Origin of the sequence: Chlorogloeopsis sp. ULAP02 (assembly GCF_038404745.2) — a bacterium.
Taxonomy (GTDB): domain Bacteria; phylum Cyanobacteriota; class Cyanobacteriia; order Cyanobacteriales; family Nostocaceae; genus Chlorogloeopsis.
On record NZ_JAYKTT020000053.1, the window covers coordinates 57,672 to 115,342 of the forward strand.

53 protein-coding genes, 1 tRNA gene and 1 riboswitch (2 of these 55 cut by a window edge) are annotated in these 57,671 nt (G+C 40.6%); of the genes, 29 read left to right on the plus strand and 25 right to left on the minus strand.

The window, feature by feature from the left end:
- Both U2718_RS18335 and trmFO read left to right on the plus strand, forming a co-directional pair.
- On the plus strand, positions 1 to 82 hold the end of the coding sequence (locus tag U2718_RS18335) for an MFS transporter (protein ID WP_342000068.1). Its footprint begins 1,112 nt before the window's first position; the window shows 82 of its 1,194 coding nt (coding positions 1,113–1,194); the start codon falls outside the window, past its left edge; the stop codon is at positions 80 to 82.
- A 336-nt stretch (positions 83 to 418) separates the two neighbouring features.
- The gene (gene trmFO / locus U2718_RS18340; RefSeq protein ID WP_342000070.1) at positions 419 to 1,741 is read left to right on the plus strand and encodes an FADH(2)-oxidizing methylenetetrahydrofolate--tRNA-(uracil(54)-C(5))-methyltransferase TrmFO; all 1,323 of its coding nucleotides are present in this window, start codon (positions 419 to 421) and stop codon (positions 1,739 to 1,741) included.
- Between the two features lie 13 nt (positions 1,742 to 1,754).
- Here the strand turns inward: trmFO and U2718_RS18345 are convergent, their stop codons facing one another.
- Both U2718_RS18345 and thrS read right to left on the minus strand, forming a co-directional pair.
- The gene (locus U2718_RS18345; protein ID WP_342000071.1) at positions 1,755 to 2,069 is read right to left on the minus strand and encodes a hypothetical protein; all 315 of its coding nucleotides are present in this window, start codon (positions 2,067 to 2,069) and stop codon (positions 1,755 to 1,757) included.
- Positions 2,070 to 2,255: 186 nt separating this feature from the next.
- Complete coding sequence (gene thrS / locus U2718_RS18350) at positions 2,256 to 3,452, minus strand: threonine--tRNA ligase (protein WP_342000073.1); 1,197 nt, start codon at positions 3,450 to 3,452, stop codon at positions 2,256 to 2,258.
- Between the two features lie 566 nt (positions 3,453 to 4,018).
- On the opposite strand from thrS, the gene U2718_RS18355 reads away from it, so the two are divergent.
- Positions 4,019 to 5,209 carry a murein hydrolase activator EnvC family protein gene (locus U2718_RS18355; protein WP_342000074.1) on the plus strand — a complete coding sequence of 397 codons (1,191 nt, stop codon included), beginning with the start codon at positions 4,019 to 4,021 and terminating at the stop codon, positions 5,207 to 5,209.
- A 6-nt stretch (positions 5,210 to 5,215) separates the two neighbouring features.
- Here the strand turns inward: U2718_RS18355 and U2718_RS18360 are convergent, their stop codons facing one another.
- Positions 5,216 to 5,377 (minus strand): hypothetical protein, encoded by a 162-nt coding sequence (locus U2718_RS18360; protein WP_342000076.1) that lies wholly within the window; start codon positions 5,375 to 5,377, stop codon positions 5,216 to 5,218.
- A 75-nt stretch (positions 5,378 to 5,452) separates the two neighbouring features.
- Positions 5,453 to 6,679 (minus strand): phosphatase PAP2 family protein, encoded by a 1,227-nt coding sequence (locus U2718_RS18365; protein ID WP_342000078.1) that lies wholly within the window; start codon positions 6,677 to 6,679, stop codon positions 5,453 to 5,455.
- Positions 6,680 to 7,162: 483 nt separating this feature from the next.
- Between U2718_RS18365 and U2718_RS18370 the strand changes: the two genes are divergently transcribed.
- Positions 7,163 to 7,236 (plus strand) — tRNA-Arg (locus tag U2718_RS18370).
- A 259-nt stretch (positions 7,237 to 7,495) separates the two neighbouring features.
- On the opposite strand, the gene U2718_RS18375 is transcribed toward U2718_RS18370, so the two are convergent.
- The 3 genes from U2718_RS18375 to U2718_RS18385 all read right to left on the minus strand — a co-directional run bounded on the left by U2718_RS18375 (position 7,496) and on the right by U2718_RS18385 (position 11,068).
- The gene (locus tag U2718_RS18375) at positions 7,496 to 7,993 is read right to left on the minus strand and encodes a pentapeptide repeat-containing protein (RefSeq protein WP_342000079.1); all 498 of its coding nucleotides are present in this window, start codon (positions 7,991 to 7,993) and stop codon (positions 7,496 to 7,498) included.
- Positions 7,994 to 8,114: 121 nt separating this feature from the next.
- A complete protein-coding gene (locus U2718_RS18380) occupies positions 8,115 to 8,831 on the minus strand; it encodes a carbonic anhydrase (protein WP_342000081.1) in 717 nt (238 codons plus the stop codon).
- Between the two features lie 1,514 nt (positions 8,832 to 10,345).
- Positions 10,346 to 11,068: a hypothetical protein gene (locus tag U2718_RS18385; RefSeq protein WP_342000083.1), complete on the minus strand. Its 723-nt coding sequence runs from the start codon at positions 11,066 to 11,068 to the stop codon at positions 10,346 to 10,348.
- 598 nt (positions 11,069 to 11,666) lie between these two features.
- Between U2718_RS18385 and U2718_RS18390 the strand changes: the two genes are divergently transcribed.
- On the plus strand, positions 11,667 to 12,575 hold the full coding sequence (locus U2718_RS18390; RefSeq protein ID WP_342000085.1) for a bestrophin family protein: 909 nt from the start codon (positions 11,667 to 11,669) through the stop codon (positions 12,573 to 12,575).
- A gap of 165 nt (positions 12,576 to 12,740) precedes the next feature.
- Here U2718_RS18390 and U2718_RS18395 read toward each other — a convergent pair whose 3' ends face one another.
- The gene (locus U2718_RS18395; RefSeq protein WP_342000087.1) at positions 12,741 to 13,586 is read right to left on the minus strand and encodes a M28 family peptidase; all 846 of its coding nucleotides are present in this window, start codon (positions 13,584 to 13,586) and stop codon (positions 12,741 to 12,743) included.
- A 115-nt stretch (positions 13,587 to 13,701) separates the two neighbouring features.
- Here U2718_RS18395 and dnaK point away from each other — a divergent pair, with 115 nt between their 5' ends.
- From dnaK to U2718_RS18415, 4 genes are all read left to right on the plus strand, one after another.
- A complete protein-coding gene (dnaK, locus tag U2718_RS18400) occupies positions 13,702 to 15,831 on the plus strand; it encodes a molecular chaperone DnaK (RefSeq protein ID WP_342000089.1) in 2,130 nt (709 codons plus the stop codon).
- Positions 15,832 to 16,185: 354 nt separating this feature from the next.
- Entirely contained in the window at positions 16,186 to 17,178 is a 993-nt protein-coding gene (locus tag U2718_RS18405) for a J domain-containing protein (protein ID WP_342000091.1), read from the plus strand.
- A 138-nt stretch (positions 17,179 to 17,316) separates the two neighbouring features.
- Positions 17,317 to 17,877: a J domain-containing protein gene (locus U2718_RS18410; protein WP_342000253.1), complete on the plus strand. Its 561-nt coding sequence runs from the start codon at positions 17,317 to 17,319 to the stop codon at positions 17,875 to 17,877.
- Between the two features lie 224 nt (positions 17,878 to 18,101).
- Entirely contained in the window at positions 18,102 to 18,374 is a 273-nt protein-coding gene (locus U2718_RS18415; RefSeq protein ID WP_342000093.1) for a DUF3143 domain-containing protein, read from the plus strand.
- Positions 18,375 to 18,388: 14 nt separating this feature from the next.
- Here the strand turns inward: U2718_RS18415 and U2718_RS18420 are convergent, their stop codons facing one another.
- From U2718_RS18420 to lysA, 4 genes are all read right to left on the minus strand, one after another.
- On the minus strand, positions 18,389 to 18,604 hold the full coding sequence (locus U2718_RS18420) for a hypothetical protein (RefSeq protein ID WP_342000257.1): 216 nt from the start codon (positions 18,602 to 18,604) through the stop codon (positions 18,389 to 18,391).
- Positions 18,562 to 19,311: an isoprenyl transferase gene (locus U2718_RS18425; protein WP_342000096.1), complete on the minus strand. Its 750-nt coding sequence runs from the start codon at positions 19,309 to 19,311 to the stop codon at positions 18,562 to 18,564. Before U2718_RS18425 ends, U2718_RS18420 begins: the two co-directional genes overlap by 43 nt.
- Positions 19,308 to 20,231: a diadenylate cyclase CdaA gene (gene cdaA, locus U2718_RS18430; protein ID WP_342000098.1), complete on the minus strand. Its 924-nt coding sequence runs from the start codon at positions 20,229 to 20,231 to the stop codon at positions 19,308 to 19,310. Before cdaA ends, U2718_RS18425 begins: the two co-directional genes overlap by 4 nt.
- Before the next feature lie 359 nt (positions 20,232 to 20,590).
- On the minus strand, positions 20,591 to 21,988 hold the full coding sequence (gene lysA / locus U2718_RS18435) for a diaminopimelate decarboxylase (RefSeq protein ID WP_342000099.1): 1,398 nt from the start codon (positions 21,986 to 21,988) through the stop codon (positions 20,591 to 20,593).
- A gap of 244 nt (positions 21,989 to 22,232) precedes the next feature.
- Between lysA and rimI the strand changes: the two genes are divergently transcribed.
- The gene (gene rimI, locus U2718_RS18440) at positions 22,233 to 22,784 is read left to right on the plus strand and encodes a ribosomal protein S18-alanine N-acetyltransferase (RefSeq protein WP_342000101.1); all 552 of its coding nucleotides are present in this window, start codon (positions 22,233 to 22,235) and stop codon (positions 22,782 to 22,784) included.
- 494 nt (positions 22,785 to 23,278) lie between these two features.
- Positions 23,279 to 25,747, plus strand: coding sequence for an ATP-dependent Clp protease ATP-binding subunit (locus U2718_RS18445; RefSeq protein ID WP_342000102.1), 2,469 nt, complete (start codon positions 23,279 to 23,281; stop codon positions 25,745 to 25,747).
- A gap of 152 nt (positions 25,748 to 25,899) precedes the next feature.
- On the opposite strand, the gene U2718_RS18450 is transcribed toward U2718_RS18445, so the two are convergent.
- Entirely contained in the window at positions 25,900 to 26,226 is a 327-nt protein-coding gene (locus tag U2718_RS18450; RefSeq protein WP_342000104.1) for a hypothetical protein, read from the minus strand.
- 129 nt (positions 26,227 to 26,355) lie between these two features.
- Positions 26,356 to 27,315 carry an orange carotenoid-binding protein gene (locus tag U2718_RS18455; RefSeq protein ID WP_342000105.1) on the minus strand — a complete coding sequence of 320 codons (960 nt, stop codon included), beginning with the start codon at positions 27,313 to 27,315 and terminating at the stop codon, positions 26,356 to 26,358.
- 327 nt (positions 27,316 to 27,642) lie between these two features.
- Between U2718_RS18455 and U2718_RS18460 the strand changes: the two genes are divergently transcribed.
- The 11 genes from U2718_RS18460 (at position 27,643) to guaA (ending at position 40,165) form a co-directional block, all read left to right on the plus strand.
- A complete protein-coding gene (locus U2718_RS18460; RefSeq protein ID WP_342000107.1) occupies positions 27,643 to 27,825 on the plus strand; it encodes a DUF3096 domain-containing protein in 183 nt (60 codons plus the stop codon).
- 202 nt (positions 27,826 to 28,027) lie between these two features.
- Positions 28,028 to 28,576 (plus strand): hypothetical protein, encoded by a 549-nt coding sequence (locus U2718_RS18465; RefSeq protein WP_342000108.1) that lies wholly within the window; start codon positions 28,028 to 28,030, stop codon positions 28,574 to 28,576.
- Positions 28,577 to 28,744: 168 nt separating this feature from the next.
- Positions 28,745 to 29,422: an energy-coupling factor transporter transmembrane component T gene (locus U2718_RS18470; RefSeq protein ID WP_342000110.1), complete on the plus strand. Its 678-nt coding sequence runs from the start codon at positions 28,745 to 28,747 to the stop codon at positions 29,420 to 29,422.
- Positions 29,423 to 29,428: 6 nt separating this feature from the next.
- A complete protein-coding gene (locus U2718_RS18475) occupies positions 29,429 to 30,775 on the plus strand; it encodes an ABC transporter ATP-binding protein (RefSeq protein ID WP_342000112.1) in 1,347 nt (448 codons plus the stop codon).
- A gap of 204 nt (positions 30,776 to 30,979) precedes the next feature.
- The gene (locus U2718_RS18480) at positions 30,980 to 33,175 is read left to right on the plus strand and encodes an Hsp70 family protein (protein ID WP_342000113.1); all 2,196 of its coding nucleotides are present in this window, start codon (positions 30,980 to 30,982) and stop codon (positions 33,173 to 33,175) included.
- Positions 33,172 to 33,687, plus strand: coding sequence for a LysM peptidoglycan-binding domain-containing protein (locus U2718_RS18485; protein WP_342000115.1), 516 nt, complete (start codon positions 33,172 to 33,174; stop codon positions 33,685 to 33,687). The genes U2718_RS18480 and U2718_RS18485 overlap by 4 nt, the downstream gene beginning before the upstream one ends.
- Entirely contained in the window at positions 33,684 to 36,209 is a 2,526-nt protein-coding gene (locus tag U2718_RS18490; RefSeq protein WP_342000116.1) for a peptidase M, neutral zinc metallopeptidase site, read from the plus strand. The genes U2718_RS18485 and U2718_RS18490 overlap by 4 nt, the downstream gene beginning before the upstream one ends.
- A gap of 8 nt (positions 36,210 to 36,217) precedes the next feature.
- Positions 36,218 to 36,832, plus strand: a complete 615-nt coding sequence (locus tag U2718_RS18495) for a molecular chaperone DnaJ (RefSeq protein ID WP_342000118.1) — start codon at positions 36,218 to 36,220, stop codon at positions 36,830 to 36,832.
- Positions 36,825 to 37,304: a nucleotide exchange factor GrpE gene (locus tag U2718_RS18500; RefSeq protein WP_342000119.1), complete on the plus strand. Its 480-nt coding sequence runs from the start codon at positions 36,825 to 36,827 to the stop codon at positions 37,302 to 37,304. The genes U2718_RS18495 and U2718_RS18500 overlap by 8 nt, the downstream gene beginning before the upstream one ends.
- A 227-nt stretch (positions 37,305 to 37,531) precedes the next feature.
- Positions 37,532 to 38,104 (plus strand): signal peptidase I, encoded by a 573-nt coding sequence (lepB, locus tag U2718_RS18505; protein WP_342000120.1) that lies wholly within the window; start codon positions 37,532 to 37,534, stop codon positions 38,102 to 38,104.
- 438 nt (positions 38,105 to 38,542) lie between these two features.
- Positions 38,543 to 40,165, plus strand: a complete 1,623-nt coding sequence (gene guaA / locus U2718_RS18510; protein ID WP_342000122.1) for a glutamine-hydrolyzing GMP synthase — start codon at positions 38,543 to 38,545, stop codon at positions 40,163 to 40,165.
- Between the two features lie 42 nt (positions 40,166 to 40,207).
- Here the strand turns inward: guaA and U2718_RS18515 are convergent, their stop codons facing one another.
- Positions 40,208 to 40,696, minus strand: a complete 489-nt coding sequence (locus tag U2718_RS18515) for a response regulator (RefSeq protein WP_342000123.1) — start codon at positions 40,694 to 40,696, stop codon at positions 40,208 to 40,210.
- A gap of 5 nt (positions 40,697 to 40,701) precedes the next feature.
- Complete coding sequence (locus tag U2718_RS18520) at positions 40,702 to 42,957, minus strand: ATP-binding protein (RefSeq protein ID WP_342000125.1); 2,256 nt, start codon at positions 42,955 to 42,957, stop codon at positions 40,702 to 40,704.
- 468 nt (positions 42,958 to 43,425) lie between these two features.
- Between U2718_RS18520 and U2718_RS18525 the strand changes: the two genes are divergently transcribed.
- The gene (locus tag U2718_RS18525; protein WP_342000126.1) at positions 43,426 to 43,875 is read left to right on the plus strand and encodes a response regulator; all 450 of its coding nucleotides are present in this window, start codon (positions 43,426 to 43,428) and stop codon (positions 43,873 to 43,875) included.
- 456 nt (positions 43,876 to 44,331) lie between these two features.
- On the opposite strand, the gene U2718_RS18530 is transcribed toward U2718_RS18525, so the two are convergent.
- Positions 44,332 to 45,246, minus strand: coding sequence for a cation diffusion facilitator family transporter (locus U2718_RS18530; RefSeq protein WP_342000128.1), 915 nt, complete (start codon positions 45,244 to 45,246; stop codon positions 44,332 to 44,334).
- Positions 45,247 to 45,455: 209 nt separating this feature from the next.
- On the opposite strand from U2718_RS18530, the gene U2718_RS18535 reads away from it, so the two are divergent.
- Positions 45,456 to 45,809: a hypothetical protein gene (locus U2718_RS18535; RefSeq protein WP_342000129.1), complete on the plus strand. Its 354-nt coding sequence runs from the start codon at positions 45,456 to 45,458 to the stop codon at positions 45,807 to 45,809.
- A gap of 416 nt (positions 45,810 to 46,225) precedes the next feature.
- Here the strand turns inward: U2718_RS18535 and U2718_RS18540 are convergent, their stop codons facing one another.
- The 3 genes from U2718_RS18540 to U2718_RS18550 form a co-directional block, all read right to left on the minus strand.
- Entirely contained in the window at positions 46,226 to 46,462 is a 237-nt protein-coding gene (locus tag U2718_RS18540) for a DUF4327 family protein (RefSeq protein WP_289788435.1), read from the minus strand.
- A 968-nt stretch (positions 46,463 to 47,430) separates the two neighbouring features.
- The gene (gene rbfA, locus U2718_RS18545) at positions 47,431 to 47,850 is read right to left on the minus strand and encodes a 30S ribosome-binding factor RbfA (RefSeq protein WP_342000131.1); all 420 of its coding nucleotides are present in this window, start codon (positions 47,848 to 47,850) and stop codon (positions 47,431 to 47,433) included.
- A 641-nt stretch (positions 47,851 to 48,491) separates the two neighbouring features.
- Positions 48,492 to 48,698 carry a DUF751 family protein gene (locus U2718_RS18550; protein ID WP_289788438.1) on the minus strand — a complete coding sequence of 69 codons (207 nt, stop codon included), beginning with the start codon at positions 48,696 to 48,698 and terminating at the stop codon, positions 48,492 to 48,494.
- A gap of 157 nt (positions 48,699 to 48,855) precedes the next feature.
- Between U2718_RS18550 and U2718_RS18555 the strand changes: the two genes are divergently transcribed.
- On the plus strand, positions 48,856 to 49,698 hold the full coding sequence (locus U2718_RS18555) for a DNA adenine methylase (RefSeq protein ID WP_342000133.1): 843 nt from the start codon (positions 48,856 to 48,858) through the stop codon (positions 49,696 to 49,698).
- Here the strand turns inward: U2718_RS18555 and U2718_RS18560 are convergent.
- Together U2718_RS18560 and U2718_RS18565 are read right to left on the minus strand one after the other, a co-directional pair.
- The gene (locus U2718_RS18560) at positions 49,692 to 50,204 is read right to left on the minus strand and encodes a PD-(D/E)XK nuclease superfamily protein (protein WP_342000135.1); all 513 of its coding nucleotides are present in this window, start codon (positions 50,202 to 50,204) and stop codon (positions 49,692 to 49,694) included. The genes U2718_RS18555 and U2718_RS18560 overlap by 7 nt on opposite strands.
- A gap of 295 nt (positions 50,205 to 50,499) precedes the next feature.
- The gene (locus U2718_RS18565; protein WP_342000137.1) at positions 50,500 to 51,708 is read right to left on the minus strand and encodes a HetZ-related protein; all 1,209 of its coding nucleotides are present in this window, start codon (positions 51,706 to 51,708) and stop codon (positions 50,500 to 50,502) included.
- Between the two features lie 188 nt (positions 51,709 to 51,896).
- On the opposite strand from U2718_RS18565, the gene U2718_RS18570 reads away from it, so the two are divergent.
- Positions 51,897 to 52,025, plus strand: coding sequence for a hypothetical protein (locus U2718_RS18570; RefSeq protein WP_342000139.1), 129 nt, complete (start codon positions 51,897 to 51,899; stop codon positions 52,023 to 52,025).
- 38 nt (positions 52,026 to 52,063) lie between these two features.
- Here U2718_RS18570 and U2718_RS18575 read toward each other — a convergent pair whose 3' ends face one another.
- On the minus strand, positions 52,064 to 52,723 hold the full coding sequence (locus U2718_RS18575) for an L-threonylcarbamoyladenylate synthase (RefSeq protein ID WP_342000141.1): 660 nt from the start codon (positions 52,721 to 52,723) through the stop codon (positions 52,064 to 52,066).
- A 195-nt stretch (positions 52,724 to 52,918) separates the two neighbouring features.
- Between U2718_RS18575 and larC the strand changes: the two genes are divergently transcribed.
- Together larC and U2718_RS18585 are read left to right on the plus strand one after the other, a co-directional pair.
- Positions 52,919 to 54,280: a nickel pincer cofactor biosynthesis protein LarC gene (gene larC / locus U2718_RS18580; RefSeq protein WP_342000143.1), complete on the plus strand. Its 1,362-nt coding sequence runs from the start codon at positions 52,919 to 52,921 to the stop codon at positions 54,278 to 54,280.
- 280 nt (positions 54,281 to 54,560) lie between these two features.
- Positions 54,561 to 55,175 (plus strand): class I SAM-dependent methyltransferase, encoded by a 615-nt coding sequence (locus tag U2718_RS18585; protein ID WP_342000144.1) that lies wholly within the window; start codon positions 54,561 to 54,563, stop codon positions 55,173 to 55,175.
- Positions 55,176 to 55,242: 67 nt separating this feature from the next.
- Here the strand turns inward: U2718_RS18585 and U2718_RS18590 are convergent, their stop codons facing one another.
- Positions 55,243 to 55,728, minus strand: a complete 486-nt coding sequence (locus tag U2718_RS18590) for a GNAT family N-acetyltransferase (RefSeq protein WP_411813324.1) — start codon at positions 55,726 to 55,728, stop codon at positions 55,243 to 55,245.
- 104 nt (positions 55,729 to 55,832) lie between these two features.
- The gene (locus U2718_RS18595; protein ID WP_342000146.1) at positions 55,833 to 56,069 is read right to left on the minus strand and encodes a hypothetical protein; all 237 of its coding nucleotides are present in this window, start codon (positions 56,067 to 56,069) and stop codon (positions 55,833 to 55,835) included.
- Between the two features lie 326 nt (positions 56,070 to 56,395).
- Positions 56,396 to 56,507, plus strand: a riboswitch (guanidine-I (ykkC/yxkD leader).
- Positions 56,508 to 56,589: 82 nt separating this feature from the next.
- Between U2718_RS18595 and U2718_RS18600 the strand changes: the two genes are divergently transcribed.
- A protein-coding gene (locus tag U2718_RS18600) for an agmatinase family protein (RefSeq protein ID WP_016873026.1) crosses the window boundary here: on the plus strand, positions 56,590 to 57,671 show its 5' portion. It continues 109 nt past the right edge of the window; the window shows 1,082 of its 1,191 coding nt (coding positions 1–1,082); it begins with the start codon at positions 56,590 to 56,592; the stop codon falls past the right edge of the window.

Genomic DNA, 57,671 nt, shown 5'->3' on the forward strand with positions numbered 1-57,671 from the left:
ACAAGCAGTCTTTTATGCTAGCGCTGTTTTTTCTTTTGCCTCTTTTATAGTTTTCAACACTCTTCTGACTTCCAAACAGTAGAAGTTTCTCACTTTAATGACGCTCAAATTGTAGTGTTTTTAAACGCAGAGGTACGCAGAGTCTTTTTTCAAGAGAATTCGCTACGTATTAATGGAATGTTTACTGAGTGTTTGGCGATCGCAGCATCCTCGTACTGTAAAATCTACGTTGATTCGGATTGCATGATTTCGGCTAACAGCACATTTTAGTGAGCGATCGCGAACTTACTGTATGCGTTTGCGACTCCAAAACTAGCTGTCGTTACGACACAAAGAATTAACAAAAATGCTCAAATAAAAAATAAGTCTTCTCAAACAAGCTAGTTTAAGTAAAGAAAGTTAAATTGAGTATTCAATTATGGAACGACAACCTATAAAAGTTATTGGAGGTGGACTGGCTGGAACAGAAGCAGCGTGGCAGATAGCCCAGGCGGGAGTGCCTGTAATACTGTATGAGATGCGCCCCAAACGTTTTAGCCCTGCCCATCATACAGAACACCTGGCAGAATTGGTATGCAGCAACTCCTTTGGTGCAGCTAGTAGCGATCGCGCTGCGGGACTTTTACATGAAGAATTGCGTCAACTCGGTTCTATTGTGATTGCCAAAGCCGATGAACACGCGGTTCCCGCCGGAGGAGCACTAGCTGTGGATCGGGGACAATTTGGTCAAGATTTGACAGAAACTTTGTCTGGGCATCCGTTAATTGAATTGTGTCGAGATGAGGTACGTACTATTTCGGAAGAAATTGTAGTTTTGGCAACCGGCCCTCTTACCAGTCCTGATTTAGCAGAAGATTTGCGCCGCTTCACGGGGATGGAATACTTAAGCTTTTTTGATGCTGCTAGCCCGATTGTGGTTGGAGAAACAATTAATCGTGATATTGCTTTTCTTGCGTCTCGCTACGACAAAGGCGAAGCTGCCTATTTAAACTGCCCGATGAATAAAGAGCAGTATTTACGATTTTGGCAAGAACTTTGTGCTGCTGAACAAACGGAATTAAAGGATTTTGAGCGAGAAACTGCAAAGTTTTTTGAAGCTTGTTTGCCGATAGAAGAACTGGCACGACGAGGAGAAGATACCATGCGTTATGGGCCTCTCAAACCAGTTGGTTTGTCCGATAGTCGCACGGATGAACGCCCTTATGCCGTCGTGCAGTTGCGGCAAGAAGACAAAGCAGGTCAACTTTGGAACATGGTTGGATTCCAAACTAACCTGCGTTGGGGTGAGCAAAAGCGCGTCTTTCAGTTGATTCCGGGTTTAGAAAATGCTGAATTTGTGCGGCTAGGGGTGATGCACCGCAACACTTTTATTAATGCTCCGCAGCTGATGCTGCCTAGCTTGCAATTTAAAAACCGTCCTACATTGTTGGGCGCTGGGCAGTTAATTGGTACTGAAGGCTACACTGCCGCCGCTGCTGGTGGCTACTTAGCTGGCACAAACGCTGCACGGCTAGCTTTAGGTAAAGAACCCTTGATTCTACCGCCAACAACAATGATGGGGGCATTATTTGAATTTATCAGTTCAGCTTCACCCAAGCATTTTCAACCTATGCCGCCTAACTTTGGGATTTTGCCAGAACTGGGAGAAAAAATCAAAAATAAACAACAGCGTTATGGACGTTACCGCGATCGCGCTCTTGCTGACTTAGCAACTTGGAAGGCAGATCAACATTTGTCTTAAGCTGAGTAAAGGCTTATGACTTGCGTTGATCTTGAGTGTAATCGTCTCTAGTAATTGCTAACCCATGTATGCCAATGGCAGCGACAATACCGCCAAGAAATCCCCAAGTGCCATTAGTAAATGCATTGATGCGGTGAACCGTACTCCGATGGTAGGCTAAATCTAGCTGCCTACTATCACCTCTTCTTTGCCTGGCTAGCCTTTCTATATATCTTTCGGTTCTTTCCATTGCTGCATAATCAGCGTTATATGCGTAAATCGATGTTCCTACTACCATCAAGCCTGGAAAAACCAAAGCAATTAGAAGAATAGCTCTGCCTATATTCATACAACCTCAATCAGGTGATATGTCTAAATTTAATGCTGACATAGCTAAACTTTTGCATTAGTATATAGCGAACAAATTGTGGATAAAATTATGAGAGATTATAGCTCCCCAACTTTTTTGAAAAGTCGGGGAGCTGACCACCTGTGACTGGTCAAAATTAATTTGGTGGAGACTAGTCCCTAGCCCCTATTTCCAATTCAAGTTGGCTAACTCTGCTTCTAGGTGAGCAAGCTGAATTTCTTGCTGCCCGGCAATCCCTAGACGACGCAAGTTGAGAGACTGATTCATCGCTTCTTTTTCACCAACAATAGCAATAAGTGGAATCTTGCATGCAGACAGTTCTCGAATTTTTTTGGCAATCGTGCGATCGCCTACATCGAGTTCCACTCTAGCTCCAATCTGTTTTAGCCTTTTGAAAATCACTTCTGCCCAATCTGCCGACTTTTCGGAAACTGAAGCAACGGCAATTTGCACGGGAGCAACCCAAAGTGGTAAAACTCCATTGTGATTTTCCAACAAAATGCTAATCCAGCGTTCCAAAGAACCTAGAATTGCTTGGTGTAGTATAACTACCTGCTCTAAATCTCCTTGGTGATTAACAAAGGACAACTCAAAAAGTTGAGGCAGGTTAAAATCAACTTGAATCGTGCCACACTGCCACAATCTTCCCAGATGATCTTGCATACTGATTTCAATTTTGGGACTGTAGAAAGATCCTTCACCAGGCGCTAACTCGTAGGCATAATCCAGCGATTGAACTGCTTCAATCAAAGCAGATTCAGCCCGATCCCACAGTTCATCTGAGCCAAGACGTTGCTCTGGACGTAGAGCAATGCGAATGGAAAAGTTATTATATCCAAATGCTGCATAAACCTGCTTAACCATCCTAAGAAAATTGCCAATTTCATCTCGAATATCGGCTTCTCGGCAAAAAATATGAGCATCATCCTGCACAAATTGGCGCAGGCGCATACAGCCGGATAGCGTTCCAGACGGTTCGTTGCGATGGGCGATGCCGAATTCCATCAATCGCATCGGCATTTCCCGATAACTCCGCTTGTGAAATTTAAATATATCAATGTGTGCTGGACACGACATTGGTTTTAATGCATAATCCGGTTCTGCATCAGCATCAAAACTCCCCACGAAAAACATATTTTTACGGAACTTTTCCCAGTGCCCCGATCGCTCCCAAAGTGCCCGACTCAATGCTAAAGGCGATCGCACTTCCTCAAAACCGTGAGCTTGGTAAACCCGTCGCATAAAATCTTCAATCAGCCGGAAGAGCTGAAGCCCGATCGGATGCCAAAATACCATTCCCGGACTATGTTCTTCAAAGTGAAATAAATCCATTGCTTTTGCTAGTTCTCTATGATCGGACATTGTTGTATCTCCTGTGAATTGTTTGATATAAAAAAACCCCTCTAGAGCAAACCTAGAGGGGTTGTTGAGTTTAAATTGCAAGGCAGCAACTATCCTCACGTCCCTCCAGGCGCGATTGTGGTGGTAGTTGTGGTAGTGAGGTAAATAAACCAACAAATCGACATTTGTTTGCTCCTAATTGGTGTTGCCGTAAAAACTCAAAACCCTCCTGGGCAATGCCTGGAGGGTAAATGCGGTGCTGTCGAATTTTAAATCAACGCGATCGCCTCACAACCCTCCCGAATTGGTGGTTTGGGTGGTAGTGGTAATCGTTGTTAGACACACGTTGACTTGCATTGCTAGTTGAAAGCTTTTTAAAAGTGGATATTACCTAATACAAATCCATTTAAACAAATTTCTGATAAAAATAGGGGCTAGGAGCTAGAGGCTAGGGACTAAGGAAGAAACTTTTTTCATGTGTTCTGGTATATGCAGTTTAATTTCAACGAGGGATTGAAATAAGTGAATCGAATTTTGGGAAAACTACTCATGATGTTTTGAGCGATCACCTTGCTCAATCTAACAACATGAGAGTGCTATTTCTAGGAAAAAAGAGAACTTTTTGCTATTTATGTGTTGTATTTTGTGTCATCCTATGCTTAACGTTATGCTCAGAACTACCAGCACTAACTGCAAAGCCTGATGCAATTAAGGGACTACAACAGCAAAAGCAACAAATCGACCAACAGCGTCAAAGTATTAAAAAAGAGCGCGATCGCCTAACCAATTTACAACAAGTTGTAAAAGAGCGGTTAAACGGCTTGCAGCAAAACCTAAAAGCTACCAACAGCCAAATTCAAAATAGCCAGTTACAGCTAAAACTAGCAACAGAATATCTGCTACAGCTACAAGCTAAATTAGCAGCAGCAGAAGTTTCTTACTACGAACAACAAGCAGCAACCGTTGCCCGACTGCGCTTTCTGCAACGCTCTCCAACTAATCAGGGATGGGCAGTTTTGCTGCAAAGTCAAAACGTTGGTGACTTTATCAGCCGCCGTCGTTCTTTGAAATTAATTTATCAGGCAGATCAAAAAATTTTAGTAAAGCTCGCAGCACAAGCTAACCAAATCAATCAGCAAAGAAGCGAAGTAGAACAGCAAAAAAATCAAATTGCTTTAATTCAACAACAATTACTAGCCCAACAAGCCGATACTCAAGCCCAAGCAGGATTACAACAGGAATTAATGCAGCGTCTCAATAGCGATCGCTTGGCATTAGAAGCAGCACAAACGCAATTAGAGAAAGATTCACAAGCAATAGCAGCTTTAATTCAACAAAAGATAGCAGCCGCCGCAGCCAAAACAAACAGCCAGAAAAACTTTATTCAAGGAACTGGAATATTTGCATATCCTAGTAATGCTCCCACTAGCAGCCCCTTTGGTTGGCGAATCCATCCTATACTTGGTTATCGCCGCTTTCATGCCGGTTTAGATTTTGCCGCTAGCTACGGCAGCACAATTCGAGCCGCGGATTCTGGAACTGTAATTTTTGCTGGCTGGTATGGTGGTTATGGCAGAGCAGTGATTATCAACCACGGTAACGGCATCACTACTCTTTACGGGCATAGTAGCGAATTGTATGTTACAGAAGGGCAATCAGTACAGCGTGAGCAAGCGATCGCCACGGTTGGTTCCACGGGTTTATCTACTGGCCCTCATCTCCACTTTGAAGTCAGGAAAAATGGGACACCAGTAGATCCAATGGCTTACCTTCGATGACTAAAACTATGGGGTAGGGTGTGGGGTGTAGGGGTAAACAGAGAAACATTTCAAATCGGCACCACTCAAATCAATGCCATCCAAATCTTCACCCAATTGAATTCCAGCAAAGTTTCGTTCTCCGGTAGCATACCTTCTGAGCAATTCGTCTCTATCAACTCTGGGCATAACTCATCAACTCTTATTCCTCCGCGCTCCCTGTGTCTGGAGTGGTTTTATTCTTCCGTGGTTCGTGGGTAAGTTCTAAGCAGGTAAAAAATACGTCTGATTTGATGGCGCGATCGCCTCTTCTTGGGAAGCTCCACCCAACAAGTGATATTTTTGCCACAGTTCCATACCGAGAATGCAGGCAATTAACCACACTAAGCCTGCGGCATAGCCAGCTGCTACATCAGTAGGCCAGTGTACACCCAGATACAGCCGACTAAAACCGATCACAATAATTAAGACAGTCATTGAGGCAAAAATTTGTCTGCGCCATTGTGGAAATTGCTTTGCCAGCACATAAGCTAAAAAGCCGTAAATCACCATCGATCCCATTGCGTGTCCGCTCGGAAAGCTGTGATGTCCTACATGAATAATCCACTCCCACAGTGCTGGGCGTGCTCTACTAAACAGTACTTTCAACCAATAATTTAAGCCGAGCACACCAACGGCAGCTATACCTAAGCTACTTGCTTCCCTATGACGTTTATAAAACAACGGCCCAATTGCCAACCCTGAACAAATTAACAGCAAAACTGGTGGATTGCCAAGAGAAGTAATGCCAAGCATAATGCGATCGAGAAGTGGCGTGTGCAGCTTTTGAATTGCTAGTAAAATCACTGCATCAAGACCAAATATATGCATTATTAAGGTGCCAAAGGCTAGGCTAGAAATCACCCCAGATAAGATTGCAAGTTGTCTGCCTGCTTTTACTTTTCTCTGGGTAGGTGTTTGGGCTACGACGGCTGAGTCAACCATTTGGCTTTTGGCATAACCAATGGCTACATTGGCGATCGCAATGCCAGTAATTACTACAGCACTAGTTATTCCACCAGTAGCAATTGATAGCCCAGCAGCGGCTGTAAGTAGGGCTACTGATGGCGATTTAAATTTTTGGATAAAAATATTATGTCTTTCTTGGATTTGTAAATTTTTGGCTTCGTCTAACACTTTCTGGAGCGAAGTTGTTCTTACAGGTGATTTTCTACCTTGTATCCTGTAATCTAAGACAGCATCTTGAATGAGCGAGGCGATCGCATTCGGGCTTTGAAGTGAATTGAAAATTACAAGAACATTTCCAGTGAAATGATTGGCACAAACTTCTGCGATTGTTTCTTCCTGTGACAATCTCGATTCTAGGTATTTTTTGAGAGTTTGAGAGCCATAAAGCCCATTTACTTTATATCTAGCTCTTCCTTTAACAGCAGTGTGTAATGGTTGAACAAAAGGAGTGTCATTAGGAAGTTGATCGAGATGAGTACCCATTTTTCTAGTTAAGCCGATTTTTGTTGTGATTTGGGAGTACAGAATCACCCTCAAAGGATTTTTAAGAACTGAAAAGCTCTCATAACGGCAACCTGCTAGCAGCGCGTTCGGAGCAATATTTAAATCCTATCGCAGTCACTTGAACGATGCTTAGGCGATCGCTAAACTGCTAGGAAATAAAGCAGGAGGCAGGGGGCAGTAGACGCGGTAGATGCGGTAGATGCAAAGCAGCTACTTACCCTGCACCAAACCCCTACGGGGAACAGAAGTCGCTACGCGCAAGAGCGTAGGTACGGCGTATCCGTTGGTAGGCAAAAGGAAAGAGGATTTGATTTGTTTGTTTCATTCGTAGCGGCTGATACGCCGCCCGTGGTGCTGTTTTTAAGTAACTGAAATTTGATATCTAGATAACAGCGAAATCTTACCATCCAGTTTTCATATGCTACAATTTCTCTGTTAAGCTCATATAAATAAACAGTACAAGGGCGCGTAGCTCAGTGGATTAGAGCGTCAGATTCCGGTTCTGTAGGTCGGGGGTTCGAATCCCTCCGCGCTCGTTTTTTAACTTAATATATGGTTTATCAGTGTTAGCTAATTAATTTTTCCGGTTGCGCAGAGGGCTAAGGGTAAAAATTTATCTTAATTACGTCTGATGTGAAGTAAACCGCAAGCAAAAATCATATTTTAGAAATCGACCACCGATGGACACAGATGTACACAGATATATTATCCGTGTACATCTGTGTTCCTCTGTGTTCGCGATCGCCTAATTATTTGCTGAGACTCAGGTGAGTCGGCTAGTTCACATTAGACGTATCAATCACATTCTAAAGACTCACGAGTGGAAACACCTGTTTTAGAATTGACACCGCTTGCCTTGGCACACAGTTTTTTCAGTTCTGAGCCATCTAAAACTGCATTGGTGAAATCGGCACCTGTGATATCAACATTATCAAAAGTAGAATACAACATCATTGCGTCTGTAAAAATAGCATCACTTAAATCTGCACCCTGAAAATCAACTAAGTAAGCTATGCCGTTTGTCAAATCAGCGCCATGCAGGTTTGCATCATGTAACCATGCACCATTAAAAACAGCACCTCGTAAATCAGCATTACTAAAATTTGCTTTTTCTAATTTGACTTTAGAAAATTCCTCTCCTATTAAGGTTTGATTAGAGAAATCCTGATTGGACAATTCTTTATAGCCTGCAACACGATTCATGCTCGAAGAATTTGCTGCTTCTGCGGATAGGGGAAACAAAAGCAGCATAGTAGCTAAGACAAAGCTAGCTAATACTCGCCAAAATTTCATAATGCCAACTTAATAAATCTCAACACTCATACCATTAATTATTAAACCGCACGATGAGCGTCAGTAGTGTTGAGTATTAAGTGATTGCGATCGCCCCATCCAAAAACTTTACTGTTTCTGTCTAGCGTATTTCTAATGCTTCATGGCAGCAACAACCAGCCACATTATCTGTAGGTTTGACTTTTGCCATATTTATTACAGGTATTTCAGTAAGCAAGCAAGACGGATAAAAGTGCCATTGCTCAGTTAAGACGTTCAAGTCTTTAATCAAACCAGTGTGTATATCCAAAACCCAACCATGTACTGTAGGTGCTTTCTGCTCGTGCATTGCTTTCCGCATGATAGAAGTTTGGTATATATTTTTCACCTGTGCCAAGACATTCAATTCTGCCAGGCGGTTCAAACGTTCTTCTGGTGTAGGCAAGACATCTATTTCGTCTTGTTTCTGTAAATACAATTCTCGAATCGGATTCACCCAGTTATCAATAAGGCCAATTGTTCTTCCTTGTAATGCCGCCTTAATTCCACCACAACCGTAATGACCGCAAATAATTATATGTTGAACCTCCAGATGGAAAACCGCGTACTCTAGTACTGCTAACAAGTTAATATCCGTTAGAGAAACTTGATTGGCAATATTGCGATGTACAAATAATTCTCCCGGTTCTGTGCGAGTGAAATTTGTCAACGGCAGGCGACTGTCAGAACAACCTATGTAGAGAAACGGTGGCTTTTGTCCTCTAGCCAAATCTTCAAAGTAAGTGGGGTTTTCAGCTAGTTTTTCCGCTACCCAAGACTGATTATTTGCGAGGAGTTCTTCAATCTTGTGATATTTCATTAATAAGTCCAGACACTCATGATCCTAATTTATTTTGCTTACTCATGTTCGAGATAGCTAGTAAATATGACTTAATATCGAGCCATTAAAATTTGTATTTAGACAATAATGTTAATAAACCTATGGTAGTCATATACTTAAATCTATAGTTTTTTATATTATGGATTTTTAATACCAAGTGGTAAGTTATGAAATGCGTACACAACATTCCAAAAAAATGTGATATTCTTCACTAAACAATTACATAGTGCTCCCTAAAGATTGTGATCGCTTGGGCATAAAGTCTGAGCATTTGCCATCGTAACTTTGATCTCCTTAAAGGCAGTCTTAAATAAAAATCCCCGACAAATCGCCGGGGAAGTTAGTGTTTTGACACTCTTGCACTTGATTTACCTACGATACTCACTCTTAAACCGATAGACTTGCCAAAATGCCAAAACCTATGGGATCAAGTTACATGGCAGTTTTTTATATATGTATTGCCTTTAGCGCTTTCAAATTAGGTTTAAATGAGGTCAATAGTATATGAACCACTTCACAGCAGTTTATGTACATAATTCTGCATAATAAAAGACCCCTGCTGTTAAACAGGGGAGGAGACTTTTCTAATTCTCTATGTTCTGTGCAAGAACGGATTGTTCATCTATAGTACTTTTGCTTCAATCCGGAAAGTTGCCAAAATGCCAAAAAATCAAATTCCATTGCTATGTAAGTACATTTGTTCATGGATGAGGATTGAAAACCAAAATCTTCACTGATGTGGGCAGAGAATTCTCCCTCAGGTTAATTCCAAATCCTCTTGGATCAGGCGTGTACTCAAGCAACAGCCCCGCTATCATGGGTATCTAGATGGCGTGTTATTTAGCTTTTTAGCGATTAAATCTGCCGCTACCGCGATCGTCATCCTTAATCATAGATGCTCCCTAACGATCTATGGTTCTTCAATTCCATCTACAGAGAACAATAAGACAAACAGGAAATTAGAATCATGAATTAGAAAAATATCAAAAAGACTTCTAAAGAAATTTGTGTCTACTTTATAACAAGTTATTTATAAAACACTGAAAAAAAGCAAGAGCTAAAGTTTACACTCACCGTCTATTTCTCAATAGACACCATCTCATATCGTAAATTATGCTACCTGCTATGCAAAGAGCAGTGTAATTTTTTAATTTCCAGTCGTTTTGCATTAAAGAATTATTAAATTTCCAATAATATAAGCAAGAATGACTGAAAGCCAAAATGTTTTTCTAGTAATCATTGCGATATTTATCGTTACTAGTGTTGTTATTGTTACAATCAAAGTCTTTTTGTTTGATATTTTTCAATGAGTGCTGATTCCAAGCGCTACTGCCATTTAATAGAATGTAGCTTAGATTTAGGTAGCAAACAATGCAAAATTGTTTTTTAGTAGAGGTATTTCTAAGTAATATTTCTAATTGTATATATAATTTTTGCTACTATAAAAGCACGAAAAACAGCAACAAAAGTTATTCTTTGCAGAAGTGATACACTTAATGTTGACTCTCTAGCCGCCTCATTTCGTGTTGTACATCTAATGCGATTTGTAAAGCTTCATTTAACAGCCTGCCATGCTCACTAGCTTGTTCAGTGACTTGCATTGCTGTTAAAGCCGCTAAATTATTTGTAAATAATTCGGTATTTTTAATAATAAATTTTTTATTTTCTCTTAAAATTCTTTCTGTTTTTAAAGCTCTAATTAGATCTAATCTAGTGAGTTGTAGTGCTTCAATAACTTTACTTCTTTCTTTAATTTCTACTCCATAGTTCCCAGCATCTTCTATTTGATCATTAATATCAATAGCTTTAACAACTGAATTATATCTATTCACATCATTTAAGAGAATATTGAGTGAATGCGTCATATTCTCTTCAATTATCCTAAGTTTTTGTTTCCAGATTACATATAGTGAAAGCTGAATGATAGAACCACTAAAAAAGCAAAATATGATTAATATCATCCATGAAGGTAAGTTTGTCAAATTTGCAAAATTTCTGCCAACAAAAACATCAAATATAACATAGCTTAAGACAAAGACGGCTGTTCCAATAAAAACTACTGTTGCACCTTCTGGCCCTTGAGCTTTTGTAATCCAATCTCTGATAAATATTTTCAGAGGATGAATAATATTCGTCATCTCATTATTGACAGGTAAATTAGTCAATAATTGGAGTTCGCTTTGACTAATTTCTAAGCCTTTTAAATCATCACGCACAGCTTCCCAATCCCTGTGAAGATAGTTTTTCAGTATTATATCTCAATCAAGTTAATGGTATAGGAATTGAATTACGCTTTGGAGATGATATTCTTAATAAAAATTATTTCTAACTCAGTAGCTTGTCAGAGTGTAATATTTAAGTAAAATCCAGTATTTCATGTCATATTGTTTCCAGTCAGCACTTGTATACATTCCAATTAGTAATAAGTATCGATTTTAGTACAACAGCGTACAAAACTATTGCCGAAAACCTTGAAAAAAAAAGGTAAACCTGTTTGTTTGGATAGATAAACGTAGCTGCAACTAGATAACTAACTTGGCAGAGAAAATTGCTCACATTTAGTCAAGGTAATATATGTTACTCATATATCTACGTACTCATTTAGCGATCGCATCTAAATTTCTACTATTTGCTACCCCTCCATTATTCAAGAATTAGCTGCCCAATACCATTTAGCGGACTAGTTCACCACACTGCACTTCTTTTCGCATGCCACCTTACATTTTTCGTCTCTACAAGGATTTGGTTAACTTCTTGTAAACTAGTAAATTGTTTCTGACTATTAAATACCTTAATATTACTTTTAATAATAGAATGGCAACTGAAAAATTAATGTGGTGGCGAACAGCCTTTCAACTGAAAGGTTCAGTGATCACGGCAATTTATAAACGCGTAATTGGATGCGGTTTTTTTGGTGTTTTGGTTTCTTTACTATACTATTTTGAAATTCCTGTTTCCCAACCAATTTTGGGAACTGTAATTCCTAGCATTGTTTTGGGATTATTACTTGTATTTCGTACAAATACAGCTTATGAACGCTTTTGGGAAGGCAGGAAAAGTTGGGGTAGTATTATCAACACTGTTCGGAATTTAGCACGACAAATTTGGGTATCAATTGAAGAAATATCTTCAGAAGATAAAAAAGATAAAATTGCAGCATTAAACCTATTAGTGGCATTTGCTGTAGCAACTAAATTACATTTACGTAGCGAATCTGTCAATCCAGAATTAGAAGACTTAATGCAATACTCTAAATATATCAAATTAAAAATGATGAATAATCCACCATTGGAGGTGGCTTTTTGGATTGATGATTACTTACAACATCAGTACAACCGTAATTGTCTCAATAGTTATCAATTAACATCAATGCGAGAGTTATTAAATTTATTGGTAGATAATTTAGGTATTTGTGAACGCATTTTAAAAACACCCATACCACTCGCTTATGCGATACATTTAAAGCAACTATTATTAATTTATTGTTTATTGTTACCTTTTCAAATTGTAGAAGAACTTGGTTGGTGGACAGGTGTAATTGTGGCTTTAATTAGTTTTACTTTATTTGGAATTGAAGCCATTGGCTTAGAAATAGAAAACCCCTTTGGTTACGATGCTAATGATTTACCCCTAGATACTATTTGCAATACAATGAAACGTAACATTGATGATTTAATGAGCCTAAGCCCTACTACGCGATCACATCGAGAATCACAGAACTAATGCAAACACCAATTAAACCCCTCACATTAGCTGAATTTCTCAAACTTCCTGAGACAAAACCTACCAACGAATTTATAAGATGATTGTAGCTAATCAATACACAATGCGTCGCACACACAAAAAGCGATGATTTAGCGTAGATGCACATAACTTAGCTACCTATTCTTACAACCGCCTAATTCCAGTTCCTAAACCCTGACAAACATTAGTCAGAAAATCTAAATCCAAAGTTGTAATCGTATCACTAGGTTTGTGATAGTGTGGATTGCGCATAAATGCTGTATCTGTCACCATTATCACTGGGTAACCCGCATCCCAAAACGGCGCATGATCACTTTGTCGTGTTTGAGGGACTATATGTCCTTTATTTGGTACTGGTAGCCACTGACTTGGTACGCCGGCTTTGCGAATGCTGCGACTAATAGAAATTAAATCCCTTAATGTTCGCCAATTGCCAATTAAACCGATAAAATTACCACGATCAGGGTAAATATGTTTTAAAGGAGGCGGGTAATTTTGGGAACCAGGAGTAGAATCGCAATAACCCAACATTTCGAGTGAAATCATTAAACGTAACGCTTGTTGTTCTTGCCGTAACTTAGTTACATATTCGGTACTACCCAACAATCCATATTCTTCCATATCGAAAGCCACCAGTCGGATTGGAAATCTGATTGGTTCTATAGCAAACATTCTTGCTAATTCCAGCAACACTGACACACCAGTGGCATTATCATCAGCACCCGGTGTTCCTGGTACAGCATCATAATGAGCGCCAATTAAAATTAATGGCAAATCTTCCTTTTGCGACTCAGCAGCAGGTAAATTTAAAATGAGATTTTTACAAGCTTTAGCACCTACATAGAAGGTGTGGATATCCACACTCCCCCATTGTGCAAATGAAGCGCGAATGTATTCTTGGACAAAGAAATGTCCACCACTTGCCAGATATGGATCGCGATCGCGAGCTATTTGAGTAAGATGAGTTTCCAGTTGCGTTTTTAAATTCACAATATTCTAACAGCTAACATTGGTTCACCGTGTATTTATCAAGTGCAAGATACAATAAATCAAGCATTAGTTCTAAACAAATAATTTATAAGACACGCCAGGAGAACAGCAACGCATGGGCAAGGTAGTCGGCATCGACTTGGGTACAACTAACTCTGTAGTCGCCGTCATGGAGGGAGGCAAGCCGGTGGTGATTGCCAATGCAGAAGGTATGCGCACAACTCCCTCCGTAGTTGGCTTTAGCAAAGACGGCGAACGCTTAGTCGGGCAAATGGCGCGGCGGCAGACTGTGCTTAACCCCCAAAATACTTTTTTTGCAGTCAAACGCTTTATTGGGCGCAAGTATGGCGAACTTAGTCTAGAATCCAAGCGAATACCTTATACCATTCGTAAAGATGAAATAGGCAATATTAAAATAGTATGTCCCCGCTTGAATAAAGAGTTCGCCCCCGAAGAAATTTCGGCAATGGTTCTGAAGAAATTAGCAGAAGATGCCAGTAAATATCTAGGTGAACCAGTCACAGGGGCAGTACTCACCGTTCCTGCTTATTTTAATGACTCTCAGCGACAAGCAACGCGGGATGCTGGCAGAATTGCAGGGTTAGAAGTGTTGCGGATTCTCAACGAACCAACTGCCGCATCTTTGGCTTATGGTTTAGATCGCTCTGATAGCCAAACCATCTTGGTATTTGATTTGGGTGGTGGTACTTTTGACGTTTCTATTTTGGATGTCGGCGATGGTGTGTTTGAAGTTAAATCAACCAGCGGCGATACCCAACTGGGTGGAAATGAATTTGATAAAAAAATTGTCGATTGGTTAGCAGAACAATTTTTAGAACAAGAAGGAGTAGATTTAAGACGCGAGCGACAATCTTTACAGCGGCTAATGGAAGCTGCCGAAAAGGCAAAAATTGAACTTTCTTCAGTTAGCGTTACTGATATTAATTTACCCTTTATTGCAGCTACAGAAGAAGGGCCTGTACACCTCGAAACTCGCTTGACTCGTTCTCAGTTTGAAGGGCTGTGCGATGACTTGTTAGGGCGATTGCGCATACCAGTAAAACGGGCGTTAAAAGACGCTAGCCTGACTCCCGCTGATATTGATGAAGTTGTCTTGGTAGGTGGTTCTACACGTATGCCAATGGTACAACAACTAGTACGAGCAATGATTGGCAGAGAACCTAACCAAAATGTCAATCCCGATGAAGTTGTAGCGGTAGGTGCAGCCATTCAAGCAGGCATTCTCGCAGGTGAAATGAAAGATGTCTTGCTGCTAGATGTTACGCCTCTTTCTTTAGGATTAGAAACCATTGGTGGCGTGAGAAAAGTACTTATCCCCCGTAACACCACAATCCCTGTTCGCCGTTCTGATATTTTCTCGACATCAGAAAATAACCAAAATACCGTAGAAATTCACATCATTCAGGGCGAACGGGAAATGGCAGCAGATAATAAATCTTTGGGGCGATTTAAATTGTATGGTATTCCCCCCGCTCCTCGTGGTATACCGCAAATACAAGTATCTTTTGATATAGATGCCAACGGAATTTTACAGGTAACGGCTCTAGATAGAACTACAGGCAGAGAGCAAAGCATCACGATTCAAGGAGCTTCTACCTTAAGTGAGGGAGAAATTCAGCAGGCGATTCGGGATGCCCAGAAGTATGCGGATGTAGACAGACAACGTAAAGAAAAAATAGAAAAGCGCACTCGCTCTGAAGCTTTGATTTTACAAGCCGAAAGACAGCTTAGAGAAGTCGCGCTAGAATTTGGCATGGGATTTGCCCGCACTCGACGTCAACAAATTGATAATATCTGCCGAGAACTACGCGAAAGTTTACAGCAAAATGATGATCGCGGCATTGACCAAGCATACGCCGATCTGCAAGATGCTTTATCTGATCTTAGCCGGGAAGTCCGCCAGTATTATGCTGAAGAGGAAGACGATGACTTGTTTGGCGCAATTAAAGACATCTTCACTGGTGGAGATAAAGAACGTGAGTCTGCCAGAGACACATTTCGCGATCGCGATTACTACGATAGAGGCTATGACAAAAGCTATGGCAGAGACTACGACAGAGATAGAGGCTATGGCAAAAACAATGATAGAAGCTATGGCAGAGACTACGACAGAGATAGAGGCTATGGCAGAGACAGTCGTTCCCCCTACGAAGACGGTGGTTATTCACGCAAAAATCGTCCCAGCTACCAAGATAATTGGGATGACGACGATGATTGGCTCTAAAGTGGAGGGCGGGTGCCTTCCCGTCCTTTCACTGTCAAAATAAATATATATACTTTTGAAAAAAACCATGAATATAGATTCAAAATGTAGCTGTAGTTATTAGTAATTGGGGCATAAGAAAAAAGTTATTAATTAGTAGAGGGCGGGTTTTGCTGATGAGCTTTGGGCTAAAACAGACAATTTATCTTCTAAACCCGCGCATACTCGTGAACTTGGTTAGTTGCTGATTGTAAAAGAAATATCGGAATAAATCATCTTCCATATTCAGTACTGAAAACAACTAACAAATAACAACCGACAAAATATATCTTCAAAAAATATCAAATCTAAAATCTAAAGTTAAACGACTGACTTATGCAAAATTTGCGTAATTTTCGCGATTACTACGAAATTTTGGGAGTATCCAAAGAAGCCACAAATGAAGAAATTAAAAAGAGTTATCGGCGTTTAGCACGACAGTATCATCCAGATTTGAACCCAGGAAATAAAGCCGCAGAGGAAAAATTTAAGGATATCGGTGAGGCTTATGAAATCCTTTCTGATCCAGAGAAGCGAGTCAAATACGACGAATTTAGCCGTTACTGGAACCAACAAGGCTTTATTGGCAAACAAGGGCAACGGGCAAAACCTTGGGGAGGAGATAATCGTTCTAACGGTCGCGCTACACAGGATGTAAATCCTGGTAACTATGCTGATTTTACTACTTTTATAAATGAAGTTATCGGTGTCAAAGCGAGCAGAAACGGTACTGCTAATTCTAGTAATACTACTACCGCCGATCCATTTCGTACACCTAGAACAAAAGTTTCATATTCGCCCAGCCAACGCCCCTCCCGTCGGGATATCGAGGCGAGATTATCCCTACCCCTGGAAAAAGCTTATCAAGGTGGATTGGAGAGAATTCGCTTAGAAGATGGGCGATCGCTAGAAGTAAGTATGCCCCCAGGAATGGTAACAGACCAAACCATCCGACTACGAAATCAAGGCATTAATGGTGGCGATTTATACTTAAAAATTACTGTCGAACCTCACCCTATATTTAAAATAGAAGGCACCGATGTTCAATGCCAAGTCCCAATTACTCCCAGTGAAGCAGTATTGGGAGGGCAAGTAGAAGCGCCAACGCTAGATGGGTTGGTAAAAATGACAATTCCCCCCGGAGTGAGATCTGGGCAAAAACTTCGCCTCGTTGGCAAAGGCTACCCAACTGACAAAGGTAAACGCGGCGATCAATTAGTAGAAATTCAAATAGTTACTCCCAAAAATATTACTCAACAGGAAAGGGAACTGTACGAAAAAATCCGGCAGCTTGAAACATTTAAACCCCGTGCTGATTTATTTTCATAAATAGCTTAATGTCAAACTCCCCTGTCTCCTGTCCCCTATTCCCTGTTCTCTAAAGCTTAGTGGGTTTAAAATATGAGAGATTAGAGAGATAAAGTTTGTCGCTAGGTGAACAAGACAACCGTGAATCAGAACGGGGCAATGCCACAAAGCAGTGAATCCACATCCACCTATTACACCCTGCTAGGACTGCATCCCGGAGCATCGCCAATCGAAATCCGTCGCGCTTATCGGGAATTGAGCAAACGTTATCATCCAGACACCACAAGTTTGCCTACCACTATTGCCACCGTTAAATTTCAGCAACTCAACGAAGCCTACGCCACGTTGAGCAATCCCGAACGACGCTTAAGCTACGACTTGAAAATAGGCTATTCTCGCTTTGGAGTAATTCAACCACCCCCCGATTTAAACCATCCTGTTTCTTATTCTTATGATTGGTCTAAATCAGCTTATCTTGACGCCAGCGATCGCCCCCTCTCGGCAGGTGAAATTTTTGCTTTGTTTATTTTAGGCTTGACTTTTTTAGGTTGCTTATTGCTTGCGATCGCCATTGGCTTAACTCGTGGTGAAGCCGCTTTCCAAACCCAGCTAGTCGAACCAACTCCTGTGATTGTACAGCCACAAAAGAACAAGCTTTCTCAACCTTCTGTTTCTCAACAAGAGTGGGACACGAGGACAAGCGGACAGGGAAAGCAATAGACAACCAACCCCTAACTACTGTACGGGCGGATTTAAAAGAGAAATTGTCGGTTTTAACCGAAAAATAATCAATGAAACCCGCACGGCAGTCGCTACAACCGGGACAACCCCAGCAACGCGCTGCCTCCCCTACTAACAAATGACCAATGACTAATGACTAATAACTATTTAAAAATTAAAATTTAAAAATAATACTTAACAAAAGTTTACTTTTGACTTTACTTATGTCGCTTCCTTCTGCTGATACACCGTTATACAACCATCCACTTCCTTATATAGAGCAATGGCTGAAAGAACAAGGCTGTCAACAAGATGAAAATCAATTACATTGCTGGCGCGTACAGCGACCTAAATGGAAAGCTGAACTTTTACTTGATGTTGAACAAATTATAGTCAGATATATTAGTGCTGGTGAGAATGGGCAAGATATCCAAAGAGCATTTAAATATTCTCTAAGTCGGCAAGATATTGAACAAGCGGTGTTTTCTGGGCCGTAATTAGGGACTAGGGACTAGGGACTAGCAAGACGAGGGGGGGGAGGGGGAGAGGAGCCAGCGCCGTGGGCGGGTTTCCCGACTTGGGGCGACTGGCGTGGGGAGACAACGGGAAAACCTTTCTCCTTGCCCCCACCTCCCCGTGTCACCTTGTCCTCTTCTTCCCAATCCCCAATCCCCAGCCCCAAATCTAAACTTTCCCAAACCGCCGTTCTCGCTGTTGATAAGCACACAATGCACGGTGAAATTCACTGCGATCAAAATCAGGCCAGAGAGTATCGGTGATATAAATTTCTGAATAGGCTATTTGCCAGAGTAAAAAATTAGAGATTCGCATTTCTCCACTGGTACGAATTAGCAAATCTGGATCAGAAATTCCCGTGGTATATAGGTGGCGTTCAAAAGTTGCCTCATCAATTTCGTCTGGCTGGAGTAATCCTTGCTGTACTTCTAAAGCGATCGCCCGACAAGCTTGGACTATTTCCTGTCTACCCCCATAATTCGTAGCTACCGTAAACCTGATACTACGATTATTTCTAGTTTCTTCTACCGAACGGGAAATTTCTGCTTGTAGCGCCCGTGGCAAACTACTTAAATTTCCGACAAACTGAATTTGCACATTCTCTTCGACCATTTCCCGCAATTCTTGACGCAAAACTCGCTGGAATAGAGTCATCAAGAAATCTACTTCTTCTTGGGGTCTTCCCCAATTTTCGGTCGAAAAAGCATAAGCAGTTAATGCTTCTATTCCCCAATCTTTACAACAACGGAGCAAATCTTTCAAAGCATCTACTCCCCGTTTATGACCCATGATTCGTGGCAATCCTTGACGCTTTGCCCATCGACCGTTGCCATCCATAATCACCGCTACGTGCTTAGGCAGAAGTTCTCGTTTTAAATCAGGGGGCAAATATTCCAGTTGAGTTTGTTGTGCTGTCATTTTTTGTCTCGCGAAGCGGTCGATGGTAGTCTGAGTAAACGTGAAACCAGTGCTAATGCCTGACTGCGAATCTGACGACCCAAACTGAGTAAACCAGGAGCAACTGCTTCCCGATCTACAGTTGGCGAAAATCGAGCTTCCAGAGACTCTTTGAGCTTTGTGATCGTCAGCGGTCTATTGAGGGTTCCTCTTTCTGCTAAAGAAATAGAACCTGTTTCTTCAGATACAACGACACAAATGCAATTCTCGACTCGTTCAGTTATTCCCATCGCCGCCCGGTGGCGTGTTCCCAACTGACGCGAGGCTGTACGTCCTGAAAGCGGTAAAATTATACCAGATGCCACAATCCGCGAACCTCGTATCAATGTAGCACCGTCGTGTAAAAGAGTTTTTGGTTGAAAAATTGTCTGGATCAGTTCTTTGGATACTTCAGCGTTTAGCTTTACTCCTGGCACGGAAAAATCCCGCTCATCAATCGGGCCGGATGTTTCCAAAATTAATAAGGCACCAATCCGATTTTTTGATAGTTCTTTAACTGCTTCAACAATTTCATCAATTACACTATCAGATTTGGGAACTGCCAGACGGGATGGTTGAAACAACTGCCGAAACTCTCCACGTCCTAGTTGTTCTAAAAATCGGCGAAATTCTGACTGAAGAGCAACCGCCATTGCCACAGCACAGCCAATCACCAACTTTTCCAGCACAAAATTTAGCAGTTGCAGTTGCAATTTGCCACTGATTGCTGATGCCAGCATCAAGATGATAAATCCTCGCACCATCCAAAGTGTCCGGCGCTCACTGATAATCACTAGTATCATGTACGTTAGCGCCAGTACCAAAATAATATCCAGAGCCTCAAGCAGCAAAGGCCGAGACCAACCTTGGTTTATCAGCCATTGCCTCCATAAATTTCTCATGACATCTGGACTAAACCTTCTGCCTCTAAATTAAAGTAAGTCAATAGTCAACAATTGACAGTCAATAGTCAATAGTTTTGAGAAGGAACGCCACTCGCCACTCTTGTGCAAAGCCCATCTCTCCTAATTTAAAGATCCCCTCGCAGGCATCTTCAGGACGTCTAGAAACTGAGCCAAGTACGTCGGGGTCTTCCCCGTTGTAGATGCTAAGGGCGTGTGCTAGGTGAAACTGGCAGGAAAACCCTTACTTTACAGAAATCACTCCGTGTCTACGATAGTTGCTCAGAGGGAAAACTGTCTTCCCTCCAAGAGTACTGGCTTACTAAAGCGCTACTTGCTAATGGCTACTGAGCTAATGACTAACTCTTTAGTCTTTCTGGTAGGCAATCTTGTCGAATTAAATCTTCATAAGTTTCGCGTTGCAAAATTAAATTTGCTTCGCCATTCGCCACTACAACAGCTGCCGGTCGGGACAGACGATTGTAGTTAGATGCCATACTGTAATTGTAAGCACCAGTTGCCATGACTACGAGAATATCTCCAGGTTTCGTTTTGGGCAACTGGGCATTTTTAATCAAGACGTCCCCAGATTCACAATGTTTTCCAGCAATAGTGACTGTTTCTGTACAAGGAGTTGACATCTGATTGGCAACCACTGCACGATACACTGATTGATAAGTAATTGGACGGGGGTTATCAGACATACCCCCATCAACGGCAACGTAGGTGCGAATATCGGGTATTTCTTTGGATGAGCCGATAGTGTAAGCTGTGACGCAGGCATTAGCAATTAGCGATCGCCCTGGTTCACACAGTAATTTCGGCAAAGGTAAATTTTCTTCTTTACAAGCTGCTTGAATCACCTCACAAATCGGCTTTACCCATTCTTCAATGCTGGGTGGGTCGTCCGATTCTATATACCTAACTCCCAAACCACCGCCGACATTTAAATGGGTCAGATTTAAACCGTAGGTAGCAGCTTTAGTCAACCACTGCACCATCAGCACCGCCAAATCCTGATGCGGTTGACGCTCAAAAATCTGGGAACCGATATGAGCGTGTACTCCTATGCAATTGAGAGTTTGTTGCTTACTTACAAAAGCAAACACCTCATCTAAATCACCTGGGTCAAAACCAAACTTATTATCTAAATGTCCTGTACGAATGTATTCATGAGTGTGGCAATCTATTCCCGGTGTAAGCCGCAACATAATACGGACGGGTTGTTGCCCTTGTGCTAACTCTACACTTTGCTGCAAATCACGCCAATTATCCGCCATAATCGTAATGCCAGATTCAATCGCGTAACGCAGTTCTTCACGAGATTTATTGTTACCGTGGAGGTAAATTTTATCAGAACTCACACCTGCACACAGAGCAGTATAAAGTTCGCCTCCTGATGCTACATCAATTCCCAAACCTTCCGATTGTGCGATCGCGCAAACTGCTAAACAACTCCATGCTTTAGAAGCATATAGTACCTGAGCTTCACCCTGATAGTAACGCTGGAAACTTTCACGATACTGACGGCAAGCAGTTCGCAGGGTTTCTTCATCCAAAATATATAACGGTGAACCAAACTTTTGCACTAAAGTCGTTACATCACAACCACCTATTTCTAGGTGATCTTGATGATTGATTTTGGCACTCAGCGGTAAAAGTCCTTGATTGGGTGAAAGATTTACTTTGTTAGTGCTTGTTGGCGATAAATACTGACGACCAGAAAGTTGAACTCCAGCAGGCTGAGTCGATACCATAACTATTAAGAGTTGTCCTTGTTATTTTACTTACAGGCTTAAGCGGGTCTCGTGATTCCCAGTTTACCGAATAACGTGCTTTTTCGCCCCCGCCTTTCGGCACTGAATAGGGGTGTAGGGGTTTGCGGGTGTAGGGGTATAGGTAATTCATCTTTCTTACCCTTTAAACCTTTATCCCCTTATTCCTCATTATTTCCTTAAACCCTTACACCTTTCTTCGATTCTGTTGACTTAACCAAAAAGTGTGAGCAAATTCAAATTAGAACTGAAATCCTTAACAACAGCAGATTTAAGTGCTGTAATGGAACTGGACAAAGCCTGTTTTGGTGGTCTTTGGACATTGGAAGCATATCAAAGAGAGTTAGACAGCCCCAATAGCATTCTACTCGGTTTGTTTTCGCCTTTATTTCCGCAGAAATTGCTAGCTATGGGCTGTTTTTGGTCAATTTTAGAGGAAGCCCACATTACAATTTTGGCAGTTCAACCCCAATACCAAGGTCAAGCTTTGGGGCAGGCTATGCTGTATTTTCTGCTCAAAACTGCTTGTGAGCGCGGGAGCGAGCGAGCAACCCTCGAAGTCAGAGTTTCTAACCAAGCTGCTATCTCTCTCTATCAGAAATTCGGTTTCAAAACTGCTGGACGACGGCGACGTTACTATAAAGATAACGATGAAGATGCGCTGATTCTGTGGCTAGGAGGCTTGCAATCTCCAGAATTTCAAGAGACTTTGCACTACTCACACGCCCTGATTAGCGATCGCCTCAAAAACTTTTGTTGGGATTTAGCCAATCTTTAGTAGAGATGCAATTAACCGTGCCTAAATCACCGATAATAGTCAATAGGAATTAGTTACTATTAACTTATAAACTGTGAATAAAATCCTGCAAGTATTGAGCGATTATTTCAATACTTGAGTGTTTAACGGTAAGTTATGACTTTTTAACTCCACTTAAACTCTACTTAATTGTTATTTTTCCCCCTATGTCTTATAAAAAATTATAATAGTGTTCAAAATAAGATTGACAAATGCAAAGTTTTATAGTACATAATTTTCTTTGGGATTGATTTTGCAATCTCGCAAATCCAGAATTTTTGTTGATAATTAACTTCCCCAAACGCAGTAAATTCAAGCTCCTCAGTACACAGTTCCCAAAAAAATAAATAGTTAGTAGTTCCCACAAACCTGGACGATCCCTGATTGTATGTCTATTTCTTTATACAGACATCCAATCAGTTTTGCTGTGCTAAAATCAGCGTACCGGCACGACGCAGGTGATGGGAAACAATGCCATGTTTGAACGCTTCACAGAAAAAGCCATTAAGGTAATCATGCTAGCCCAGGAAGAGGCACGCCGCCTGGGACACAATTTTGTGGGTACCGAGCAGATCCTCCTGGGTCTGATTGGAGAAGGTACCGGAGTGGCGGCCAAGGTGCTGAAATCTATGGGCGTCAATCTCAAAGACGCTCGGATTGAAGTAGAAAAAATCATAGGCCGGGGTTCAGGCTTTGTAGCCGTGGAAATTCCGTTTACGCCACGGGCAAAGCGAGTTCTGGAACTATCCTTGGAAGAAGCGCGCCAATTAGGGCATAACTATATTGGTACCGAGCATCTGCTGTTGGGCCTGATCCGAGAAGGGGAAGGTGTAGCAGCCAGGGTACTAGAAAACCTGGGCGTGGATCTCTCTAAGGTAAGGACTCAAGTAATTCGGATGTTGGGAGAAACCGCTGAGGTGAGTGCCGGTGGGCAACCTCGTGGCAACAAGACCCCGACTTTAGATGAATTTGGCTCGAATTTGACCCAAATGGCATTGGACGGCAAGCTCGATCCAGTGGTGGGACGTGCCAAAGAAATTGAGCGGGTGATTCAGATTTTGGGTCGCCGTACAAAAAATAATCCCGTACTAATTGGTGAACCAGGGGTTGGTAAAACCGCGATCGCTGAAGGTTTAGCGCAACGTATTGCCAACAAAGATGTCCCCGACATCCTGGAAGAAAAGCGCGTAGTTACTTTAGATATTGGCTTACTCGTAGCAGGAACAAAATATCGAGGTGAATTTGAAGAACGCCTGAAGAAAATCATGGATGAAATTCGGCAGGCGGGAAATGTAATTTTAGTAATAGACGAGGTACACACCTTAATTGGTGCAGGTGCGGCAGAAGGCGCGATTGATGCGGCAAATATCCTGAAGCCAGCTTTGGCAAGAGGTGAGTTGCAGTGTATCGGAGCGACTACCCTAGATGAATACCGCAAACACATTGAGCGGGATGCAGCACTAGAACGCCGTTTCCAACCAGTGATGGTCGGTGAACCCACGGTGGATGAAACTATAGAAATTTTACGCGGGCTACGTGATCGCTACGAGCAACACCATAAGCTGAAGATTTCTGACGAAGCTTTGATTGCAGCGGCGAAACTATCTGACCGTTATATCAGCGATCGCTATCTGCCGGATAAAGCGATCGACTTGATTGACGAAGCAGGAAGCCGGGTACGTTTGATTAACTCCCAACTGCCACCCGCAGCCAAGGAATTGGATAAAGAACTGCGCCAGATTTTGAAGGAAAAAGACGATGCAGTTCGCGCTCAAGACTTTGACCGAGCTGGAGAACTGCGGGATCGCGAAATGGAAATTAAGGCCGAAATTCGCGCGATCGCTCAAAGCAAATCCAATGGTGGCCGCAATGATGGTGATGAACCCGTCGTTAACGAAGAAGACATTGCCCACATTGTCGCTTCTTGGACAGGAGTGCCGGTAAACAAACTCACCGAATCCGAGTCCGAAAAGCTGCTACACATGGAAGAAACCCTGCACCAGCGCTTAATTGGTCAAGAAGACGCTGTGAAGGCAGTTTCGCGGGCAATTCGTCGCGCTCGTGTCGGCTTGAAGAACCCCAACCGACCCATCGCTAGCTTTGTCTTCTCTGGGCCTACTGGTGTAGGTAAAACCGAGTTGGCAAAAGCATTGGCATCTTACTTCTTCGGTTCTGAAGAAGCAATGATCCGCCTGGATATGTCCGAATACATGGAGCGCCACACCGTTTCCAAGTTGATTGGCTCGCCTCCAGGTTATGTCGGTTATAACGAAGGCGGTCAATTGACAGAAGCAGTACGCCGCCGTCCTTACACCGTGGTGCTATTCGATGAAATCGAAAAAGCGCACCCCGATGTATTCAATATGTTGCTGCAAATTTTGGAAGACGGTCGCTTAACTGATGCCAAAGGTCGCACGGTAGACTTCAAGAACACCTTGCTGATTTTGACTTCTAACATCGGTTCTAAGGTAATTGAAAAAGGTGGCGGTGGTATCGGCTTCGAGTTTGCTGAAGACCAAAGCGAACAGCAGTACAACCGTATTAAGTCTTTGGTGAACGAAGAACTAAAACAGTACTTCCGTCCAGAATTCCTCAACCGTCTGGATGAAATTATTGTCTTCCGTCAACTGAGCAAGGAAGAGGTAATGCAAATTGCCGACATCATGCTCAAAGAAGTATTTAGTCGCCTCACCGAAAAAGGCATTACTCTAGAAGTGAGCGATCGCTTCAAGGAACGCCTGCTGCAAGAGGGTTACAACCCCAGCTACGGTGCAAGACCTTTACGTCGGGCAATTATGCGCTTGCTTGAAGATAGCTTGGCAGAAGAAATTCTCTCCGGTCGTGTTAAGGAAGGCGATACCGCGATCGTTGATGTGGATGAAAGCGGTACTGTAACGGTAAGACCAGAACAGCGCCGAGAATTAATGACTCCAGGTGTGGAGTAAATTTTAGATTTTAAAATCTAGAATTTAAAATTTGAAAGCGGTAGAGGGTGAAAATCTTCTACCGTTTTTATCATTCCTGGCGGGATGTAAAACTAATTGACTTAAAAACTATTCGCGAATCGCCATCACCGATTTGCTGCAACTTTACCAAACTACATCCGCGACAGAACAGCAACCTTGGAAAGCTTGTCTTGATCGAGCCCTTTTAGTTCGTTCAGAGATAACCAGCCTTCCTTAATCAATTCAGCAAAGATAAAGAGCAGAACGGAGTATTGGTAGTCGTACTTACCCTCAATTTCATGCCTTTTAGCACTCAAGAAATCGTGTAACTGCCAGAGATCACCCAAGTCCACGAGGGTACTTGCTTCTTTTTGAACTTGTTTAAGCAAAGCATCAATTTCTCTTTTGTAGGCTTGTTCAAAGGCAGTTCTAGCAATTTTCTTTTCGATATCCGTCCACTCAGTTTCACTTGCTTGCATGATTCAACCTGAAATTTGTGCGGTAGTTATTTGGTTAGGATTATTCCGTTTTTCCAGAGCAATTGAGCGCTCTTGCTTAACAGAGCGCTCAATACGATCATCTGCAATTTACTTATTTCTATTGTCTGCCTAGCGAACTAGGTTCAGAAGTTCTTTGGGAGAAGCCAACAAGTCAATGGCTACAAAAAATATTTTGCCTTCAGGATTGAGCAAGAACCGCCAAGCCATGTTCATGCCCACTGCTGCGCCAAACCAAGGGGTTTGAACTTTGCCCGTCACTTTCACTTGAGTATAGCCATCTTCTGCGGGTTCAGAGATACCCCGCTCTGGGAGCAAATTAAGATTTTGGCATTCTTCTCGGAAGAACCGCAAGATCGCATCTTTGCCCACGATCGGTCTTTGAAAGGGAGGCTGCAAAGCACCGTCTGGTACGAACAGCTTGATCAGTTCATCAAAGTCATTTGCATTCAAGTTGTTCATGTAGCTCAACACGGTTGGGTTGTTGATACCTTGAATAGTGACTTGAGTACGTTGAGACTTTTCTTTAGGCGGAACTACAGGTTCAGAAATTTTGGTGTAGCTGCCTAGTTTATTTACATCAAACCCCATGTCCACAACAGAGTTGCGCAAGACGGTGATCTGTTGTCCTTGATCCAAGGCTTTGAGAGTTTCCAATACAGCTTTAGCATTAGCTGATAGCTGATAGCCAGCTGGAATTGGCGCAACAATGCCTTGCTCCATCCATTCCCCAAGCTGATTCCAGAAACCTAGCTTAATATTAGGTGACCAAGTGGCATAGGTACGGCAAATAGGCGTATCTGCATGGTTTGCTAGATCACACATAACCTGAGTTTGTTCAGGAAAAGTCATTTGCTTGATTTGGTTCAGGATTCCTTCTGCAAACTGCATACTGGCTGCACCAGGAGCTGCAACCGTGATCGTTTTACCCATCTCCAAGAAAGCGAACCATGTCCATGCCAGCTGATCTTCGGCGCTGAGTTGGTTGAATCGAGCAGTTAGAGCTGGCACGGCATCCGCCGACAGTGTATTGGGGAAAATGCCACGGGCAGAGTCGATAGTAATTGACATATAAAAAACTACCTCACTTATTTTTCAACTGACCCAACGTGGAGCGAGACATCCGTAGCTTACAGTTGTGCTCTCCAATCAAAATATCACAAATATTTACAAAATAATAAAATTCTTTACATTTGACTCAGTAATCTATTGCCATTGGAGGCTGTAATACCTAAAAAGTCTGGAAAAACAAGGGTTTGAGCTTACAATCTCACGACTTCTAGTCGTGAAGAGTATATCAATGTAAATATCAAGTCTTCTCAAATAAATTAGTCTGAAGAGAGGTGTACTTATTATTAAATTGTTACTAGATTTTAAGTATTTTCTAACTAAACTACTATGTTTGATTTGCCAGTTCTGCTTGCTCAACAAACTACTGTTCAAGTAGGTATTAATATTAATGGTATCGTTGCTTTAATAGCAGGAATACTAATTCTCATACTTCCCAGGCTGCTTAACTACATTGTGGCAATATATTTGATAATTATTGGATTAGTGCAAATTTTTAATCTTCGTATTTAAACTGGGTTAGTTAAATCTAAAACCAGATTGAAGTAGCGTTTGATTTTACATAAAAATACAAAAACAGCACAATCAATCATCGGATCTGCAACAGTCTGCAATAGATGCGATCGCTAAACAAAGACTAGATAATGTGTTTATAGGTGTGTTTTTCTGCAAAAACATACTATTCATACAATAAAAGCAAATTTCAAAACTTAATATGAAAAGTCCTTGGCGTCTGAGAGACTATGTATTCGCTGCCTTCATGACGATAGGCATGGTAATTGCTGTATTTATTGTCGGCCCATTCGCACCTCCCGGACTACAGCTTTTGTTTTGGGCGCCTCTGGGAGGGATTTTCCTGACTTTGGGAATGGCACGTTTACAACGTCGTGGCAGTGTAGCTTTGATGATTCTTCCTTTGGCAGTGCTGCTAGGGCTGATTTCACCGATTATTTCTCTGTACCTAGCTGTCACTGTTTTAGTAACTGAATTGGTGATGTTCTTTTTGGGGAACTATCGACGCAAAATCAACCGTTTATGGGGAAATGTCCTCTTTTTTGCCAGTGCCAACTTGGGTGGTTTACTTCTTGGTGCCTATCTAATTAAAGGTTCGAGGGCAGATCCATTTGTAAAAATAGCGACGCAGCCTGGAGTACTTATCTTACTCACAGTACTAGCAGGTGTGGCAGGTATTGTTGGCTGGTGGTTGGGAGAGTCAGCAGTTAAGCAATTACAAAGAGCTGGGAAAATGGATGTTGATGTTTAAAACAATTAGAAATGAAAAACCACTACGTCTGAGGTGAATGAAAACAGCAGGCAAAAATTATCTTTCTAAAATCGACCACAGATAAACACAGATGCACACCGATAAATTATCTGTGTTTATCTGTGTCCATCTGTGTTCGTTATACGTAAATTTATTTTCCAGATCCAGATGAGGAAGCATAATTTCCTTACTCAGATTAATCCCCTACTCAAAATTATTGTTTGTATTACTATCCTGATAGTGGCTCTGCTTTTGCACGATATCAAAGCAATTAGTGTCTTAGTAATTACCTTATTGACACTACTGCTAGTTTCCGTGCGAATCAACCTGAAAATTTTTGCGTATGTGGCGATCGCTCTACTTACATTCATGACTATTTCTACCTGGTTGAGGGATTTCCACACTTCTGTGATTAGTAGCTTGCGTCTAATCGCTATTCTGCTGCCAACCCCACTTCTTGCTAGTACTACCTCACCATCCGATTTAGTGAGAGCAATTCAAGCCGCACGCTTACCCAATTTTATTGTCTTGAGTCTGATGCTGATTTGGAGATTTTTGCCTGTTATCCAGCAAGAAGCCCAGCGGATTATTGAAGCTAACTGGTTGCGGGGTGTAAATGTGGCACGTCAGCCAAGGCAGTGGTTTTCTGGCTTGTTGATGCCGTTGATTTTTCGGATTGTTGCCTACGCAGATGATGTTACCGTAGGCTTAGAAACCAGAGGTTACGATCCCCAGGCTCCACGCAGTAACAGCCAACCTTTGCGATGGCAACCAAAAGATACTATCTTTGCCGTCAGTGCTGCTGCGATTGTGATAGTCATGGGATATCTGGAATGGGTAGCTTGAGGAAACATGGCATCCAACCAACCGCTAGTTGAAGTAGTAAATCTGACATTCACATATCCAGGAAAATCCCAGCCAACGATAGAGGATGTAAATTTTAGCCTCTATCCTGGTGAGATTGTCTTAATTGCTGGAGCAACCGGAAGTGGAAAAAGTACGTTTTTGAATTGCTTGGCTGGAATTACTCCCAGTCACACAGGTGGAAAATTATATGGTAGCATTTTTTACCAAAATATAAACTTAGCGGAGTGGTCAGTTAGGCAGCGATCGCAATATTTCTGCGTGCTCCTACAAAACGTAGAAACGCAAATCTTTACGGAGCGAGTTTGGGAAGAATTTGTATTCGGTTTAGAAAACTGGAATATACCTCCGAACCAAATACTGGAATTGACTGATAAAGCCCTGCAAGAATTTGGTTTAGAGGCACAACGAAATTGGTTCATTCGCCAACTCTCAGCAGGGCAAAAGCAACGCCTATTAATAGCGTGTCTTTTGGCAATTGGACAACCCGTGATGCTATTGGATGAACCTTTGGCTTACCTGGATGTTAAAGGCGTTGAACTATTGCTGCAATTATTGAAATCAAGAGCAGAAAAAGGTCAGTCTGTAATTATCGTTGAACATCGGATAGATGTAGTCAAACAGATATGCGATCGCTCCTACTATTTCCAACAAGGCAAACTCATTGAATTGGAGAAATCTCTTCCCTCTCCCATTCTCCCACTCTCCCCTTCACCCACTCCCCCACTCCTCCCTTCTCCCATTCTCCTTCGCACTCACGGGCTGAGTTGGGGTGGATATCCTCCTTTTCCCGATTTGCAAGTAGCAGCAGGGGAGACTATTTTACTCAAAGGAGATAATGGCTGCGGCAAGACGACGCTTTTGAAACTTCTGTGTGGTTTACTCAAGCCAACGACAGGAAAACTGGAAATTTTGGGCAGAGATACGAGCAAACGCAGCGTTGTGCAAATTGCTAAAGATGTTGGTTTTATACTTCAAAATCCCAATCACCAGTTATTTGCTGACAGTGTAAGAGCAGAAATTGAGCAACCCGGAGTCACAAAAGCGATCGCTGATTTGCTACTAGAACAACTAAATTTAAGCGATCGTGCCAACGAGCATCCCCAAGCACTTTCTCAGGGACAAAAAAGGCGGTTAGCACTGGGTGCAGTCTTAGCCAGACAACCGAAAATTTGCCTTCTAGATGAAATTATGGTGGGACAAGACCCCAACTCTTTATCTTTAATGCTCAATGTTTTAAACAACTTTACTCAACAAGGAGGAGTGTTGATTCTGACCTCTCACGTTCCTTTGTCAGCAGAAGTGCTTAATATCAAAGAATTAGAACTGAGGTAGATTCAGAACTTGCGTTAACCTCAAACACTGATATTGTCCCATCAAAAAATAAAAAGTAATTCTACTGAAGTTATTTTTATTTTTTTGTATAAAATATAATCATAAGCTGCCTAAGTATTTTTTGATTTCAATATGATGCTGGGTTTTCCGTGCAATTAATCTTAGGCATAAAAACAACAATTTATACAAATAATATAAAAAGTCATGGGCAAGGCAATTGGAATTGATTTGGGGACAACCAACTCAGTTGCTGCTTTTAAGTTGGTAAATGTGGAAGTGGTTACCAATGATGAAAATACACCTCCAGACCGAAAGCTAACACGTTCAGTGGTTGCTTATGAACAAGGCAATTTTTTAGTAGGAGACAAAGCTTATAACCAACTACGTGGCGATCCTGAAAACGTGATTATTTCGATCAAGCGTTTGATAGGGCGAGGCTTTAGCGAATCGGCTGTACAAAAACAAAAGTCGGAATTTAGTTACAAAATTACCCAGCCAACCCAGGGAACAGACAACAGTATAGCGGTTTGGCTTGGTGGCAAAGAATACCAGCCAGAGGATATTTCGGCTGAGATTCTCAAAAAAGTAGTGCAGAATGCCCAAGCTTATTATCAAAAAATTGGTAAAGCAGGCGAAGCAATTAACCAAGTAGTAATAACTGTCCCCGCTTACTTTAACGACAAACAACGCCATGCCACCCGCACAGCTGCACTCAAAGCTGGGCTTACCCCTTTGGAACTGCTACCTGAGCCTACAGCCGCTGCCATATCCTATGGGTATTCGCCAGACAGTGAAGATGTAAAAACTATTCTGGTATATGACTTTGGTGGTGGTACTTTCGATGCTTCCCTAATTACAGCAGCAGGAACCCAATTTATCGAACAGGGAAAAGCTGGGGACTTATGGCTGGGAGGAGATGATATTGACTCTCGCATCATCAATTTTGTAAAAGAGCAAGTCGCAAAGCAAGAAAAATTAACTGATATTGACCGCTTAATTGCGAAAATGCCTCACTACCAACGGGTGCGATTTAACGCCGATCTGAAGATGGCAGTAGAACGCGCCAAAGTCCAATTAAGTAGTGCGAATGTAGCTCGTATTGAACCTGCCACTCCTTTGCTCGACGAATTGGGACTCGCCATTCCGATTGAGCTAGAAATTACCAAGGAGCAGTTTGAGGGAATGATTGCCGACTTCGTAGAACGTTCTATCCAAATTTGTCATCAAGCGTTGCAATACTCGGAGTATGCCCCTGACATATTAGATGTAGTTTTATTGGTGGGTGGTTCTTCACAAATTCCCTTTGTACAACGCAAAGTCCGCGAAGCTTTTGGAGCCGATAAAGTAGTCGTCCATCCCCGCCCCATGTATGCAGTAGCGGAGGGTGCGGCTATCGTCGCTGCCGGATTGACAGACAAAGTGACAACAGTCTCTCGCGATTATTACATCAAGCTTATGGATGGCAACTATAAAGTCATCAACCAAGGTGATATTTTGCCAGTCACAACTTCCCACACTTTTAAGACGGTAACTGATGGACAACGCCTGATTCATTTTAAGCTTTTCAGTCCCGATAAAGTTAGGAATGAGGATGAGAGAATCGGAGATATGTGGTTGGGGCTAGACAAAAAGTATCCAGCCGGAACTGAAATTTGGGTGAATTTGGAACTGGATGAGAAGAATAATGATTTGGCTATGACGGCTACCTTGAAAAACGATCCCTTAGTCAGAGTCAGTTGTACTTTTTCGCGGGGGCGAGCGGATGAGAAAATTTATAGGCAATTAGAGGAAGCCATCGCCGAATTAAATAACCAGGATCTGACAGCGTTAGGAGTTGAAGAAACTTTGCGCTTGACGGTTCCTGTTGTTCAATTAGCAAATCAAATTATCGATCCTAGAAGCAATGAAGAACGCTTTGACTTACGCGATCGCGCCATTGAGAAGCTGCAAATATTCCAGGTTTCTATGTCCAAAGAACGCTTACAAGCCGAGAGTATTGTCAATGAATGCGATCGCATAATTAAAATCTGTGGGTTTATGATTCCCCAACTGCAACAAGAACGATTGCAAAAACTGAGCCAAGAATTGCAAGATGCTATTGATGCCAATAACCTTTCCAGGATGGAGTCTTATAGCGAAGACGCAACAAGGGAAATTGACAACCTGCCCGATTCCGTACATCTAGTTCGGGCATGTATGTTAGCAATTCGTCAAGCCAATGCAGTTGCACCCACTCAAGCAAATGCGATGTCTGACAAACTCTCTGGTATGCTTAAAGCTTTTGAAAGCGGTAATGTCAACGAAGCAGATCGACTCTGGAGAGAATTACAACCGGAAGTGAAGCGCTGGCTTAACCAAGAATTACCCAGCAACATGATTGTTACAGGATTAGCACGATGAATATCAAGCTTACCTGTCATGTTTGCGGATACACGGAGATTGAGGCTAATCATTGCCCTAACTGCGATGCCGATCTCTCGTTGATACGTATGCTCCAAGAACTGCCACAAGCAGAAAAATCCAGTTTTTCAATCAGATTTACAGCATGGCAACTAGGAGCTACTCTGTTCATCTTGATCGTAGGTATTGGGTTGGGAGGATTAGGTAGTTTTCTGTTTCTAGAGGCGAAAACACTCAACACTACTATCAAGGCTCCTAGCTCTGTTGTGATTACTACTTCTATCCCTAAACCATCTCCCATCCCCTCTCCTGCATCAGTCGAAACTTCAAAACCGACTACATACACCGTCAAATCTGGAGATCACCTGAGCAGCTTGGCAGAAAAGTTTTGTGGCAAGGGAACCTCTTGGCAAGTCATGCTCAAAGCCAATCCTCAACTCAAACGGCGCAAAAATTATATAGAAATCGGAGAGGTGTTAAAAATACCAAACTGCAAGGGGGATATTGAATGAGTTTCCTTGACAGCTTAAACGCCTTCAGTAAGTCTTTATTAGGCGTAGGGATTGTCGATGCCTGGCAGCAAGCCCCAAAGACTAAGGCAGAAATCCAAAAAGCACAGCATCTTGCTCAAAACAAGCAACTACGAGAAGCTGTCAGTCTTGCCCAAATAACTATAGCAGCTTGGTCTAGTCAACCTGGTTTTTGGGAGCGTTTGATGCGGCAATTGCTATTGGGTAATATTTTAGACCAACTCAAAGAGCAATTAAAGCAGTGGCAAAGACAAGTAGTAGAGGCAGATAAGCTAGTTGCAAAAGCTAAAGCGCTACTGAAGCAAGATACTGGCAATCCCTTAGAAACTCAAGCTTTGTCTAATGCTATCAATTTTTACAAATGCAGTAGTCAAATTCTTGTAGATGCTCGTGTCCCGCTTGCTCTCAAACAGTGCCAGCAGGAATTAGAACGACGACAGCAGTTTCAAAAATTAGTTAAAGACGCTGAATTAAATGCAGAAAATCAGTTCTATCACAAAGCGATCGCCTGTTATCGTGAAGCAGAACAACTGTATTCTACTGAGGCTGTCACAAGTGCAATCGCTACTTGTGAAACCAATGCCAAACAAGAAAATATTTACTGTTCTGCCTTACAAAAGGCACAGTTAGCTGAAAAAGAAGGAAAATTACAAGCTGCGATCGCGCTTTTAGAATCTGCCCTTACTAAATTTTCCCGTTCGGATGGTGTAGATTTACTACAACGGCTACAGCAAAAACTCAAAGGTAAACAAAGTTTCCGTCAAGGATTAGCAGCCGAAAAAGCAGGTAATTTTAAAGAGGCTGCATCCCAGTACGAAGCAGCTAAATTACTTTTGCCAGATCCAACAGAGTGCAAAATCCGATTAGGAATAGTAGCAATGAAAACTCATAACTGGGCAAAAGTACTGGCCCATTTAGAAGGTGTCGGTGGAGAGCAAGCAGCTTATTTGCGAGGATTTGCTTATGCTAAACAAGGAAATTTACAGATAGCTTATCGAGAATGGGAAAACTTACCTGGTAATATTGGGCAAACTCAAAGGGAAATTATCAAAACCCTTTCTCAACGACAGCGCCTGCAAGAACTGAAAAATATAGAAATATTGGTGAAAAATGAAAATCTGGAGCAGGCTAAAATAGCCAGCACAGAATTTCTGCAAAAATTCGGTTCCGATCCTTTAGTAGAGGGTAATTTAAATGACCATATCCAGTTACGCTTAGATGTAGTACTATGGCAAGGCGATAACTGGGAAATTATTGCTGATACAGCCGAGCAATCTTGGATTTTGCAACCTAACTATACTACCTTACACAATTGGCTAGTAGCGACTTATTATAGCGTTCAATGTCATCTTGTTAAGATACAAAATATTAGGTATATACATGATTTTATTATTGCTTTATCAACAGCATTAGCAAATTTAAATGAAGATCCGGCTCTCAAAGATATACCTTGGTTGGGAAGTCAGGCTGTTGATTTTGAAGCGGTATCTTTAGAATTAAAGCAACGACTAGAAGATGCTATTGATAGTTTTAAAGATACAAATATTAAAGAATATTTTGAATTACGCGATCGCTATCGTTTAGAAAAGGTAGCCCTGAATTTAATGGGTAATCCACCTACATGGGGCATGAGTGTCAAAGATGTGTTGCTCACACCTCAATGTTACAATCGCTACTTTAAATCTTGGCAAAATGTTTTAGTAGATAATATCAACCGTAGTCAAAACATACTGCGATCTCTATATAGTTCTTGGGGGCTAGCAGTTGCTGCTTGTCTAGAAGGAGATATTCAAAGAGCAATACAAATTAAACCTTCGACTAAACCTACTGTTAACGTGGAAGTATTTGCTCAAAACTTTATTGCTTATCACGAAGGATGCTATCACTTACAGCAAAACGAATGGCGAAAGGCAATTATTCCTTTAAATCAAGCTAAGTTAGAAATTAAAGCTTCTATTGAATGGCAGCAAGAAATAGACAGACTTTGTGGGTTACAGCGTCAAGTTATATCAGAATTGAAAGAAAATTTTAAAGAACATTTGGAGTTTGCTCAATTCTGGTATAACTTTTTAGCAAGCCCATTGGCTAGAAGTTATCTAGCTGAATACAAAGCAGAAGAATTACGTGAAAAACTCGCTAACGAAGAAATTTCTTCAGACGAAGCTCTGCAAGAACTTCAAAAAATTAAAAAAATTGATGAGTCTAATCCAGTTGTTATAAGTTTAATTGAAAAAGTCGAAGTAAATCAAGAACTTGAAGAAATTGATAGGCTTTTCAGAAGTCGTCAGTTTGAAGCAATGGTCAGGCGAGCTAGGTACACACCTCATCAACGCGTTCGATTTATTGTAGCTGAATTTTTCATAGACATATTATTAAAGGGGGTAAATAATGGTGATTTGCGCGAACCAGAAGTAATTCTTCAACTGGGACGATGGGCTTATGAAATTTGTCCAGATGAGCCAGCTTTTCAAGAAGTTTACCGGAGTCTTAGACTGCATTATTAAAAGTATTTATGGAAAAAAATCCTTACGATATCCTCGGTGTATCTCAAGCGGCATCAAAAGCGGAAATTACTAAAGCTGTAGCAGTGGCTATGAAGCGCAAGCAATATCCTGTGGATGTAATTGCTAAAGCTCAAAGAAGCTTGATGAAGTCGTCTGAACGCATCATAGCGGATTATTTACGCCCAATATTACCTACTGTCAAACGATTTAAGTATAGTGATTTATCAGCTTTAGATCAGCCACAACCAGCGTTAACTTTATTGTCAGAATTTGATGGATTAGAGCAAGCGGTTGCCAAAGCAACTCAAGAAGTAAAATTAGAACAAGAATGTTTATCCATACCCTTGTCAGAAATACTTAATGAGGGGATCGCAGCTTGCCAAGAGGGACGTTATCCCAAAGCCATCAAATACTTAGAAAACTACTACCATAACTCTCATGAATGCAACAGTAAAGATTACATTCAAGCCCAAATGTGGCTGATCAAAGCTTATAAAATGGGTGGACAGATGCAACGAGCGATCACCCTATGTCAGCTTTTGACTAATCATGCCAACCCCCAAGTACAATCTTGGGCAAATAAAAACTTACCTTTGTTATCTCAAGAGATTTCACGTGTCTGATACATCCCAAAACTATATCCTGAGTCAAAATACACGTGACTTGACTCTTCAGAAAATTAGAACTCTCGAAAAGCAAAATGTTTTACTTCAGCAGTCGTTACGGGAACAACAAACCCAGTCAGCAGCATCCGCCGAAGATTTATTTCTAGAATTGCTAGAAGTTGGAGACGCATTAGAAGCCTTACTTGAGTACCTAGAAAACAACCCCAACCCCAGCTCCGAATTTTTCCAGCGATTGCCTAAAAACGTAGGCGCAGTTCATCGTAAATTCTTGAGTGTGATAGCAAAGCGCCAAGTCTCACCCATAGAATTGGAGGAGACACAACCAGATTTTAATTTGTGTCGCGTAGTTGAACGGGAAGTAAGAACTGATCTACCAGATCAAACTATTACTAAAATCGTGCGTCAAGGATTTCGTTGTGGTGAGAAGATTCTACGTCCTACTGAGGTGGTTGTATCAAAAGCAGAATAAATTAACTAAACTGTATTAAGCGAAATTCCTCTCAAGAGGACTAGATATTTCCTGTTTTTTATGCAGTCCATTTGAATGGACTTTCGCTATGAGGCTGGGATTTTCAATCCCAGACGGGACTTAATTTCTAGCGATTCGGGAACCACATCTTGCTTATAAATATATCTTTAGCGTCAAAATAATCAAGGTATGTGTTTTACTTCATTCTTAACTGGTTCTAAAATTCTATGATCCCTCGCGAAAGTGATGCAAAACAAGTGCCAGCTTCATCAAAGGGATGGCAAAGTTGGCGGGAAAATCTGACTCTGGTGTTGATCGCCTTAGTTTTAGCGTTTTTAATCAGGACTTTTGTTGCCGAACCTCGCTACATTCCCTCCGATTCAATGGTGCCAACCTTACATACAGGCGATCGCTTGGTAGTAGAAAAAGTTTCCTATTATTTTCATCTGCCACGCTTGGGTGATATAGTTGTTTTTCGTCCACCCGATGAACTACAACGACGGGGATATCCAAAAGACCAAGCTTTTATCAAGCGCGTGATTGGAGAACCAGGTAAAGTAGTTACCATTGCTAAAGGTAAGGTTTACATTAACGGACAACCTTTGCAAGAAAACTATATTGCTGAACCACCAAATCAGCCATTTTCACCAGTAGTTGTTCCTAAAGATGAATTTTTTGTTATGGGAGACAACCGCAACGATAGTAATGACTCCCGTTACTGGGGCTTTTTACCAGAAAAAAATATTATCGGTCGCGCGGTGTTTCGCTTTTGGCCCCTTGACCGAATAGGATTTATCTAAAAGGGGATTGGGTAAAGAGGACAAGGGGACACGGGGACACGGGGAATATTTTTGATAGTTTCTCCGCGTCACCGCGTCTGGTTGTCTCCGCGTCTTCCTCTCCCACTCTCCCCCTCCCCTTATCCTCTTCAAGCGTCCCTAGCCCCTAAATTTCTTGTAAAATCCAAAACTGCTTGTTCGAGAATCGCAAAATTATGTTAACTTATTATGAATAATCATAACAATTCCAAATAAATAAACTTTTAAGTAGCTACTCTAGGGTAATTTTTTCTTCTTAACACCATTAATTGATATGTAGGCAGGGTAAGCGCGTTCTCAACAGCGTTTGTAACGGTGTTTATTTAACCTTACAAGCCTGAGAAAGAGCATTTCAAGGATATTTAGCTACATTCTAAAGCAACCATCTTCTTTCATTTTTCCATCCACACACTCCCCGTTATGAACACAGCGGTGACCCTACCAACACAACAAGAGGATCAAACAGTAGAATCTCTGGGGCAAATTAATCGCCAGATGATTGTGATTCTCGATTTTGGCTCTCAGTATTCTGAATTGATTGCCCGCAGAATTCGAGAAACCCAAGTTTATTCAGAAGTACTTTCTTATCGAACCACAGCCGAACAATTGCGGCAACTCAATCTTAAAGGAATAATCCTTTCTGGTGGTCCCAATTCAGTTTACGACAAAGGCGCTCCTAAATGTGACCCAGAAATTTGGCATTTGGGAATCCCGATCCTGGGCGTTTGCTACGGTATGCAGCTGATGGTACAGCAGCTGGGTGGAGAAGTAGCAAGAGCCGAACGGGGTGAATATGGTAAGGCATCACTACACATAGACGATCCAACAGACTTGCTTACCAATGTTGAGGATGGCACAACTATGTGGATGAGTCATGGTGACTCTGTTACAGCCATGCCCTCTGGATTTGAATTGCTGGCACATACAGAAAATACTCCCTGTGCTGCGATCGCCGATCACAAGCGAAAACTTTACGGCGTTCAGTTCCATCCAGAAGTAGTACATTCTGTTGGTGGTTTGGCATTAATCCGCAATTTTGTTTACCACATTTGTGAATGCGAACCCACTTGGACAACTGCTGCTTTTGTTGAAGAAGCAATTCGCGAAATTCGTGCCAAGGTTGGTAGTAAGCGGGTTTTGTTAGCACTATCTGGGGGAGTTGATTCTTCTACTCTGGCTTTTTTACTACATAAAGCGATCGGCGATCAGTTGACTTGTGTATTTATTGACCAAGGCTTTATGCGCAAGTATGAGCCAGAGCGGTTACTAAAGTTATTCCAAGAACAGTTTCATATTCCTGTAGAGTACGTAAATGCTCGCGATCGCTTCCTTACTGCTCTGACTGGGGTCACCGAGCCAGAAGAAAAACGCCGTATTATTGGACACGAGTTTATCAGTGTATTTGAGGAAGAGTCAAAACGTCTTGGGCCTTTTGATTATCTAGCACAAGGCACGCTTTATCCAGATGTGATTGAATCCGCCGATACCAACGTCGATCCGCAAACAGGCGAGAGGGTAGCGGTGAAAATCAAAAGTCATCATAACGTTGGTGGTTTGCCTAAAGATTTGCGATTCAAGTTGGTGGAACCATTGCGGAAACTTTTTAAGGACGAAGTTCGTAAAGTCGGGCGTTCCATTGGTTTGCCAGAAGAAATTGTACAACGTCATCCGTTCCCCGGACCTGGTTTGGCAATTCGGATTTTAGGTGAAATTACTGCTGAAAGGTTAAAGATTTTGCGGGATGCTGATTTGATTGTGCGGCAGGAAATTAACCAGCGCGGTTTATACCATCAATACTGGCAAGCATTTGCTGTATTGTTGCCAATCAAAAGTGTTGGTGTTATGGGTGATCACCGTACCTATGCTTACCCCATAGTTTTACGTATTATCACCAGTGAAGATGGCATGACTGCGGATTGGGCGCGCGTACCTTACGATGTACTAGAAGTGATTTCTAACCGGATTGTCAATGAAGTTAAAGGTGTCAACCGTGTGGTTTACGACATCACTTCAAAACCACCTGGAACTATTGAGTGGGAATAAAGAAAATAGCTAATAGTTAATAGCTATTAGCTATTAATATCGTTAATAGTTAGAATATTTGTTTGTTGAGTTATACCCACCTATCGATGTATCAGGAAGAACCACAATATCCAACCAATAAGTAAGGAAGCTATGAAATGTTTGTTTCAACCTGTTAATGTCTATAGGTTTAATAATGTAACTAGCGACACTACATCCATAACATATTTCAATATCTCTAGGATTAGAAGAAGTAGTAAATACTACAACAGGGATTCTCTTGAGGTTTTGATCCCGCTTAACTTGTTCTAATACTTCTCGCCCATCAGTTCCTGGTAAATTTAGATCTAGTAGAATAAGCCAAGGGCGGGGAGCAATTTGAGGCTCTTGATAGGCACCTGTGTGATAAAGAAAATCAAGTGCCTCATCGCCATCTGTACAGCGAAATATAGGATTTAGCACTTGTTGATGGTGCATCATTCGCTGTAAGGCTTCAAAATCTTCATCGCTATCTTCAATCACGAGTATGGGTTGAGCACTATTGCCAATCATTAGATTCAGTTCGCTTTCTGCAACGTGAAATAAAATGTACTACCTTTACCGTAGGTTGATTCCACCCAAATTTTACCGCCATGTCGTTCTACAATTTTTTTGGCGATCGTCAATCCTGCGCCTGTGCCACCTCCATATTTGTTGGGGCTGTGCAATCGTTTAAAAATACGGAAAATAGCTTCAAAATGTTTTTCCCGAATACCAATTCCATTATCTTTTACATAAAATGTTATTGTTTCTGAAGCTTCCATATAGCCAATTTCAACCAATTTCTCGGCTTTATCGTTATATTTAATGGCATTAGTAATTAAGTTACTAAAAACCTCGCCTAACTGAATGTGATCGCAGTAAACTACTGGTAATGGTCTAGGTATATTAATTACTGCACCCGTCTCTTCAATACGAGCACTCAACAAATCTAAAATTCGTTGCAAAACAAAATTTAAGTCAATTTGCTGCAACATTAGATCCACTCTTCCTAGTCGGGAAAATCGTAACAGTGAATCAATTAAATCTTCCATCCGCTGAGTGAGACGAATTAGTGTTTTGAGCTTTGCTTTACCTTCCTCATTCAGAATTTCACCATAATCTTCGATTAAAAAATTAGAGTAATTGTGAATACCGCGCAATGGCTCTTTTAAATCGTGTGACGCAATGTAAGCAAAGGCATCTAACTCTTGATTACTACGTTCTAATTCAAAGTTGAGTTTTGCCAATTCATCTATCTTTCGCAACACAACACTAATAATCGCATTTCGTAAATCCAATGCTGCATTCACTTCCCAAGGTTTCCAAGGCAAAGATTTAAGATGAACTGTTTGTTTCCATAGTTCAAAAGATTTCCGAGGCGACAAGCGCAAACTGCCATCCTCAATTATTTCTATAGATTGATTCGGATCGCCTCCCCAATTAACGGTTTGTAACACTTCTGGGCGAAACCACAAAACATAATTATTGTGAGTTTTAGAGATAGAAAGTGCTATTAAACCACTAGCAACATCTTTGAATTTCTCTGCTTCAGGATATATTCCGGATAAAGAATCTGTGTAAAAAATTTCTTCAGTTAAATTTTGACTTATCCATTTAATTAAATCCTGAATTTCCTGTTGATTTGGAGTGTTACCAATGAAATAAAATTCGTCTTCAAAATAAACAACAGCGCCTTGAGCATTAACTAGATTGAGTATATTCGGCTGATTGTTAATTAAGCCATTAATAAAATTATCCTCCGCCGACATATATTCCACTAATTTTGTTTGAATCGATTTAATTGTAATTTTGTCTTCGGAGTTTTCATTATCTTCTTTTAACGCTATTTCTAGAGATGTCATTTGTCCTAGAAACTCACAAGCATGACGAATTTCATAAGGTATATATTTAGGTGTGTAATGATGACAAGCAATTAATCCCCATAATTTATTATTTCTAATCACAGAAATTGTCATTGTTGCCTTTACACCCATATTTTGCAGATACTCGATATGACAAGGAGATACACTCCGCAATACTGAATGACTTAAATCTAAAGGCTCGTTAGTTAAAGGATTATGAGTGGGGATAATTGCAGCTGGTTGATAATCAATATTTGGAATGAAACGAAGCCAGTTTTGGTTAAAAAGCTTTTTGGCTAATGGAGGAATATCTAAAGCTGGATAATGTAAGCCTAAATAGGAGGTGAGGTGTTCTTCTTTATCTTCTGCAATAACTATGCCATTTTCGTCTTCGTCAAACTTATAAATCATTACTCTATCAAATTTGATAATTCTCCTCATCTCCTTGGCAATAATCTGACTAATCTCCCTAAAATTATGAGCTGATTGCAGTTTTGATAAAGCTTGTTTGACTAAATTATAAAATTTAAAGTGAAAATTATTTCTTTCTGAAACTGTTGGTTCTAATTCCAGAATTAGCACTTCCATCTGGCGATGAAGTATACCATCAAAATTTATAGTTTTTTCAGATATTTTAACTGCTAGTTCAAGCGGGTTAACTATTTGTATAGTTTCTTGATTCAAACAATCAACTAAAAATTCTATTTGTTCAGAATCAAGTAATTTACTGAGTGGTTGATTCAGTAATTCTTCGGGAGATAATCCTAAAAAATCTTGTATGTTATTACTAATTTGTAAAATTGTCAGTTCCGGTTCTTTTAGTGTTAAAATTAATCCATGCGATTGAATAGAACCAGGAATATGAATTGGTTCTTGTTCATGTTGATTGAAATCTAATTGCAATAAATCGTAATTTTTGTTAGTATTCACGTTCTAAATATTTATATAAAAGGTACAAAACACTATATAGATAACAAACGGTAAAAAGTTTCCTAAGGATAATTTGATGGGTTGCACTTTTGTTAGATAAACTTTTTTATATCTCAACTATATGCAAAAATTTGATTTTAACTACTTAAAATATTTTTAATAAATGGTAATATATCTAAGAGAAATCTATGAAACTAGTTTACATAATTCAACGATAAATTGTCGACTCTGTAATTTAGTTCAGAGATTTTTGTACTGCTTTTTAGCAATCGCCACTATGCTATGTGAAGAAATATGATGACCAATTGGATATACTGCGTAAGCTTTCTTCTTCAAAACTAATCTAGCGGCAAGTTCTGTTCTATGAGATGCCATAGAAATTGCTTGTGATTTTTATCAGCATACATCACATCTACACTAAGCAGTAAAATTACTTAAGGAAACAGAGAACAAATGAGGGATCAGATCATGAGGGATTTTTCTCTTTTTTCTAATATTGATGGAGACTCCACCCAGCCTTCTCTCCCTCTTACGAATTTAAAAATTCTCATTGTAGATGATGATGAAGATAGCCGTTTTTATATTTCTACCGTTTTAGAAGCAGATGGAGCTAATGTTACCACAACCAAATCGGCAGCAGAAGCCTTAGAGGTGCTACCGCAATTACAGCCTGATATCTTGGTTTGTGATATTGGTATGCCTGATGAGGATGGCTATGCTTTAATTCAGAAAGTGCGTGCTTCAGAAATAGAAGAAATAGCAAATGTACCAGCTGTGGCATTAACTGCCTATGCCGATAGTGAAGATCGGATGCGTGCTCTTGGGGCTGGCTTTCAAAGTCATGTGACAAAACCCGTAGATCCAGCAGATTTAGTTATGGCTGTAATTAATGTATTAACTACTAGTAAGGGCGAATAACATTATGAGTTATCGATATATAAATCTTCAATGACTCAAGGTAAGAGCGATTTTAAGAATTGATAGCCGCATTTTTCATTAGCTATCAATTGTCAACTGCCATATACCCACAGGCATAAGTCTTATCAGTGATAGATGACATCAGATATAAACTTAGAAAAATAAGACTAGATGTCTACGAACTTCGACCGTTCTGATAGAGAATTTAATCTCTCGTTGCTCGTAACAAAGTGGAGGAAGCGACAAAAACTCCACAACCATCTAGATATATTTACTATCTTGCACTGTCTGCCTCTATGACGTCGCTCTCCTTCTAGACGCAGCAAAGGAACACTACGGTAAAACTTCCTACCAGTGCCTTTTGTTATAATCTTAATTTATAAATTAATCTGCTTATAAATCACCTATCGCAAGTGATAAATAACATCTAACCAAAGGTGGAAATTTAATTAGTATTCAGTTGATTCGTGACTTTGAATTAAGACCAAAGCTAATTTGTTCAGACTGGTATTGTGGTGGCTCAACGTGAATTAAAATCCTTATAGGGCCAAAACGTTTCTCTAGTTCCATTTCAACCTCTTCAGTAATGCGATGAGCTGTTTCTATCTCTTGAGCATCTACTATTAAATGCATTTCAATAAAGACTTGCCGACCAACAATACCACGAGAAGCAATATCATGGCAATTAATGACTCCAGGCACAGAAACAGCGATCGCATGAATTATTTCTGGAGCGATCGCCACTTGATCTACAAGCCAAGGTAAGTTTTCTTTTAAAACTGTCCACCCGCTCCAAAATACCAATACAGCTACAGGGAAAGCTAACACTATATCTAACCACTGATAACCCAACCATACCCCCATCAAACCGCCAATTACAGAAATTGTTACCCAGATATCGCTCATGGTATGTTTGGCGTCGGCAATTAGAATCGGGCTATCTACTCTAATGCCTATGCGCCGTTCGTAAAATGCAACGAAAATATTCACACCCAATACAATTAGTAATAACCATAACTCTGATGGTGAGATTTTGACGGGTTCACCACCATTGAGAATGCGTTCAATCGCTCCTTGGAGAATCTCAAAGCAAGCTATGCCCAAAAAAGCAGCAATTCCTAAAGCTCCAATTGCTTCAAATTTCAAATGTCCATAGGGATGTTCGCGATCGGGTTGTGGCGAAGCAAAGCTGCTGGCAATTAATCCCAAAATATTATTTGCACTATCTGTCACACTATGCAAAGCGTCAGCTAGTAAACTGAGAGAACCTGTGAGTTTTCCTACAACTGCTTTTAATCCCATCACGAATATATTTAGCAGTAGAGTAATAATTAAAACTTTTCTAACTTGACTACGGTTATCTAAAGTCATAGAGTTTTAAATAGTGTATTCTATGACTTTAAGTGTAGAAGTAAACACACTAAAAAAATATATAAAACTCTTATACTGTAATAATTTTGTCTTGCTACAACTCAAAACATTATCCTAAGTTTATTGTTGCAATAGATAAGAAAAACGGCAATTTATGACCTATCACCAGGAAAATGGTATTTGTACCAAAATACTTTAACACCTAGCTCATGTCCGCAAGTAACCTGACATTGAACCTAGTAGAGGGATCTGTCTCCTTTAGCTTTTCACCCCAAGCAGCACAAGAATTAAAAGTAGCCCTAGATCAATTAATGAATAGTCTTAAAGCTGTTGCAACAAAAACCAGCTCTGGCAGCAATAAAGTTATTCCGCAGCGGCCGATAGAATATCGTTATACAGGAGAAGTGTTTTTAGAGATTTTCTGTAATCCTAATATCTGGGCGACTCCTTTTGCAGCAAAAGTTCTACTTACTGTCCGTGACGATAGAATTCGCTTAAGTACAGAAGCTGAACTAACTCGCGTGATAGAAGATGTTAACTTTTATTTAGAGCAAGCGGGGTAATGCTGATTATTTATCGTTGGTTACTGAGAACCAATTTGTGAAGGCTGGAGCGTGGGTTATGGCACAAAAATCATTTAAACACTTCAAAATCAAGCATTCCAAGTACAAATAACCCACCATGAGCCAGAATAAAAAATTACCGGAGCAGTTACCAACTTTAAACTACTCCGGCAAAATCAATAAACTTAGTCAAAAAAAGAACTTCAGCCCCTATGCAAGTAAATTCCAAAAATTGGCGTACAAACAATTGCAACACGCCTGACAACCTAAAAAATAGAGTATCTAAAGATTTCAGATCGGGAAAAATTGATTAAAAGCAGAGATTATCCATGAGATTGCATATTGAATTTTTGTTGTCACATTCAATACATCTAAATAAATATATTCCCAATCCAAAATCTCAAATCGTCAATTCATTAGTCGTTATCCCATTCTTCCCGACCAATCAGATCGCCAATCCGATCACGTAATAAAAAGTCACACTTTTCTAATTCACACTCGATACATACCCACTCCCGTGCGGGGATGTATTGACATAGTGTATATATTGGCTGTTGTCTGCTTACCACTCCTTTTTGCACTAGCCGTCGTGCTTCATCTTGAATTATATCCAAAGAGTAATAGCTAATAGAAGGCACCGTATTCACACTCATGATCTTTGCTCACAAATTTATACGTAGATGACGTTTCCAAAAATAATGATCAGGAACAAACATAGGAAGCAACAGGACTATCGCTGACAATTTGTAATTTGGTATACGGAACTATTTTCATTTTGACGCTACATATCCTCAAAATATGTAAATAAATATTAAGAATATCAAAAAATCCTGACATTTTGTTTTAAGTCTATCAAACAATAAGACAGAATAGCTGCTCGATAGCTAATATCGTTGTGTAGCCTAACTTGGTTTGGGAACAAACCAAGCATTAACTACCCTCAGCCTAGTCTTCAGAATAAACATGGGTGACATACCCAGGAAGTACACAAAGTACTTCCTTGAACTGCGGATACCTGTCTATAAGAAAACACTAAATAAATATCTCGTGGTTTCAATGGTATAAAGTACTGCAAGTCATAGAGGCTACAATACAACACTTAGGCTTGTAGAAACTTATTCGTTAACAATTTCTTAAATAAAGACTTAAGCAACTCATGAAGTCTGGCAATGCTGCCTAGTTTTAATTCTCTAGGAAATCATGAGAATTTAAAAAAAAGCGATATACCTCCATATTAGTTGCAAAGCTGATTGGGAAATTCTAACCTTGAATTGTATCTGTCATCTCGCAACTCGTATAATTACTGTTTTTATAGGTATCATAATATAGCATTATAAGAGTTTACAAATCCCAATCGATGTTGAGTGTACTACTTGTACTTCAATTGTTAAGTTTTGTTTAAATCATATTCTTTACTATTTCCTTCAAAGACTATTTCTTTCCCTACTAGCTCCATGTTAAAAATTTAGGCAATTATGCGGTATAAAGAATTTACATAAAAACCAGCCGCTTACTCCATGTAGTGGATACTAGATATTAAGTCATATTGAAACAGACGCGATAATATCGCGTCTGTCACCACTGTGGCTGATTTGGTAGAGTTAATTGTTGTTGAAGTTACTTATTGGGCGAATTCATCATCCTCATAAGTGCTGTTATCTTCATGTTCATCTTGATTTTCTAGTTGACGCTCTCGTTGAATTTGGTTCAATAGCGACAATACCTTGTTACCACGTTCTATAGAACGATCCTCAATAAAAACTACTTCTGGTGTGCGACGCAGGCGTACCCGTGCGCCAAGTTCACTACGAACATAACCTGTCGCCGACTTTAAGCCTGCCATTGTTTCTGCTTTGGCTTCTTCTGTGCCATAGATTGATACATAAATTTTGGCGTGTTGTAAATCACCAGAAACATCGACATCAGTAACGCTCACCATGCCAGTACCCACACGATCATCTTTAATTCCGTTGAGTAACATTTGGCTAACTTCCCGTTTAATTAACTCGGCAACGCGGGAAACACGGCGACTTGTAGCCATAAAAACCATGCCTCCTTACAGAGGTTGTACTATTTGACTTTGCCACAACCATAAGCTGTGGAGTTTTTGATTTTAAACCTGCCGAAGACAGGTTTATTGTATGCAGCACGTCATGAACGTTGGCTTTTTAGTGTTGATACACTTTCCAAAAGCTTAACTGCTAGGACACATCCTACTTAGTTGTAGTTCGCGCTAATCACAGTCGTAGTTAAGTAGAATAACTACAACTCTCTTATCATACTGATTTCTCTGGCATTTTCTGCATTTGATGCAGCCACTTTCCAGTCTAACTGAGTTCTATTGTTGCAGCTTGCTCAAATCAGCTTTACTGCATTGAAGGAAAAAATTTTTTACTCCCTTATAAAAATATTTTCGGCTCTAGGGCGCTAGCGAAATTTCAACTCAAACTTTAACTAACACTGTTTTTTAACATATTTTCGACCAGGCAGACTATATCATGATGTTTTTGGATGATTGACGCTATTTACTGGAGGCATCAACCTCTAATTCACCTAAAAATAAGGGTTAAGGGATATAAAGTTTAGACATTGGGGAGGAGAGGTTTTCATTATGAGCTTTGTGAACAATAGCCCCTCTACGATGAGGAGCTAAGAAAATAGCCATTGGGGTTTTGCTTGAGTCTAGATTGTACTTAAGCCTAGCATTGCACGTAAGGTGAGACTAATAAAGACTAGTCCGCCTACAATTAACCCCAAAAGGGCAACTAAGGTCACAGGACGTTTCAATAACGGTGCTAATGGAGCAAGTAAGCTTAACAAAGCACCCAACAGAGTAGTAACGAAGTAGCGTTGGTAGCGAAATACATTATCCCAAAATCCATCAAACATCTGGTTTAAAACCGCTTATTATCTACTGTACGTTTATTTATTCTGCCAGATTAATTCAATTGTAATCTAATCGTAGCAGTTGAGAAATTAGGAAATTGATATAAAATATGTGTCACCAGCCTCTCATTTATATATTTAGTAGCTTAGTTTTAGTTAAATGTTAAGTCAACTAACAAAGCAGATTTTACCCCGTCCATTTTTAAAATGGGCTGGAGGTAAAAGTAAATTAATTCCCCAATATATTCCCTATTTTCCCAAAAGTTACAATAATTATTATGAGCCATTTTTGGGTGGTGGTGCAGTTTTCTTTTATCTTCAATATATTCAGCCCACTCCAGCTATTTTAACTGATATTAACGCAGAATTAATTACTACTTATCGTTGTGTCCAGGAAAAGGTTGAAGAACTAATTATTATACTCCAAGAGCATCAACGTCAACATAATCGAGATTATTACTATTACATTAGAGCTAATCCCACTCACAATGCTTTGGAGCAAGCTGCTCGGTTTATTTATTTAAATAAAACTTGTTTTAATGGACTTTATCGAGTGAATTCTCAAGGTCAATTTAATGTTCCTTTAGGTAAATACGATAATCCTAAAATCTGTCAAGAAGATTTGCTGCGTGTAGCTTCCAACACTCTTGCTACATCTAAAATTAATCAAGCAGATTTTGCAGATGTACTACATTGTGCTATAAGTAATGATGATTTTGTATTTTTCGATCCACCTTATCATCCAATCAGTAATACTAGCTATTTCACAGCTTATAGTCGCAATTGTTTTAGTGAAAAAGACCAAGAACGTCTTAGAGATACCTGTGCAGAATTAGCGAATCGTGGTGTAAAAGTGATGGTATGTAACTCTGATAGTGAATTTATCAAAAAAATCTACACAAAAATAGGTTTTAATATACATCGTATAGAAGCAGCACGCTCTATTAACTCGAATACAAAAAAACGTGGCATAATTTATGAGTTATTAATAACATCTTATTGAAGATACTTGTTCGCCCAAGCAATAAATCTATCTAAACTATGAACTGCTAATAAATTGTTGTTATCAGTTTCTCTTTCTTTTAGCCATTCAACAGCACCTTCCCTCATACCTTCACCACCAATAACAATGATAGTTGGTGCTGGATATGAATATTGAATATTTAAGTTTAAGTAAGGAAACTTCTCATCTACAGAACCTTCACTTTCTTGCCATTTACACTCAATAATTAATCCAGATGGCATTGCTGGTAAACCAAAAATATAAAAATCAACATAAATATCTGTTTGATAAATACCAGTTCCTATATAAACCTGTTTGGCATAGCGTTTTGGTAATAAAGTAGAAGTTAGAATAAATTCTCGCCTCTGCTTTTTAGGAACATGAGAACAAACTTGAAAATATCCATGTGCTCTTAATGTGGTTTCTACATGACTTTCTAAGATTTCACCAGACTTATTAGCTCGTGCGCCTTGAGTTCTAATCATCTGAATTCCTTTAGCTGCCATCCGCACTTCTTCTAGGATTTCACGGAAGTAGCACTAAAGAGTCAGTTACTTAATATGAATTTTCAATTGGGAATCAGTAAGAAGGCAGAGGGCAGACGGCAGAAAGCAAAAAACTTTTTTTCTATTGTGGTATAACAACTTCATAATTAAATGTGCAACTGCTTACCTGAGGAAAAGTGAAATTTAGGTGAGTGATTATAACCGTTAAACTGGTACATTTATATTATCTTTGAATACATTTGTATTAGCAAAAGCTATCAAAAGTGAAATTAATGATAGGGTGATGGCAATAAAATTAACTAAAACGTGAATTAATCTGAACTTTAGTAGTAGTGTTGCGGATTTCCCATGCCAGTTCTAAAATTTGAGTCCAGCGTTTTTGTACTTGTTTGGGAGTACATTTGAGAACTTTGGCGATCGCTTGTTCGTTGAGTTTGGCAATTTTCAGTTCTAAGATTTGTCTTTGGGTGACAGAAAGTTGATTCCAAAAATGTTTCCACTGCTCTGAAGAAAGTCCCAACTTTTGTTCTAAACTGATACCCAACCACTGATGAACTAACTGCCATTGGTGGGTACGAGCAAACTTTTCTATATGGTACTTAAAACGCTGTTGCAGATAATCGCGTTGGCGGTTAGTTAAACCGAGAATTTGGTCAATTTCTAGTGGAGAAAGGTCTTGGAGCTTTAATACCAAATAGTCTACACAGTCATGTTGACCTTGAGATTCTAAATATTTTACCAATTCAGAAATCACGCGATCGCGCTCACTATCTTCAGTGAGATCGAAAGTTTGTGGGGCAATCATTTGCGATCGCAATTGTTGTACAGCCGAGTGACGCAGATACGATTCAGCTTCTTCAGTTTTGGCAGATTCTATAGCCATTTCAAAATCAACACTGATTTCTTGAGGCTGGCGACGGGCAAAAGTTTGAGCACGCAATATTATCAATTGCTGATTTGCTCCACTATGTAAATTAATGCGACGCTTGGCATACTGTTCGGTGAACGCTATGTATTCAGCTAGTTGTAGTTGAGTGCGTGGGGTATAGTCTTCAGGCAATTCATTTTCCCGCCGAAAAGCCTTAATAGCTTCGATATAGAATGCTTGCAGAAAATCTTCAACTAGGCTGTAACGAACGCTAAATCCAGCCTCAGAACCAAAAATGGAAATGTGGCGATAAACCATAGCACCTAGACAGCTATGTAATTCCACACGCCCTTGTTTAGAACCGAGTTGATAATAACGCAGGCATTTTTGCCAACGATAGCGTGCTAAAGTAACTTGCCAAGAATAGATTTGTCCGGAGATTTGAATGCGGTGGCTTTTTTCGCAAATGCGTTCTACTTCTGTAGCTATACGCTTTGCTACAGCTTTTACGCAGCTGGGCGCTGCTTTTACTTGTGTTTGTATTTCTTTACACAATAATTCACTGAAAGTATCTGTATCGGTGAAGGAGGATTTGGCACTATTTAAGTGATGATCAAAGGCAGTAGTGAGTTTCATGTCTATTATGGCAGTGGTTTTTGCACCTAAGCATTCACAGGAACAGATGCAAGCGTAAATCTCTCGATCTGCATTGCTCAAGAGCGATCGCTGTTTCTGCTGATATTTAAGAATGTAAGAAATTTCCTCTAGTTCCAGGAAAAGCTATGTGTCGGTTTTTCTAGAAGCATCCTGGCAAGGGATAACCCATGGATACTCGCTCTCATTCCCAAGTAGTCACAACCCTTGTCCTAGCAACATTTAACTACATCTTTGTCATCATTGCTTCTTGGCTTGCAAGTATGACGATTGTCAAACTGGAGTGCTTTTCTGTTTAATTTCCGAAATTAGATGGCTAACTTGTGGAGTTATAATCTTATACCCAAATAGCCGCTTTTTCCCAACCTAAACCCTGCCTGAGGATATTTGGTTCATCTCTTGTTAAGTCTAAAATCGTAGACACTTCATAGCTTGGTTCCTCGCCAGTGTCTACAATCACATCAACCAACTTGTCTAAGCGATCAAACAACTCCACCCGCGACACCACAGCTTCTGTTTCCATGCCTACAATTCCATTACCCGTCTCATCTGGTGGCAAATGGGCAGAAGTCGAAATAATCGGATTTTCTAACGCTGCTAACAAAGCTAAACATACACTGTGATCTGGCACTCTAATTCCAGTAGTTTTTCGCTTCGGATTTTGCACTAGACGTGGCACGAGCTTAGTCGCAGGTAGTAAAAAGGTATATGGGCCTGGAATTAAATGCTTCATAATCCGATAGGCACTATCGCTAACAACCGCATAAGTCGCCACATTAGAAAGGGAGGAGCACAAAAACGTTAGTGGTTTATCATTAGCTAGTTGCTTGATGTTACGTACTCTTTCTACTGCCGACTTCGCATTTAGATCGCAGCCGATCGCATAAACTGTATCAGTAGGATAGAGCATGAGTGCGCCATCACAGAGTGCCGCCTTAATTTCTTCTATTCGGCGAGTTTGGGGATTATCAGGATGAACTGAGATAATTTTTGCCATAACTTTGGTGTGGATAGTGGTTAGTGGAGAAGAGGGAACGGGTAATGGAAAAGAAAATAATGATTACTAATTATCAACTACTGTATGGGTGGGTTTAGAAGATAAATTATCGGTTTTCACCGTTCACATAATCAACAAAACCTGCTCCTACCTACTAACTACTACCTACTAACTACTAAAACTATTTTATTGTGTATGAGTAAGCTTGCTTATCTTCAATGTCCAACAGGTATTTCCGGTGATATGTGCCTGGGAACATTGGTAAGTCTGGGTGTTCCTTTGGAATTTTTAATAGAAAAGCTCAATGGTTTAGGAATTGCGCATGAATATAAGTTATGGGCAGAACTTGTCTTGCATAATGGACAACAGGCAACAAAAGTTCATGTAGATTTATTAAATAATAGCGATCGCCAACACAGTCATCAGCACCATCATCCTCACCACCGTCACTTGGGCGAAATTGAAGAGATGATTCTCAAAGCTGGGTTGCCAGAAAGAGCACAGACTTGGAGTTTGGCTGTTTTTCGGCAATTAGCAATTGCAGAGGGAGCAGTGCATGGTATTGCTCCAGAAAAAGTTCACTTTCATGAGGTAGGTGCAGTTGATGCAATTGTAGACATTGTTGGTACTTGCTTAGGGTTAGATTGGTTAGGCATTGACACTAATGAACAAGGATTGCCCTCACTTTATTGCTCCGCATTCCCGACTGGTGGAGGAACGGTGCGTGCAGCCCACGGACAGATGCCTGTACCAGTGCCAGCAGTGTTGAAGTTGTGGGAAATGCGTGGCTGTCCAGTTTATAGTAACGGTATAGAACGGGAACTAGTCACACCTACAGGAGCAGCGATCGCCACTACTTTAGCTCAAAACTTTGGTTCGCCACCCCCCATGATGATCAAAAAAGTCGGACTGGGAGCAGGTTCTTTGAATTTACCAATTCCTAATATATTACGTCTGTGGTTGGGCGAAGCAGTTAGGCATGAACACGTAACAGGGAACAGGAAACGGGGAATAGAGAGCAGGGTTAGGGGAAACGATCAAATAGATACATTACCTCTAAGCCCAACAGATAGATCACACACTACCAACATCAATCCAACATTAGAAACTATCTCGGTACTAGAAACCCAAATAGATGATTTAAGTCCCCAAGCGATCGGTTATGTATTTGAAGCATTATTTACAGCTGGGGCGGTGGATGTTTTTACTCAATCTATAGGCATGAAAAAATCTCGTCCAGGGATTTTGCTAACTGTAATTTGTCATCCAGAAAATTTATCTAATTGTGAAGCCGTTTTATTCCGTGAAACTACTACTTTAGGAATCAGGCGCTTAACTCAACAACGGGCAATTCTAGAGCGAGAAATTCAATTAGTAGAAACAGAATATGGTGTGGTGCGTGTCAAAGTAGCATGGACACAACAAGCAGAACAAAGAATTTTAAATAATATACAACCAGAATACGAAGATTGTGCAGAATTAGCAAGAAAACATCAGATTTCTTGGCGTGAAATTCAGAGGATAGCGCTACAGAATTGGTATTTACAAAAGAGTTAAGTAGATTTTATGAGCTACGTAGATCAGCAAGCATGAAAAAGCTTTTTCCCCCTACACTTACACCTTCTTTCAAGTCAGAAGAGCTGAATTACATTAAAGTTATTAGAGTTGATTTATAAAGTCAATCTTGAGTAGGGTGTGTTACGGCTTTAGCCAACGCACCACACATATTGTTGGCGGTGCGTTCAGCGCTCGACAGAAAATTTTCATAACAAATCACATTAAAATATGCGCTTAACACACCCTACAGTAATTTTATAATTGTCTGTCCTGAAAACTTATGACTCTAGACTTTTTTCGTAACAAAAAACAACTATTTGACCGCTGGGCAGCAAGCTACGACTGGCTATTTCCTTCAGTATTTTATCAAGCTATCCACAAGCGGCTGCTGGAATATATTAATTTACCACCTCAGGCAAATGTACTCGATTTGGGCTGCGGTACTGGACGCCTGCTCAATCGGTTAGCAGATCGCTTCCCAGACTTGCACGGTACAGGATTAGATCTATCCACCCAGATGTTGCGGGTTGCACGACGCAGTAACCGCCACCATCCGCGTTTAATTTACATTGAAGGCAAAGCCGAATCTCTTCCCTTTGCTGATGGGCAGTTTGATGCTGTTTTCAATACTATAAGTTTCTTGCATTACCCCGAACCAAAACAGGTTTTTGCTGAAGTGGCGCGGGTACTCAAAGAAGATGGAAGCTTCTACTTAGTTGACTTCAGCTACTCAAGTCAAGCAGAACCTTTTTCTAGGCTAATGACTACTAGTGGCATTAGATTCTACAACAAAAACAACCGCGAGCTTTTAGGTTCTGCTTGCGGGCTTAAATGTGTGACTCACCATTATTTACTTGGCCCTGTTTTACTTACAATTTTTACTAAACCCATCTGATAAAGGTAACAGGTGACAGTTTTTACTATTCCCTATTCCCTGTTTCCTGTTCCCTATCTCCTATCCCCTATTCTCTATGCTGCATAAACACCACAGGAACAATACCCACCTTTCTTCCTAATTCAGATATTCTGAACTTACGTTGAAGCGATCGCGGTAAATCTCCCCAAGAAACAGGTACAAAGCCAAATTGACTGTAAAACTTTGCTAATCTTTTGCCCAGACATTCTAAATACAGTGGTTGAGTGGCAGAGTTAATCAGATGATGCGTCAGATAACTGCCCAAACCACGTCTCTGCCAAGCTGGTGCTACAACCAAACTACCAAGTTCTTGAGCATCAGTAAAGTTACGTAGCTGTCCACACGCTACTACTTTTCCCTCACATTCAATCACCCAAAATTGTTGCCAACGTATTTGCGTAGGATCTAATTTTGCTGACAGCACTAACTTGCGAATTAACCAAATATCAGCAGAGGTTGCTTTGCGGAGAATACAAGCATTTGGAAGGGATAAGTTGTTGTTATGTTTAATCATCGTGCTGATAAACCTCATGAGCAATGACTGTGTTTGAGAGGCTTTCTTTTGATTGCTTCTAGAAACAAATAGCTGCAAATATTATTCGAGCAATACTACAAGCAATCAATGAACAACTACACTCATCCCCAAAAAGCCTCGTCTGCACTCATTGGTAATTTTTCAAGCGATCGCCCTCTGTTCTCCTCATTCGTTAGAGTATCAGACTTTTGCAGATTGCAGACTTCAACTTTGACTTTAACACCAACTTTTTGGTTAACCAGAACGCGAACTTTTACCCTAACAACACCTTTAACTACAACCTTGACCTTGACATCAACTGTGTCTTTCGTCTTGACTAAAACTTTAACCTTGACCACATTTTTCTCCTTTCGGAGATTAGATCATCTCTATAACGCTGACATAAATTCACAGGATGAACAGTGGTCTAGCATACAATCAAGGGGACAGGGGACAGGAAACAGGGAACAGAAATTTTTCATAAATGATTTAGGATTGCTATATTAATTAACCATGCCATAGCTTAATAAATCTTTATCTAAAATTCTAACAATGTCATCCTTTTGTACAAAGCATTTTCAGAAATTTTGTAAGTATTGATACTTTTTAGTGGAAAGCTTTTTGATATTTATAAAGACTGATTATAAAAATAATCACCCAAAAACTACTTAGTAATCGGGTAAATACAAATAGCTTCTAGGGTTCCGGTTTAGCACTCCAAAGTTAAACGACTGGTCCAAGAGAGGCACCCAGTTTCACAAAAACTGGCTACACGGCGGGAAAAAAGCCCGGGAGGTACATAGCAGAATCTTAAACTGTTATGACTTGCCCGGGCTACAGTTTTTGCCTTGTAAATTTTGAAAATTCTTTTTCCCGAATATGACTGAGCAATCTTCTAATAACTCCAATTCTCATTTCCGGCCACCTTCACAAGCAAGTCGGGCATTGGAAAAAGAAGCAAATTTACCGCTTACAGGCTGGCAGCAGGAAGTTTCTAAAGGATTAGAATTTGGATTAGAAGCAGCAGAAAGTATACGCGATCGCTCAATTCCAACTTTTTCTCGTGGTGAACTTCCCCACTTTGCCGGAATTAATACTTTTTTAAAAGCACCTTATTTAGAAGATGTGCGCAAAGTTGGTGAATACGACGTTGCAATTGTCGGCGTACCCCACGATTCTGGCACAACTTATCGACCGGGGACGCGTTTTGGCCCTCAAGGCATCCGCCGCATTTCGGCATTATATACTCCTTATAACTTTGAATTGGGCGTGGATTTGCGCGAGCAGATTACTCTGTGTGATGTCGGTGATATTTTCACTATTCCCGCCAATAATGAAAAATCCTTCGATCAGATTTCCAAAGGCATTGCCCACATTTTTAGTTCCGGTGCATTCCCCATCATTTTGGGAGGCGATCACTCGATTGGTTTTCCTACAGTTCGGGGAGTTTGTCGTCATTTAGGCGATAAAAAAGTAGGAATTATTCACTTTGATCGCCACGTTGATACCCAGGAAACAGACTTGGATGAAAGAATGCATACTTGTCCCTGGTTCCATGCCACAAATATCAAAAATGCTCCGGCGAAAAACCTAGTGCAATTGGGAATTGGTGGCTGGCAAGTACCGCGACAAGGCGTCAAAGTTTGTCGAGAAAGAGCCACAAATATCTTAACAGTCACAGATATCACAGAAATGGGGCTAGATGCAGCCGTCAATTTTGCTTTAGAAAGAGCATTAGACGGTACAGACTGCGTTTACATCAGTTTCGATATTGACTGCATTGATGCTGGCTTCGTTCCTGGCACGGGTTGGCCGGAACCTGGTGGGTTATTACCGCGTGAAGCGCTGTATTTATTGGGTAAAATTGTCCAAAATGCGCCTGTGTGCGGACTGGAAGTTGTAGAAGTGTCGCCGCCCTACGATATTAGCGATATGACATCATTAATGGCGACGCGAGTGAT

Bases quoted from the DNA above. Each gene is read 5' to 3' on its own strand.
- trmFO (WP_342000070.1), top strand. From the start codon at position 419: ATGGAACGACAACCTATAAAAGTTATTGGAGGTGGACTGGCTGGAACA.
- U2718_RS18345 (WP_342000071.1), bottom strand. From the start codon at position 2,069: ATGAATATAGGCAGAGCTATTCTTCTAATTGCTTTGGTTTTTCCAGGC.
- thrS (WP_342000073.1), bottom strand. From the start codon at position 3,452: ATGTCCGATCATAGAGAACTAGCAAAAGCAATGGATTTATTTCACTTT.
- U2718_RS18355 (WP_342000074.1), top strand. From the start codon at position 4,019: ATGAGAGTGCTATTTCTAGGAAAAAAGAGAACTTTTTGCTATTTATGT.
- U2718_RS18360 (WP_342000076.1), bottom strand. From the start codon at position 5,377: ATGCCCAGAGTTGATAGAGACGAATTGCTCAGAAGGTATGCTACCGGA.
- U2718_RS18365 (WP_342000078.1), bottom strand. From the start codon at position 6,679: ATGGGTACTCATCTCGATCAACTTCCTAATGACACTCCTTTTGTTCAA.
- U2718_RS18375 (WP_342000079.1), bottom strand. From the start codon at position 7,993: ATGAAATTTTGGCGAGTATTAGCTAGCTTTGTCTTAGCTACTATGCTG.
- U2718_RS18380 (WP_342000081.1), bottom strand. From the start codon at position 8,831: ATGAAATATCACAAGATTGAAGAACTCCTCGCAAATAATCAGTCTTGG.
- U2718_RS18390 (WP_342000085.1), top strand. From the start codon at position 11,667: ATGGCAACTGAAAAATTAATGTGGTGGCGAACAGCCTTTCAACTGAAA.
- dnaK (WP_342000089.1), top strand. From the start codon at position 13,702: ATGGGCAAGGTAGTCGGCATCGACTTGGGTACAACTAACTCTGTAGTC.
- U2718_RS18405 (WP_342000091.1), top strand. From the start codon at position 16,186: ATGCAAAATTTGCGTAATTTTCGCGATTACTACGAAATTTTGGGAGTA.
- U2718_RS18410 (WP_342000253.1), top strand. From the start codon at position 17,317: ATGCCACAAAGCAGTGAATCCACATCCACCTATTACACCCTGCTAGGA.
- U2718_RS18415 (WP_342000093.1), top strand. From the start codon at position 18,102: ATGTCGCTTCCTTCTGCTGATACACCGTTATACAACCATCCACTTCCT.
- U2718_RS18425 (WP_342000096.1), bottom strand. From the start codon at position 19,311: ATGACAGCACAACAAACTCAACTGGAATATTTGCCCCCTGATTTAAAA.
- cdaA (WP_342000098.1), bottom strand. From the start codon at position 20,231: ATGAGAAATTTATGGAGGCAATGGCTGATAAACCAAGGTTGGTCTCGG.
- lysA (WP_342000099.1), bottom strand. From the start codon at position 21,988: ATGGTATCGACTCAGCCTGCTGGAGTTCAACTTTCTGGTCGTCAGTAT.
- U2718_RS18445 (WP_342000102.1), top strand. From the start codon at position 23,279: ATGTTTGAACGCTTCACAGAAAAAGCCATTAAGGTAATCATGCTAGCC.
- U2718_RS18450 (WP_342000104.1), bottom strand. From the start codon at position 26,226: ATGCAAGCAAGTGAAACTGAGTGGACGGATATCGAAAAGAAAATTGCT.
- U2718_RS18455 (WP_342000105.1), bottom strand. From the start codon at position 27,315: ATGTCAATTACTATCGACTCTGCCCGTGGCATTTTCCCCAATACACTG.
- U2718_RS18460 (WP_342000107.1), top strand. From the start codon at position 27,643: ATGTTTGATTTGCCAGTTCTGCTTGCTCAACAAACTACTGTTCAAGTA.
- U2718_RS18465 (WP_342000108.1), top strand. From the start codon at position 28,028: ATGAAAAGTCCTTGGCGTCTGAGAGACTATGTATTCGCTGCCTTCATG.
- U2718_RS18470 (WP_342000110.1), top strand. From the start codon at position 28,745: ATGAGGAAGCATAATTTCCTTACTCAGATTAATCCCCTACTCAAAATT.
- U2718_RS18475 (WP_342000112.1), top strand. From the start codon at position 29,429: ATGGCATCCAACCAACCGCTAGTTGAAGTAGTAAATCTGACATTCACA.
- U2718_RS18480 (WP_342000113.1), top strand. From the start codon at position 30,980: ATGGGCAAGGCAATTGGAATTGATTTGGGGACAACCAACTCAGTTGCT.
- U2718_RS18485 (WP_342000115.1), top strand. From the start codon at position 33,172: ATGAATATCAAGCTTACCTGTCATGTTTGCGGATACACGGAGATTGAG.
- U2718_RS18490 (WP_342000116.1), top strand. From the start codon at position 33,684: ATGAGTTTCCTTGACAGCTTAAACGCCTTCAGTAAGTCTTTATTAGGC.
- U2718_RS18495 (WP_342000118.1), top strand. From the start codon at position 36,218: ATGGAAAAAAATCCTTACGATATCCTCGGTGTATCTCAAGCGGCATCA.
- lepB (WP_342000120.1), top strand. From the start codon at position 37,532: ATGATCCCTCGCGAAAGTGATGCAAAACAAGTGCCAGCTTCATCAAAG.
- guaA (WP_342000122.1), top strand. From the start codon at position 38,543: ATGAACACAGCGGTGACCCTACCAACACAACAAGAGGATCAAACAGTA.
- U2718_RS18515 (WP_342000123.1), bottom strand. From the start codon at position 40,696: ATGATTGGCAATAGTGCTCAACCCATACTCGTGATTGAAGATAGCGAT.
- U2718_RS18525 (WP_342000126.1), top strand. From the start codon at position 43,426: ATGAGGGATTTTTCTCTTTTTTCTAATATTGATGGAGACTCCACCCAG.
- U2718_RS18530 (WP_342000128.1), bottom strand. From the start codon at position 45,246: ATGACTTTAGATAACCGTAGTCAAGTTAGAAAAGTTTTAATTATTACT.
- U2718_RS18535 (WP_342000129.1), top strand. From the start codon at position 45,456: ATGTCCGCAAGTAACCTGACATTGAACCTAGTAGAGGGATCTGTCTCC.
- U2718_RS18540 (WP_289788435.1), bottom strand. From the start codon at position 46,462: ATGAGTGTGAATACGGTGCCTTCTATTAGCTATTACTCTTTGGATATA.
- rbfA (WP_342000131.1), bottom strand. From the start codon at position 47,850: ATGGCTACAAGTCGCCGTGTTTCCCGCGTTGCCGAGTTAATTAAACGG.
- U2718_RS18550 (WP_289788438.1), bottom strand. From the start codon at position 48,698: ATGTTTGATGGATTTTGGGATAATGTATTTCGCTACCAACGCTACTTC.
- U2718_RS18555 (WP_342000133.1), top strand. From the start codon at position 48,856: ATGTTAAGTCAACTAACAAAGCAGATTTTACCCCGTCCATTTTTAAAA.
- U2718_RS18560 (WP_342000135.1), bottom strand. From the start codon at position 50,204: ATGGCAGCTAAAGGAATTCAGATGATTAGAACTCAAGGCGCACGAGCT.
- U2718_RS18565 (WP_342000137.1), bottom strand. From the start codon at position 51,708: ATGAAACTCACTACTGCCTTTGATCATCACTTAAATAGTGCCAAATCC.
- U2718_RS18570 (WP_342000139.1), top strand. From the start codon at position 51,897: ATGGATACTCGCTCTCATTCCCAAGTAGTCACAACCCTTGTCCTAGCA.
- U2718_RS18575 (WP_342000141.1), bottom strand. From the start codon at position 52,723: ATGGCAAAAATTATCTCAGTTCATCCTGATAATCCCCAAACTCGCCGA.
- larC (WP_342000143.1), top strand. From the start codon at position 52,919: ATGAGTAAGCTTGCTTATCTTCAATGTCCAACAGGTATTTCCGGTGAT.
- U2718_RS18585 (WP_342000144.1), top strand. From the start codon at position 54,561: ATGACTCTAGACTTTTTTCGTAACAAAAAACAACTATTTGACCGCTGG.
- U2718_RS18590 (WP_411813324.1), bottom strand. From the start codon at position 55,728: ATGAGGTTTATCAGCACGATGATTAAACATAACAACAACTTATCCCTT.